Origin of the sequence: Komagataeibacter xylinus (genome assembly GCF_004302915.1) — a bacterium.
Taxonomy (GTDB): Bacteria; Pseudomonadota; Alphaproteobacteria; order Acetobacterales; family Acetobacteraceae; genus Komagataeibacter; species Komagataeibacter xylinus_C.
In genome coordinates this window covers 1-55621 of sequence record NZ_QQBI01000007.1, presented here as the reverse complement: position 1 = coordinate 55621, position 55621 = coordinate 1, and the positions used below count along the sequence as shown (strand labels likewise).

60 protein-coding genes and 1 pseudogene (1 of these 61 cut by a window edge) are annotated in these 55621 nt (G+C 60.1%); 15 read left to right on the top strand and 46 right to left on the bottom strand.

From position 1 onward, the window contains the following. On the top strand, positions 1-2222 hold the 3' portion of the coding sequence (locus DV027_RS06530) for an efflux RND transporter permease subunit (RefSeq protein WP_130731079.1). It extends 844 nt beyond the left edge of the window; the window shows 2222 of its 3066 coding nt (coding positions 845-3066); its start codon lies off the left edge, out of view; the stop codon is at positions 2220-2222. 184 nt (positions 2223-2406) lie between these two features. On the opposite strand, the gene DV027_RS06525 is transcribed toward DV027_RS06530, so the two are convergent. From DV027_RS06525 to DV027_RS06510, 5 genes are all read right to left on the bottom strand, one after another. Then, positions 2407-2877, bottom strand: a complete 471-nt coding sequence (locus DV027_RS06525) for an alcohol dehydrogenase catalytic domain-containing protein (RefSeq protein WP_240471291.1) — start codon at positions 2875-2877, stop codon at positions 2407-2409. A 226-nt stretch (positions 2878-3103) separates the two neighbouring features. Continuing rightward, positions 3104-4030 (bottom strand): multidrug resistance efflux transporter family protein, encoded by a 927-nt coding sequence (locus DV027_RS06520; RefSeq protein WP_130731078.1) that lies wholly within the window; start codon positions 4028-4030, stop codon positions 3104-3106. Positions 4031-4112: 82 nt separating this feature from the next. Beyond that, complete coding sequence (locus DV027_RS06515; RefSeq protein WP_475584073.1) at positions 4113-4532, bottom strand: TIGR00730 family Rossman fold protein; 420 nt, start codon at positions 4530-4532, stop codon at positions 4113-4115. Then, the gene (locus DV027_RS17845; protein WP_475584072.1) at positions 4502-4687 is read right to left on the bottom strand and encodes an SLOG cluster 4 domain-containing protein; all 186 of its coding nucleotides are present in this window, start codon (positions 4685-4687) and stop codon (positions 4502-4504) included. The genes DV027_RS06515 and DV027_RS17845 overlap by 31 nt, the downstream gene beginning before the upstream one ends. Further along, on the bottom strand, positions 4684-5265 hold the full coding sequence (locus DV027_RS06510; RefSeq protein ID WP_130731077.1) for a TetR/AcrR family transcriptional regulator: 582 nt from the start codon (positions 5263-5265) through the stop codon (positions 4684-4686). The genes DV027_RS17845 and DV027_RS06510 overlap by 4 nt, the downstream gene beginning before the upstream one ends. A gap of 110 nt (positions 5266-5375) precedes the next feature. On the opposite strand from DV027_RS06510, the gene DV027_RS06505 reads away from it, so the two are divergent. Further along, the gene (locus DV027_RS06505) at positions 5376-5969 is read left to right on the top strand and encodes a glutathione S-transferase family protein (RefSeq protein WP_130731076.1); all 594 of its coding nucleotides are present in this window, start codon (positions 5376-5378) and stop codon (positions 5967-5969) included. Between the two features lie 72 nt (positions 5970-6041). Beyond that, positions 6042-6956 carry a LysR family transcriptional regulator gene (locus DV027_RS06500; RefSeq protein WP_130731075.1) on the top strand — a complete coding sequence of 305 codons (915 nt, stop codon included), beginning with the start codon at positions 6042-6044 and terminating at the stop codon, positions 6954-6956. 2 nt (positions 6957-6958) lie between these two features. Here DV027_RS06500 and DV027_RS06495 read toward each other — a convergent pair whose 3' ends face one another. The 12 genes from DV027_RS06495 to DV027_RS06440 all read right to left on the bottom strand — a co-directional run bounded on the left by DV027_RS06495 (position 6959) and on the right by DV027_RS06440 (position 18848). Continuing rightward, complete coding sequence (locus tag DV027_RS06495; protein ID WP_034932537.1) at positions 6959-7192, bottom strand: DUF2274 domain-containing protein; 234 nt, start codon at positions 7190-7192, stop codon at positions 6959-6961. After that, a complete protein-coding gene (locus DV027_RS06490; RefSeq protein WP_130731074.1) occupies positions 7189-8364 on the bottom strand; it encodes a TraB/TrbI/VirB10 family type IV secretion system protein in 1176 nt (391 codons plus the stop codon). Before DV027_RS06490 ends, DV027_RS06495 begins: the two co-directional genes overlap by 4 nt. Further along, a complete protein-coding gene (gene trbG, locus DV027_RS06485) occupies positions 8361-9362 on the bottom strand; it encodes a P-type conjugative transfer protein TrbG (RefSeq protein ID WP_130731073.1) in 1002 nt (333 codons plus the stop codon). Before trbG ends, DV027_RS06490 begins: the two co-directional genes overlap by 4 nt. Continuing rightward, on the bottom strand, positions 9359-10042 hold the full coding sequence (trbF, locus tag DV027_RS06480) for a conjugal transfer protein TrbF (protein WP_130731072.1): 684 nt from the start codon (positions 10040-10042) through the stop codon (positions 9359-9361). The genes trbG and trbF overlap by 4 nt, the downstream gene beginning before the upstream one ends. Positions 10043-10047: 5 nt before the next feature. Beyond that, positions 10048-11454, bottom strand: a complete 1407-nt coding sequence (gene trbL / locus DV027_RS06475) for a P-type conjugative transfer protein TrbL (protein ID WP_130731071.1) — start codon at positions 11452-11454, stop codon at positions 10048-10050. 5 nt (positions 11455-11459) lie between these two features. Next, a complete protein-coding gene (trbJ, locus tag DV027_RS06470; protein ID WP_034932529.1) occupies positions 11460-12233 on the bottom strand; it encodes a P-type conjugative transfer protein TrbJ in 774 nt (257 codons plus the stop codon). Further along, complete coding sequence (gene trbE / locus DV027_RS06465) at positions 12230-14662, bottom strand: conjugal transfer protein TrbE (RefSeq protein WP_130731070.1); 2433 nt, start codon at positions 14660-14662, stop codon at positions 12230-12232. The genes trbJ and trbE overlap by 4 nt, the downstream gene beginning before the upstream one ends. Positions 14663-14675: 13 nt before the next feature. Then, a complete protein-coding gene (locus tag DV027_RS06460) occupies positions 14676-14954 on the bottom strand; it encodes a VirB3 family type IV secretion system protein (RefSeq protein WP_130731069.1) in 279 nt (92 codons plus the stop codon). Next, entirely contained in the window at positions 14954-15286 is a 333-nt protein-coding gene (locus DV027_RS06455) for a TrbC/VirB2 family type IV secretion system protein (protein WP_034930495.1), read from the bottom strand. Before DV027_RS06455 ends, DV027_RS06460 begins: the two co-directional genes overlap by 1 nt. After that, positions 15283-16260: a P-type conjugative transfer ATPase TrbB gene (gene trbB / locus DV027_RS06450; protein ID WP_130731068.1), complete on the bottom strand. Its 978-nt coding sequence runs from the start codon at positions 16258-16260 to the stop codon at positions 15283-15285. The genes DV027_RS06455 and trbB overlap by 4 nt, the downstream gene beginning before the upstream one ends. A 148-nt stretch (positions 16261-16408) precedes the next feature. Then, on the bottom strand, positions 16409-16840 hold the full coding sequence (locus tag DV027_RS06445; RefSeq protein ID WP_130731067.1) for a ribbon-helix-helix protein, CopG family: 432 nt from the start codon (positions 16838-16840) through the stop codon (positions 16409-16411). Between the two features lie 7 nt (positions 16841-16847). Beyond that, positions 16848-18848, bottom strand: a complete 2001-nt coding sequence (locus DV027_RS06440) for a conjugal transfer protein TraG (RefSeq protein ID WP_130731066.1) — start codon at positions 18846-18848, stop codon at positions 16848-16850. 173 nt (positions 18849-19021) lie between these two features. Here DV027_RS06440 and DV027_RS06435 point away from each other — a divergent pair, with 173 nt between their 5' ends. Both DV027_RS06435 and DV027_RS06430 read left to right on the top strand, forming a co-directional pair. Continuing rightward, on the top strand, positions 19022-19291 hold the full coding sequence (locus tag DV027_RS06435) for a type II toxin-antitoxin system CcdA family antitoxin (protein WP_130731065.1): 270 nt from the start codon (positions 19022-19024) through the stop codon (positions 19289-19291). A gap of 4 nt (positions 19292-19295) precedes the next feature. After that, a complete protein-coding gene (locus DV027_RS06430) occupies positions 19296-19607 on the top strand; it encodes a CcdB family protein (protein WP_130731064.1) in 312 nt (103 codons plus the stop codon). A gap of 50 nt (positions 19608-19657) precedes the next feature. Here DV027_RS06430 and DV027_RS06425 read toward each other — a convergent pair whose 3' ends face one another. From DV027_RS06425 to DV027_RS06380, 10 genes are all read right to left on the bottom strand, one after another. Then, positions 19658-20737 carry an ArsO family NAD(P)H-dependent flavin-containing monooxygenase gene (locus tag DV027_RS06425; protein WP_130731136.1) on the bottom strand — a complete coding sequence of 360 codons (1080 nt, stop codon included), beginning with the start codon at positions 20735-20737 and terminating at the stop codon, positions 19658-19660. A gap of 8 nt (positions 20738-20745) precedes the next feature. Beyond that, a complete protein-coding gene (gene arsH, locus DV027_RS06420; RefSeq protein ID WP_130731063.1) occupies positions 20746-21444 on the bottom strand; it encodes an arsenical resistance protein ArsH in 699 nt (232 codons plus the stop codon). A gap of 23 nt (positions 21445-21467) precedes the next feature. Continuing rightward, positions 21468-22763 (bottom strand): arsenic transporter, encoded by a 1296-nt coding sequence (locus DV027_RS06415; RefSeq protein WP_010510572.1) that lies wholly within the window; start codon positions 22761-22763, stop codon positions 21468-21470. Next, on the bottom strand, positions 22763-23185 hold the full coding sequence (gene arsC, locus DV027_RS06410) for an arsenate reductase (glutaredoxin) (RefSeq protein ID WP_130731062.1): 423 nt from the start codon (positions 23183-23185) through the stop codon (positions 22763-22765). Before arsC ends, DV027_RS06415 begins: the two co-directional genes overlap by 1 nt. Further along, positions 23182-23535 (bottom strand): ArsR/SmtB family transcription factor, encoded by a 354-nt coding sequence (locus DV027_RS06405; protein WP_130731061.1) that lies wholly within the window; start codon positions 23533-23535, stop codon positions 23182-23184. Before DV027_RS06405 ends, arsC begins: the two co-directional genes overlap by 4 nt. A gap of 266 nt (positions 23536-23801) precedes the next feature. Further along, positions 23802-24131: a hypothetical protein gene (locus tag DV027_RS17715; protein WP_197687404.1), complete on the bottom strand. Its 330-nt coding sequence runs from the start codon at positions 24129-24131 to the stop codon at positions 23802-23804. Continuing rightward, entirely contained in the window at positions 24128-27262 is a 3135-nt protein-coding gene (locus DV027_RS06395) for an efflux RND transporter permease subunit (RefSeq protein ID WP_130731060.1), read from the bottom strand. Before DV027_RS06395 ends, DV027_RS17715 begins: the two co-directional genes overlap by 4 nt. After that, positions 27262-28296 (bottom strand): efflux RND transporter periplasmic adaptor subunit, encoded by a 1035-nt coding sequence (locus tag DV027_RS06390; RefSeq protein ID WP_130731059.1) that lies wholly within the window; start codon positions 28294-28296, stop codon positions 27262-27264. Before DV027_RS06390 ends, DV027_RS06395 begins: the two co-directional genes overlap by 1 nt. Next, complete coding sequence (locus DV027_RS06385; RefSeq protein WP_185327971.1) at positions 28293-29735, bottom strand: TolC family protein; 1443 nt, start codon at positions 29733-29735, stop codon at positions 28293-28295. The genes DV027_RS06390 and DV027_RS06385 overlap by 4 nt, the downstream gene beginning before the upstream one ends. Beyond that, entirely contained in the window at positions 29728-30378 is a 651-nt protein-coding gene (locus DV027_RS06380) for a cation efflux transmembrane domain-containing protein (RefSeq protein WP_007284432.1), read from the bottom strand. Before DV027_RS06380 ends, DV027_RS06385 begins: the two co-directional genes overlap by 8 nt. A 73-nt stretch (positions 30379-30451) precedes the next feature. Here DV027_RS06380 and DV027_RS06375 point away from each other — a divergent pair, with 73 nt between their 5' ends. Continuing rightward, the gene (locus tag DV027_RS06375; protein ID WP_063355018.1) at positions 30452-30850 is read left to right on the top strand and encodes a MerR family transcriptional regulator; all 399 of its coding nucleotides are present in this window, start codon (positions 30452-30454) and stop codon (positions 30848-30850) included. 198 nt (positions 30851-31048) lie between these two features. Here DV027_RS06375 and DV027_RS06370 read toward each other — a convergent pair whose 3' ends face one another. The 9 genes from DV027_RS06370 to DV027_RS06330 all read right to left on the bottom strand — a co-directional run bounded on the left by DV027_RS06370 (position 31049) and on the right by DV027_RS06330 (position 37425). After that, positions 31049-32788, bottom strand: a complete 1740-nt coding sequence (locus DV027_RS06370) for a relaxase/mobilization nuclease domain-containing protein (RefSeq protein WP_130731058.1) — start codon at positions 32786-32788, stop codon at positions 31049-31051. 192 nt (positions 32789-32980) lie between these two features. Next, a complete protein-coding gene (locus tag DV027_RS06365) occupies positions 32981-33664 on the bottom strand; it encodes a lytic transglycosylase domain-containing protein (protein ID WP_130731057.1) in 684 nt (227 codons plus the stop codon). Beyond that, complete coding sequence (locus tag DV027_RS06360; protein WP_034930109.1) at positions 33661-34002, bottom strand: DUF736 domain-containing protein; 342 nt, start codon at positions 34000-34002, stop codon at positions 33661-33663. Before DV027_RS06360 ends, DV027_RS06365 begins: the two co-directional genes overlap by 4 nt. Positions 34003-34060: 58 nt before the next feature. Further along, the gene (locus DV027_RS06355) at positions 34061-34690 is read right to left on the bottom strand and encodes a S26 family signal peptidase (RefSeq protein WP_034930124.1); all 630 of its coding nucleotides are present in this window, start codon (positions 34688-34690) and stop codon (positions 34061-34063) included. After that, complete coding sequence (locus DV027_RS06350; RefSeq protein ID WP_130731056.1) at positions 34687-35175, bottom strand: DUF2840 domain-containing protein; 489 nt, start codon at positions 35173-35175, stop codon at positions 34687-34689. Before DV027_RS06350 ends, DV027_RS06355 begins: the two co-directional genes overlap by 4 nt. Next, positions 35172-36245 (bottom strand): replication initiator protein A, encoded by a 1074-nt coding sequence (locus tag DV027_RS06345; protein ID WP_130731055.1) that lies wholly within the window; start codon positions 36243-36245, stop codon positions 35172-35174. The genes DV027_RS06350 and DV027_RS06345 overlap by 4 nt, the downstream gene beginning before the upstream one ends. After that, positions 36242-36541, bottom strand: coding sequence for a helix-turn-helix transcriptional regulator (locus DV027_RS06340; RefSeq protein ID WP_034930126.1), 300 nt, complete (start codon positions 36539-36541; stop codon positions 36242-36244). The genes DV027_RS06345 and DV027_RS06340 overlap by 4 nt, the downstream gene beginning before the upstream one ends. 97 nt (positions 36542-36638) lie before the next feature. Then, positions 36639-37160, bottom strand: a complete 522-nt coding sequence (locus DV027_RS06335; protein ID WP_242621756.1) for a DNA -binding domain-containing protein — start codon at positions 37158-37160, stop codon at positions 36639-36641. A gap of 58 nt (positions 37161-37218) precedes the next feature. Continuing rightward, positions 37219-37425 (bottom strand): transcriptional regulator domain-containing protein, encoded by a 207-nt coding sequence (locus DV027_RS06330; protein WP_084593697.1) that lies wholly within the window; start codon positions 37423-37425, stop codon positions 37219-37221. Positions 37426-37696: 271 nt separating this feature from the next. Between DV027_RS06330 and DV027_RS06325 the strand changes: the two genes are divergently transcribed. Further along, positions 37697-37930, top strand: a complete 234-nt coding sequence (locus DV027_RS06325) for a helix-turn-helix domain-containing protein (protein WP_015074649.1) — start codon at positions 37697-37699, stop codon at positions 37928-37930. A 26-nt stretch (positions 37931-37956) separates the two neighbouring features. Here DV027_RS06325 and DV027_RS17430 read toward each other — a convergent pair whose 3' ends face one another. The 5 genes from DV027_RS17430 to DV027_RS06300 all read right to left on the bottom strand — a co-directional run bounded on the left by DV027_RS17430 (position 37957) and on the right by DV027_RS06300 (position 41859). Further along, the gene (locus DV027_RS17430; protein ID WP_165399123.1) at positions 37957-38112 is read right to left on the bottom strand and encodes a hypothetical protein; all 156 of its coding nucleotides are present in this window, start codon (positions 38110-38112) and stop codon (positions 37957-37959) included. A 344-nt stretch (positions 38113-38456) separates the two neighbouring features. Continuing rightward, a complete protein-coding gene (locus DV027_RS06315) occupies positions 38457-38780 on the bottom strand; it encodes a DUF736 domain-containing protein (RefSeq protein ID WP_003617653.1) in 324 nt (107 codons plus the stop codon). Positions 38781-38798: 18 nt separating this feature from the next. After that, complete coding sequence (locus DV027_RS06310) at positions 38799-39014, bottom strand: hypothetical protein (protein ID WP_003618604.1); 216 nt, start codon at positions 39012-39014, stop codon at positions 38799-38801. A 508-nt stretch (positions 39015-39522) separates the two neighbouring features. Beyond that, complete coding sequence (locus tag DV027_RS06305) at positions 39523-40458, bottom strand: DUF2493 domain-containing protein (protein WP_130731053.1); 936 nt, start codon at positions 40456-40458, stop codon at positions 39523-39525. 321 nt (positions 40459-40779) lie between these two features. Further along, complete coding sequence (locus tag DV027_RS06300) at positions 40780-41859, bottom strand: DUF7146 domain-containing protein (RefSeq protein WP_130731052.1); 1080 nt, start codon at positions 41857-41859, stop codon at positions 40780-40782. An 89-nt stretch (positions 41860-41948) separates the two neighbouring features. Between DV027_RS06300 and DV027_RS06295 the strand changes: the two genes are divergently transcribed. Further along, positions 41949-42224 (top strand): HU family DNA-binding protein, encoded by a 276-nt coding sequence (locus DV027_RS06295; protein ID WP_007400755.1) that lies wholly within the window; start codon positions 41949-41951, stop codon positions 42222-42224. Between the two features lie 77 nt (positions 42225-42301). On the opposite strand, the gene DV027_RS06290 is transcribed toward DV027_RS06295, so the two are convergent. From DV027_RS06290 to pdxA, 4 genes are all read right to left on the bottom strand, one after another. After that, positions 42302-43504 (bottom strand): DUF932 domain-containing protein, encoded by a 1203-nt coding sequence (locus DV027_RS06290; RefSeq protein WP_130731051.1) that lies wholly within the window; start codon positions 43502-43504, stop codon positions 42302-42304. 136 nt (positions 43505-43640) lie between these two features. Next, the gene (locus DV027_RS06285; protein ID WP_130731050.1) at positions 43641-45722 is read right to left on the bottom strand and encodes a ParB/RepB/Spo0J family partition protein; all 2082 of its coding nucleotides are present in this window, start codon (positions 45720-45722) and stop codon (positions 43641-43643) included. Positions 45723-45932: 210 nt separating this feature from the next. After that, positions 45933-46613, bottom strand: coding sequence for a 4-hydroxythreonine-4-phosphate dehydrogenase (locus tag DV027_RS06280; RefSeq protein ID WP_130731049.1), 681 nt, complete (start codon positions 46611-46613; stop codon positions 45933-45935). Beyond that, the gene (pdxA, locus tag DV027_RS06275) at positions 46610-47707 is read right to left on the bottom strand and encodes a 4-hydroxythreonine-4-phosphate dehydrogenase PdxA (RefSeq protein ID WP_408884452.1); all 1098 of its coding nucleotides are present in this window, start codon (positions 47705-47707) and stop codon (positions 46610-46612) included. The genes DV027_RS06280 and pdxA overlap by 4 nt, the downstream gene beginning before the upstream one ends. Here pdxA and DV027_RS06270 point away from each other — a divergent pair. From DV027_RS06270 to DV027_RS06255, 4 genes are all read left to right on the top strand, one after another. Beyond that, a complete protein-coding gene (locus tag DV027_RS06270; protein ID WP_130731048.1) occupies positions 47691-48554 on the top strand; it encodes a LysR substrate-binding domain-containing protein in 864 nt (287 codons plus the stop codon). The two genes, pdxA and DV027_RS06270, sit on opposite strands and share 17 nt — an antisense overlap. 272 nt (positions 48555-48826) lie before the next feature. Further along, the gene (locus DV027_RS06265; RefSeq protein WP_130731047.1) at positions 48827-49984 is read left to right on the top strand and encodes a dsDNA nuclease domain-containing protein; all 1158 of its coding nucleotides are present in this window, start codon (positions 48827-48829) and stop codon (positions 49982-49984) included. Continuing rightward, positions 49981-50535, top strand: coding sequence for a hypothetical protein (locus DV027_RS06260; protein WP_130731046.1), 555 nt, complete (start codon positions 49981-49983; stop codon positions 50533-50535). Before DV027_RS06265 ends, DV027_RS06260 begins: the two co-directional genes overlap by 4 nt. 1 nt (position 50536) lies before the next feature. After that, a complete protein-coding gene (locus tag DV027_RS06255) occupies positions 50537-52450 on the top strand; it encodes a coiled-coil domain-containing protein (protein WP_130731045.1) in 1914 nt (637 codons plus the stop codon). A 33-nt stretch (positions 52451-52483) separates the two neighbouring features. On the opposite strand, the gene DV027_RS06250 is transcribed toward DV027_RS06255, so the two are convergent. Beyond that, positions 52484-53377 carry an alpha/beta fold hydrolase gene (locus DV027_RS06250; RefSeq protein ID WP_130731044.1) on the bottom strand — a complete coding sequence of 298 codons (894 nt, stop codon included), beginning with the start codon at positions 53375-53377 and terminating at the stop codon, positions 52484-52486. A 93-nt stretch (positions 53378-53470) separates the two neighbouring features. Here DV027_RS06250 and DV027_RS06245 point away from each other — a divergent pair, with 93 nt between their 5' ends. The 3 genes and pseudogenes from DV027_RS06245 to DV027_RS06235 all read left to right on the top strand — a co-directional run. Beyond that, positions 53471-54340 (top strand): LysR substrate-binding domain-containing protein, encoded by an 870-nt coding sequence (locus tag DV027_RS06245; protein WP_165399122.1) that lies wholly within the window; start codon positions 53471-53473, stop codon positions 54338-54340. Positions 54341-54585: 245 nt separating this feature from the next. After that, positions 54586-54774 (top strand): hypothetical protein, encoded by a 189-nt coding sequence (locus DV027_RS06240; RefSeq protein WP_130731042.1) that lies wholly within the window; start codon positions 54586-54588, stop codon positions 54772-54774. A 13-nt stretch (positions 54775-54787) separates the two neighbouring features. Continuing rightward, positions 54788-55543: pseudogene (locus DV027_RS06235) on the top strand (recombinase family protein); the annotation flags it as partial. Between the last annotated feature and the right edge of the window lie 78 nt (positions 55544-55621).

Below are 55621 nucleotides of genomic sequence, written 5' to 3'. Positions count from 1 at the left end.
GCAAGCCGACACCCCGACCTTCGATCTTCGTGGGTCTGGAGCCGTCGCCGACGGGCAACCCGCTGACGATCATCTCGCGTCTCAACGAGATCATGCCGAAACTCAAGGCGACGCTCCCGCCGGGAATTGATGTCCGCGTTCCTTACGAGACCGCGCATTTCATCCAGGCGTCGATCGATGAAGTGACCGAGACCTTCATCGAGGCGCTGCTCATCGTCATTCTTGTGATCTACCTCTCACTCGGCACCGTGCGGGCGGTGATCGTGCCTATCGCCACTATACCCCTCTCGATGCTCGGTGCCGTCGGCCTGATGTACACCTTCGGGTTCAGCCTGAATTTGCTCACCTTGCTGGCGATGGTGCTGTCGATTGGGCTCGTGGTCGATGACGCCATCGTCGTGATCGAGAACGTCCATCGCCATATCGAAGAGGGCAAGTCCCCCTTCGACGCCGCGTTACTTGGGGCGCGTGAGGTGGCAGGCCCTGTTGTCGCGATGACCCTCACACTTACAGCGGTTTACGCCCCCATCGCTTTCATGGGCGGACTGACGGGCACGCTGTTCCGGGAATTCGCGCTCACGCTGGCCGGGTCCGTCATCGTCTCCGGTGTCGTCGCACTCACCCTGTCGCCGCTCATGAGTGCAAAATTGCTCAAAGCGAAAGAAAAGGAAGGATTCATGGAACGAATGGCCGAGCATGCCTTCGGTTTCATGACGGCGCGCTATGAAACCGTGCTCGATTTTTCGCTGCGGCATCGCTGGGTTCCGCTTGGCACGGCCGCAGTAATCTTCCTTCTTATTCCGGTTATGCTACACGTGTCCCAGAGCGAACTGGCGCCCAATGAGGACCAGGATATCGTCTATACGGCGGTCAAAGCCCCGCAATACGCCAACCTTCATTATGTCGAGACTTACGCCCAGACACTTTACGAAAAGATGTCTGAAATCCCGGAAGGCCATAGCCATTGGCAGATGAACGGAATTGACGGGATCGCCAACAGCGTCGGCGGGGTCAATCTCGACGACTGGGGCAAGCGCAGGCGTAACGCCGATCAGATCCAGATGGACCTGCAACAGCGTGTTGCTTCCATCCAGGGGACCAGCGTCTACGTGTTCCAGATGGGGGCACTGCCGGGTTCAACCGGCGGCCTGCCAGTTCAGATGGTCGTCCGCAGTGATGACAGCTATCGCAACGTCTTCGGCGTCATGTCACACCTGCGGGACGAAGCCTCTAAAAGCGGTCTGTTTGCCGTGGTCGATAGCGACCTCGCCTTCGATAATCCGGTTGTCCGGGTCACGGTCGATCGGACCAAAGCCAATGCGCTCGGGATCCGTATGGAGCGGATCGGCAACGCGCTGAATACGCTCATCGGGGAAAACTACGTCAATCGCTTTGGCTATTATGGCCGGTCCTATGACGTGATCCCTCAAGCTGTTCCCCTGTCCCGCCTGACGCCGGACGCGCTGAAGACCTACTATATGCGCGATCAGAACGGCCATCAGGTACCGCTGTCGGCCCTGGCCAACGTGCGCGTCGATGTCGAACCCAATCGTCTACCCCAGTTCGGCCAGCAGAACTCGGCCACGTTTCAGGCCATTCTCGCCAAAGGTGTTACGATGGGTGACGCCGTGAGCTTCCTGAAGGCAAAGGCGGCGGAGTTCCCGCCCGGCTACAGCTATGACTGGCAGTCTGATTCACGTCAGTATGTACAGGAAGGAAACGCACTGATTTTTGCGTTCCTTTTCGCACTGATTGCCATTTATCTCGTCCTGTCGGTTCAGTACAACAGCTTCACCGATCCGGTCATCATCCTTGTCAGTGTGCCGTTATCCGTGTTCGGCGCCCTTATTCCGCTCGCACTCGGTGTGACGACGTTAAATATCTATACTGAAATCGGACTCATTACGCTGATCGGGCTGGTGAGCAAGCATGGCATCCTGATGGTCGAGTTCGCAAACGAGATCCTTCATCGTGACAATGTAGACCGCAGGACAGCAATCGAGACGGCCGCCGCCATCCGTTTCCGACCGATCATCATGACCACAGCAGCAATGGTCGTGGGGCTTGCGCCCCTGGTCATCGCCACGGGTGCGGGCGCGAACAGCCGCTTCGGACTGGGAACGGTGATTGTCGTCGGCATGATCGTCGGCACGAGCATGACGCTGTTCGTGCTGCCCTCGGTCTACACGGTCATCAGGCCGCGTCGTAGCAAAACGGTCTAATGCGCTATAAGCAAACACCTCAACTTATAGCGAGCCACTGCGTCAGCCAGAGAGGCAGGCAAGTGGGGAGAAACAGAACGTCGGGTTCTGAAGCGATAGGAGCAGATTCCAGACATCTAAATCCGGCTAATCCCGTTGTTGGAATCGTCCCGGATATATCGATGCACATACGTGTATCTTGTTTTTATCTTGACCAGGTCATTCGTAATCCGTCGCGAAAATTCATACCAAGAAGCGCGAGATTGATTGACCCTGGACAGGGCACACTGACAGCCTGCTCATCACTCAGTCCATCCGGCACCGGCAGGACGCTTGCCGCCTTCAGCACGGTGCGCTGTGCGAAACTTCCATCCCTTCCCAGCCCCTGATGATAGGCCACACGCAGTCCGACAGGCAGTGTGACGCCAACCCCGACCGCGACAATCCGGCCTACGCCATCAACACCTGGCACATGACCGAACTTCCAGGCAGGGTGCCCATGCCGGATGATTTTCCAGTCGACGGGATTGAAAGCTGCCATGGTGTTAGCAACGATGATGTCACCAGCGGCTACCGGTTCAGCCTGCTTCTCCAAACGCTGCAATCGGTCTGGATCTCCGGGTCCGTTCCAGACCCAGGCATCGTACCGATCAGATCGGCTCTCTGTATCCATCATGATTTCCGTCCTTTCTTGGCCTTTTGGTTAGAAAGATGACGTGCTTTCTCTTAGCTGATAATCCAGATACCACCGATGTCTTACTTCATGTTCCATGATACCAAGCGCTCTGGTTCTCGACATGCTTCATATCTACATCAGTCCCTGCGCAGTCTGCGGTCACAGTATAAATCTTGATCGCATGCACCACGCTTGTGCCGTAACATTCAAATTCTACTTTGCACCGTTATCCTTCGGTTGACTGGAATGTGAAACCAATCAACCCTCCGATAACCGCAACGAGTCCGACCCATCCCAACAAATCAGGGGGAGCAGCCCCAAGCATGAGCATCTCTCCGAACAGGGCAAATGCCACTTCTGCCGCCTGTGTCGCGTCCACCGCTGCGATATGCAGCGGATCACGAGAGAGGTTGCGAGCGTAAAGAAACAATGTGGTAGCGAGGCACCCGGCAACAAGCGCGATCAGGGCTGTTGCCCCTACCTGTGCCACGCCCGGCAGGGGAGGGTTGAAAAGCAGGATCAGAAGTACGAAAACCGGCAAAGCCCCCAACGTAAGTAGCAACACGGCCGCTACCGGGTCAGACAACAGTACAGATGCCTCATCACCCGCGTGCTTGGCACAATTGAGCAACTGGTTACCTACGGGATAAGCAACCGCAGCGACCATCACAGGTACAACACCTGACAGTATCTGCGTTACGCTCGACCCGGTTGAGGCACGCTGAATGTTCAGCGTCAGGACACCAAGAAAGATAAACCCCAAAAAGATAAGGCCACGCATTGGAACGCGGGCACCAAATGCACGCAGTACAAATGGAGTAGCGAGAATCGTTAACTGCCACGTTGCCGCGACAATCCATCCTTGAGCATGATCAGTAGCAAAGCAGCAGCAGGCATAGAATATGCCAAACCCGATTCCGCCTGCCAGAAGCCAGAACCCTAGCCGCGCGCAAAAGAGATGGAGGACCGCTGCCAGATAGCGCGGACCACGCCGCACAAGCAGCCATGCGGTCAGCAAGAATGCCATATCGACATAGCGCAACGAGGCGCTCCATACCCAATGGCCGCCACCAAGGCTCATGGCACGATTCAGTACAAACGTGATGGAAAATAGTGCCGCCGCCAGAAGGCCAATTCCAACTAGACGCGGCATATGGGGACTGGGATCGACGGTCTCAACCAGAGAAAGCCCAGTAGATGGACGGGATGTTATAGGCACATGCGTGTTCCAGGCATCATGCAGGAAGTTTTTCAGACCACTTTCGCGCTGGAGGCCGGTACTCTGAAAAACTTCGAAGCAATGTTTCGATATTGTCAGAAACCACGAGCATCTGACTGTAATCCTGCCTCATAAAGCCCTGCTCCACCATTTTGTTGACCATGGATAAAAGAGGATCGAAATAGCCATTCACATTCAGAAAACCGCATGGCTTCTCATGAATCCCGAGCTGCGCCCAGGTCCATTGTTCGAAGATTTCTTCCAGAGTTCCCGCACCGCCCGGTAATGCTACAAACGCATCTGCCAGTTCCGACATGCGGTCTTTACGGACATGCATGTCTGGAACCACATCCAGACGGGTCAGGCCCTGATGGGCAATTTCCTGATCGACAAGTGCCCGCGGCATCACACCGATGACCTCTCCGCCATATGCCAGGGGGCGTCCGCGACTGCGCCCATCAGGCCGACGTGACCCCCTCCATAAACAAGACCGATTCCCTGGCGAGCAAGCGTCCGACCAAGCTGCTCCGCTGCGTTCTGGTACATAGGATCGTTCCCAGTGGCTGATCCGCAGAATACAGCGACTCTCAACGCTTTTTCTCTATTTCAGTGGACCGGGATAGAGCCGACGACAAAATAGCGATGTCACAAGCCCTTTCGGCAGCCCGGCGAAGCGGCGTCATGTCTCCAGATGTTGCGATCCAGAGGGTTGCTCCTTCGAGTTGAGCAAGGATGTCCTCTGCAACAGCCGCCGGTTCACAGACTTTCCCGGCATCCAGAATCCCGGCCATCGCATCGCGTAATCGCAAGAAAAATGCCCTTACCGCTTCCTGAGCGTCCGGTGTCTGCGCTGTCACGCCATAAGCGAGATGCAGCCCCACGCAGCGCCCCCGCGTCTCGAACGTCTCCGCAATCCGCCTGATCAGCGTCCGCCAGGCAGCACGCCAGTCCGTCTTAGAATCCGGGAGATCGGCCAGCGTGTCGTCGAGCGTCAGGGCCAGCACCTCGCGCACCAGCGATTCCTTCGACGGAAAGCGCGTGTAGAGGCTTTGCGGACGCAGACCCACACGATCGGCCAGATCACGCATGGACGCTCCTTCGTAGCCGTATTCGCGAAACAGTTCGCGGGCTTCGACAACAATCCGGTGGATAGGAACGGGTTCTCGCATTTCGCCTTTGACTCACGAACAGTCGTTCGTACACAATAGACTGCAAGTTTCTGCCGGGCAAGACCCATGTGTTTCCTGTTCTTCTATCTCCAGCCAAAGGACACCCCCTGATGCTTCTCTATGATCTGGATGTCTCCGGAAACTGCTACAAAATCCGACTTTTCGCTGCCTTAACCAACACGAAGCTGGACCTTGTTCCTGTCGATCTTGCGGCAGGTCAGAACCGTGATCCAGATTTTCGGAAACTGAACCCGTTCGGGGAAATCCCGGTTCTGGTGGATGGTGACTTCACACTCCGGGACTCCCAGGCCATCCTGGTCTATCTTGCTGGCAGACTGACGGACCGCAGCTGGTGGCCTGAAGATGCCATGTCGCAGGCCACCATCACACAATGGCTTTCAGTGGCGTCGAACGACGTCCGCAACGGCCCAAACGCTGCCCGTCTGATCCGGAAATTCGGGTATCCCCTAGATATGGGCACTGCCATGCGCTGGACCGACAAACTCCTGCCGGTGCTCAATGCGCATGTCGAGACACAGGACTGGTTTGCGCTCGGTCACCCTACAATCGCCGACTGCGCTCTCTTTCCCTACCTCGCACTGACACCCGAGGGCGGTATCGACCTTACCCCGTACGCGGCTCTTACGCGCTGGCTCGATCGTGTTCGGGATCTACCGGGTTTCATCCCCATGCCGGGTCTCTAAGGAGATTGCTGAGGCATGAAGGCAATCCCTGCCGCCTTGAGGTCACATCACAGCAAGACGGTGTGACAGGCCATGCGGCGGCCACCGTTCGATCTGTGGCAACTGCTATGCGTGCGGGCAATCGCCGAGCACGGCAGTATCCACGGCGCAGCGCGTTTCCTGAACACCCGGCAGTCAGCCGTCAGCCGGTCCCTGCACAACCTGGAGGAGCGGCTTGATGTCAGGCTGTTCACCCGCTCTCCGGTTGGCGCTGTACCGACCGTGTTCGGCCGGGAATTCGTCCTCTGGACCCAGATGATCCTGGATAACGTGGCTGGCATGAACGCCCGCGCTCGGCGGACGGGCAAGGGCGAGAATGGCCAGATCTCCATCGGCATCCAGACCTGCGTCCTGCCTGGACGCCTCTCGGCCTTCACGGCGGAGTTCCGTGCTACGCATCCCGATATCATCTTTCGCTATTCCGAGGGCACAGGCAAGAGACTGGTGCGTCGCCTCCAGCGCGGACAGATCGATTTCGCGGTCGTCACACGTCGCAATCTGACGCCAGTCCTGCGCGTCATGCCCCTTTGGAGCGACCGCATCGTGGCGGCACTCTCCACCGATCACCCTCTGGCGACACGACAGGAAATCTCATGGCAAGATCTGCGTCATGAAACATTCCTGATCGGACGTGATAATGCCGGTCAGGATTTCAAGGAACTTATCCGGCGAAAACTCGGTGAAACCGATATCCATCCCCGAATCCGTCGTCATGATATCGGCAGCAATCGGGTTGTCGCACTCGTCCAGAACAAGGAAGGCATCGCCCTGCTTCCGGCCTCGTGGCTACCGCTAATCCGCGATCAACATGGCCACGACAGCGCGATCATGGAAATCCGTGACGCAGCCGGTTCCTCCCATCTGGAATTCGGCATTGTCTGGAGGCCCGACAATGAAAATCCCTGCGCCCAAACCTTCGCCCGGCATCTCGAATCCCATCGAGCATAAGCCTACTTTTCCGATGATGCAGCTTTTGCCTGCCGTCGCGCCCTGGCGAATCCCTTGTCTGATATCATGAACTGCCGGAGCATGGGGGCGACCAGCCGGGCTGGATCCATTGCCCCAGCGCTACCGGAAAGAAGTGCCGCATAGGCAAGTAGGTCACGATGAATATCGGCGGGTAGCGCCACGGTCATTCTGACCGGTTTCTCATCGGGAAGTTCCCGGATTTTCAGGTTCGTCATCGTATGTGTCCTTGTTCCCGGTAGAGTTTGAGTAGCAGGTCGTGCCCGACCAGAACGGTGAACGGCAGCCCCGGCCGGTCGGTCAGGGTGGGCTGGACGTTCAGACTGCGGTCGATCAGCCGGTTGCCGACCATGGAAAACCCGTTGCTGGCCCCGCTGCGGATGGCCTGCATCAGATTGTTCTCGTTCCATGACGTGCCCGCTTCCGAACCGACGCTGAGCAGAGTCGTCACCAAGGCGGCTTTGAACAATTGCCCCCAGTGGTTGTTCACCTCGTCGGACAGCCCGGACTGGCCGATGGCATCGCCACCGGGGAGCTTCTCCAGCACCAGACTCTCGCCATCGGGGAAGATCAGCCGCGTCCAGATGATCTGGGTACGCTGCTGTCCGAAGGAAATCCCGCTGTTATAGGCCCCGAACAGGGTACTACCCTGCGGGATCAGAAGATAGCGCCCGGTCGGGCTGTCATAGACGTTCTGGGTGACATGGCCCACGATCTGGCCGGGCAGGTCGGAGCTGATTTTCGTATTCAGCGCGCCAGCGATCACCGTGCCCGCCTGGAGGACGTAGGGCGAGGCAGGCGGCGCGATGCGGTCCGGACTGGTCGTCGCGCGATCGGGCTGCCCTTCCAGAAAGGCGAGGTTTCCGGCCTGTGACCCGGCCGTGGCGGACGCCCGCCCCTGAGTGGCAGAAGCGCCCGGCGCGGGCGGGGTCGCCTGTTCGCCGGCGCGGTCACGCTCCCCCGTCTGCACAAACAGCCTGCTGGCGATCGCCGCCTCGACCTCCTGCGCGGCGCGGTGATCTTCGGTGCCGGACGCCACCTTCCCCTGTCCCTGTGCCTTCAGGATGGTGTGCCCCAGACCACCGGGCAGCGCGGGACCGAGTTTCGGCACGGTATTACCGACATAATCGGACGGCAGGCTAGCCAGTCCGTCGGCCGAGGGACGGACATCGGTATCCTGCGTGGCGGGCGTGGATGGCAACCGATGGCTGGCCTGGAGAGCGTAACCCAGCGCGAAGGCCACCGCGACCATGCCCACCCCGCCCAACGACCAGACCACGGTGCGGGACAGACGGACCACGCGCGGCCGATCGGCCCGCAGACGCAGATCGGGCGGCGGCGTTGCAGCACCTGCGGGATTTTCGCCCACTGTGGGCGCCTGCCCGGTCATGTCCGCCGTCCGTCCGTGCGGACAATCCGCACCCGCTGTTCGGAATGTTTGTCACCCAGCCGCAATTCACCGGCGGCGAAGAGCCGATCCACGATCATCCAGTTCTGCCGCACGCGATAATTGACCAGTTCCGGCCCGCCATCGGCCCCCAGCACGAATAGCGGCGGCAGTTCACCCTGTCCGATCCCGGCCGGGAAAGCGATATAGACCTTGTGACCATCGTCAAACGCCCGGCTGGGTAGCCAGGGTGGTCTCCCGCCTTTCACCGGCTGGATGGCATAACGGAAATTCAGGGCGTCCAGATTGAGGCCCGTTTCAATGGGAGCTTCGTCATCGGCCGCACTGTCCTGCCGGTGCAGGACGATCAGGTCATCCTCGGGATAGTCCCAGGATACCGACGCCATGTAGGTAGCCGGCGTAGAACGCAGTTCCGCGAGATAGGTCCGCCGATCCGTATTGACGATCAGATTGGTAGTCAGGTCCGGCCGGGTCGGCTTGACCAGGATATGAATCCGCTTTGTGGCCCCCGCCCCGCTTTCGGTATCACCGATGATCCAGCGCACAGTGTCACCGGCCGCAACAGGCCCAGTGCCCACCAGTTTCTCACCCTGCTGGAGCATGATGTCGGTGATCTCGCCCGGCGAGGCATAGACCTGATAGAGTGCCCCCGCACTGTAGGGATAGACCTGCACCGCATTGATGAACCCTGCGCGCGTAGGCTGGATACGCGCCGCCAGATTGGCCTGGGTCACGCGCACGGTCGGATCAGCGACTTCGGGGGCCGGATGGACCGCGCGTCGTGACGGCAGCGGCTTAAGCTGCCCCGGCAACGGGAGTGGCTGCGGCACCGCGACGACCTGCACCGGCTTCGGCGGATCCGGCAGACGCGTGGCCTGAACAGCGTCATCGTAGCGGATGACCGGCGGATGATACTGCCCTGCGCAGGCAGACAGGGGCAGGACAAGCAGGGGGAGAAAACGAAGAGCACGACGGATCATTGGCCCAGCTCCTTCGACCAGTTGATAGCGGAGACGTAGATGCCCAGAGGGTTTTTCCTGAGATGGTCGGCATCACGTGGCGTGCGCAGAACGACCGAGACGATGGCGGTCCAGCGTTCGATGCCGGTAAACGCCCCGTCGCGGTAATGACGCTCCGTCCAGGCCACACGGAAACTGCCGGGCGAGGCCCGGATCACCGAGGCGATGTCCACCTCAACCTGCTCGTGCCCGATGCGCGAGAACGGATCGTTGAGGCGGGCATAGTCATTGAGCGCCTGCGCGCCGGACGTGGTGGTGAAATCATAGGCGCGTAGCCAGTTCTGCCGCACCACCACAGGGTCCGACGACAGGGCGCGTACGTCGTGGACGAACTGCGCCAGATACCAGGCGATCTGCGGATCGGCGGGCGTATAACTTCCTGTTGCTGGGGCCACGACCTGCGCCTGCCCCAGCCGGTCCACCTGCACCACCCACGGGGTGATGGTGCCACGCGCGGATTGCCAGACCAGCCCTACGCCAAGGCCTGCGGACAGAAACAGGGAGCCGAACGCCATCAGTCGCCAATTGCGGGCCTGGATGCGGGCAGAACCAATCCGTTCGTCCCATGCCTGCGCGGCTTTCTGATAGGGCGTGACAGGCTCGGGTGTGGTCCCGTAGCGTGTGGTCGAGCGACGGAACATCGTCCTCATTCCTTTTCCGACAGATCGATTGAGGAAGATCCGCCTCCGCCATCGGCGGAGCGAATAATATGGGCGGCCTCGGCAGCATGGGTGGCGGCATTGCGGCGCTTCATCTTCTGAGCCCAGCGGGGTGACTGACCGTCGGGACCGCCACCTTCACCACCACCCGTTGGCCCGCCGCCGTTACCTGACGGATCACCGGACTGCCCGCCGTTCGCATCAGACGATGACCCACCCGTGAAACGTCCGCCCGTCGCGGTGAAAGCGCCTCGCGCGCCTTCGCCGTAGCTCTTCTTCATGGCGGCCGCTGCGGAAGACATTTTACTCTTCACGGCATTTGCGGCAGCACTGCCCGGCGCCCGGGCGACACCGCCCAGACCAGCCGCCATATGGGCACCGGCACTGCCACCGGCAGCGTTCATGGCTCCCATGGAATAAGCCGTGTTGGCCGCACCCGCGATCGCGGCCCCACCGCGCGCGGCAGCAGCAGTCGCGCCAAGGGCTGCGGCACCACCGGAGGCAACAGCCCCGACACCGGCCGCAGCGGCAGCGCCCATGGCACCGACGGCCATGCCGGTCCCGACAGCAGCACCAGCCCCAAGCTGGGGCGCGCCGGAAATCAGCCCGTTGGCGATGCTGCCGCCGTAGATGGACAGACCAACAATCGACACCGATGCCAGCACGACCGAGACCGCCTGGCCGATGGTCGGCACGGCATCGCCGTAGGAGGTGTTGAACTGCCTGAACAGGACGGACGCGATGGCGGAAATCACCGCCAGCACCATCACCTTCACGCCCGAGGACACGACATTGCCCAGCACCTTCTCGGCCAGGAACGCCGTCCGGTTGAACAGGGCGAAGGGGATCAGCACGAAACCGGCGAGGCTGGTCAGCTTGAACTCGATCAGGGCCACAAAAAGCTGCACGGCCAGTATAAAGAACGCCGCCAGCACGATCAGCCAGGACAAGCACAGCACAAAGATCTGGATGAAATTTTTGAAGAAGGCGACCGGACCGAGAAGATTGTGAACCGAGTCCAGAAGCGGCTGGGCCGCCTCGAAACCGGTCGCGGCCAGCCGGCCGGGATGGAGGAAATCCGAAAGCAGCAGATTGCCCCCTCCCGCCCTGAGACCCAAGGCGGCGAAGCTGTCGAACACCACCTTCGCAAGATGGTCGAAATTGTTGATCAGGAAAGCGAAGAACCCGATATAGAGCGTCTTCTTCACCAGCCGCTGGATGATGTCCTCATCCGCAGCCCAGGCCCAGAACAGCCCAGCGAGAGCCACATCCAGCACGGACAACGACCCAGCCAGCGAGATGACGTTTCCATTCAGAAGGCCGAAGCCACTGTCGATCGTGGTCGTGAAGGTATTCAGAAAATTGTCGATAACACCGATATCGTTCGTGGCCATGACCGTCAGTTCCCACTTCCGCCGAACATGGACACGGTGCCCGGCACATAGGCGTCATGCTGCGAGAAATGCTGATACTGCGCGTCACTTTCTGCTTCTGTCGCGGCATCGCGCGACTGTTGCAGGGCCATGGCACGCCCGTTCGCGGCCAGTTCCGCCTGGATGTCGGACAGTTGCCGGGATTGCAGGGCCAGAAGCTGATTGCCCGCCTGCGCGGCCTGTAACGCCCCGGTGGAAGTCTGACTGGCGGAAACCAGTTGCGTCATGGCCGAACTATCGCTCGGGATGTTTCCTACCACCCGCGCCTGCAATTTCAGGGCGTCCTCAAACCCGCCGACGGAATTTTGCCACCGTGTCTGTGCCTGGCTGAACAGGGCGCCGTCAGACATGCCGGACGAGACGGACGTGTACGCCTGCTGGTATTGCTGCTCGACGGACTGGACGCTGTAGGCGATGTTCTGCGCCCGAGCGAGCAGTGCCGTGGTCTGGGAAATCGTCGATTGCAACGTCGACAATGTCGAGAGCGGCAAGCTTGCCAGATTACGACCCTGATTGACCAGCATCTGCGCCTGGTTGGCCAGCGAGGTAATCTGGTTGTCGATCTGCTGGAGCGTCCGGGCCGCGATCAGTACGTTCTCGACATGGTTCGCGCCGTCATAGACCGCCCATTGGGCATGGGCTGATACGATTGGCGCGATAAATCCCAGGGCGGTTCCAAGGGCCGCAACACATCCGGGACGGAAATGTTTTGCCCGGATAGGGAAAAGTTTTTCCATCACGGCACGCCCCCTTCCCGCAGAAGGTCTGCCGCCCACATGACGCCGCGTGCCTCAAACCACGCAGGCAGAAAACCATCCCGTCCGTGCTCGGCCAGTACGCCATCGATCAGCCTGTGGTCGTCCTTCCCGGATGCCGCGCACAGGGCGAGCGCCACTGGTCCCAGCCCCAGTTCGAACAGACGGTTGCCGCGCTGCGTCTGGCAGTAATACTCCCGCTTCGAGGCCGCGCGGGCGATGATGGCGATTTGCCGGTCATTCAGCCCGAAATCCCGATAAATCGCGGCTATCTGAGGTTCGATCGCCCGCTCGTTCGGCAAGAAGATCCGCGTCGGGCAACTTTCTACCACCGCTGACGCGATACGGGAGTTCGCGATGTCGGACAGGGACTGGGTGGCGAAAATCACCGACGCATTCTTCTTACGCAGGGTTTTCAGCCATTCCCGAAGCTGGCCGGCGAAATCGCCGTCATCGAGCACCAGCCAGCCCTCGTCGATGACCAGCAGTGTCGGGCGGCCGTCCAGACGGCCCTCAATGCGGTGGAACAGGTAGGACAGCACGGATGATGCCGCGCCGGAACCGATCAGCCCCTCAGTCTCGAACACGACGACGTCCGCATCGCCAAGACGTTCGGCGTCCGCATCGAGCAGGCGGCCATAGGGACCGCCCAGACAATAGGTCACCAGCGCCTGCTTCAGGGCATTGGACTGGAGGAGTGCTACCAGTCCGGACAGGGTCCGCTCATGAACGGGCGACGACGCCAGGGAATTTAGTGCCGACCAGAGGTGAGACTTCACCTCGGGAGTCAGGGTCACCCCCTCGCCGGCAAGGATCTGCCCCAGCCATTCCGTGGCCCATTTGCGCTCGTCGGCATCGTCGATCCTTGCCAGCGGCTGGAGTGATACGGCGGGATGCCCATCATCCTCGTCGGTCAGTCCACCCCCGAGCTCGTGCCAGTCTCCGCCCATGCCGAGCGTCGCCGCACGCATGGAGCCGCCGAAATCGAAGACGAAGACCTGCGAGCCGGCATAGCGGCGGAACTGGAGCGCCATCAGCGCCAGCAGGACGGATTTGCCCGCTCCTGTCGGCCCGGCGATCAACGTGTGGCCGACATCGCCGACATGCAGGGAAAAGCGAAATGGGGTCGCTCCGGCCGTCCTGCCGTAGAAAAGCGGTGCAGCCTTGAAATGCCCGTCCTGCTCCGGCCCTGCCCACACGGCAGAGAGCGGGATCATGTGCGCCAGATTCAGCGTCGAGACCGGAGGCTGACGCACATTGGCGTACACATGCCCCGGCAGAGATCCCAGCCAGGCTTCCACCGCATTCAGGCTTTCCATCATGCAGATGAAGTCGCGCCCCTGAATGATCTTTTCGACAAGACGAAGCTTTTCGGCCGCGATGCTGGCGCTGCCATCCCACACCGTGACCGTCGCGGTGATATACGCCTGCCCGACATCATCGGCACCGAGGGACTGCAAGGCCAGATCGGCGTCGGCCGCCTTGTTGGCAGCGTCGTTGTCCACCAGAACCGACGCCTCGTTTGTCATTACTTCCCGGACAATGGCTGCAATACTCTTGCGCTTTGCAAACCACTGGCGACGGATTTTCGTCAGCACCTTCGTCGCGTCAGTCTTGTCCAGAAGGATGGCGCGGGTTGACCAGCGATACGGCATCGCCAGCCGGTTCAGGTCATCCAGGATTCCGGGGAAGGTCCGCGACGGGAAACCGGTGATCGTCAGGGTTTTCAGATATGCATCGCCGAGTTTCGGCTCCAGCCCACCCGAAAGCGGCTGGTCCACCAGCAGGGCATCCAGATGCATCGGGATCTCGGGCACCCTGACGCGCTGGTTCCGGGTGGAAATGGTGGAATGCAGATAGGTCAGTGTCTCGCCGTCATCCAGCCAGGCGGTCTCGGGCATGAAACCATCCAGCAGGGCCAGCATCCGATCCGTGCGGTCCACGAACGCATGGAGCATGCCATGCGGGTCTGGTCCCTCGCCCTCCCGTCCCTCATAGAGAAAACGCTCGACACGGCCTGATGATTCCGCCGGTGGCAGCCAGACCAGGGTCAGGAAATATCGGCTCTCGAAATGCGCGCCCTCATCCTCAAACTGCTCCCGGCGTTCCAGATCGACCATCTGACTGGCGGCATCCGGGAAATCGCTTTCGGGATACACTGTTGCCGGGACGCGCTGCGCCTCGACGAACACAGCCCAGCCTGAGCCCAGACGACGGAGCGCATTGTTCAGCCGCCCCGTCACACCCACCAGTTCGGCAGGGGTGGCGCTGTCCAGATCGGGTCCGCGTATTTTTGCCGTGCGCTGGAAACTGCCGTCCTTGTTCAGCACGACACCTTTCTCAATGAGCGCTGCCCAGGGCAGAAAATCGGACAGGAGGGCAGCATGGTTGCGATATTCGCCAAGGGACATCATCGCCCTGCCCTCCCTATGCGCGTAGCCAGGCGGGGTAGCGGAGATGCCGCCGGCCCACCTCCACGAACAGCGGGTCACGCTTCGCTCCCCAGACCGCGAGCCCATGACCGACGATCCAGAAGACGGCGCCGATCAGCCACAGCCGCAGGCCGAGTGCTATGGCCGCCGCCAGCGTGCCGTTGGCGATGGCTACAGCGCGCGGCGCACGCCCCAGCAGGATCGGGTCGGTCAGCGAGCGATGCACCGGGACATGAAAGCCCGGCACCGCGTCATCTTCATACCCGAGCGCCATCAAATCAGCGCTCCGCCGGAGAAGGAGAAGAACGACAGGAAGAAGCTGGACGCCGCAAAAGCGATGGACAGGCCGAAGACAATCTGGATCAGGCGGCGGAACCCGCCCGATGTTTCCCCGAAGGCCAGGGTCAGACCGGTCACAGTGATGATGATGACCGAGATGATCTTGGCCACCGGCCCTTGCACGGATTCAAGGATCTGGTTGAGCGGTTCCTCCCACGGCATGTCGGAGCCCGAAGCCAGGGCTGAGGAGCACCATGCGACCGAAAGCAGCAGCATAGCGGAAATGGCAGGCGCGTGTCGACGCGCGCGTAACAGCGTGAGGTTCATTGGGAATCTCCATCGGTATCGATTGAATGAATGCGATAGGCACCTGTGACGGGGTCGAGCCCGTCCACGGTGGCGAGTTCGGACAGCCGGCGGGCGTTGCCCCGTCCGGATAGAACCGCGATCACGTCGATGGTCTCGGCAATCAGGCCACGCGGCACCGTGACCACAATTTCCTGAATGAGCTGCTCCATACGGTGCAGCGCGCCGATGGCGGTGCCGGCATGCAGCGTGCCGATCCCGCCGGGATGGCCGGTGCCCCAGGCTTTGAGCAGGTCCAGAGCCTCGGGGCCGCGCACCTCGCCGATCGGGATACGATCAGGCCGCAGGCGTAGAGCCGAACGGACCAGTTCGGACAGCGTGACGATGCCGTCCTTTGTGCGCAGAGACACGAGGTTCGGTGCCGCACATTGCAGTTCACGCGTGTCCTCGATCAGCACGATCCGGTCGGAAGTTTTCGCAACCTCGGCCAGCAGGGCGTTGACCAGCGTGGTCTTGCCCGTCGAGGTTCCGCCCGCGACCAGGATATTCTTCCGTTCCGAGACCGCATGACGCAGGAAATGTGCCTGCGCATCGGTCATGATCCCGGCTGCGACATAATCGTCGAGGGTGAACACGGCGACGGCCGGTTTGCGGATGGCGAAGCTCGGAGCCGTCACCACAGGCGGCAGCAATCCTTCGAACCGTTCGCCTGTTGGCAGTTCGGCCGATACGCGTGGTGCCGCTTCATGCACCTCCGTCCCGACATGGTGTGCGACCAGACGCACGATGCGCTCGGCATCGGCTGGCGTAATCCTGTCGCCCGTATCGCCCAGCCCCTCTGACAGCCGATCGATCCACAGCCGCCCATCGGGATTGAGCATGACCTCGACCACAGCGGGATCAGCGAGATGCCGGGCAATCGCCGGCCCCATCGCCGTACGCAGCATGGAAATCCCACGCTGTCGGGCGCTGCTCTCAATCGGTGTAACCGCCATGAGAATCCCCGTCCGTTTGGGTCATCCGGCCTTTCCGGACGACGACGGGGATTATTAGAGAGTGCTGCTTTCTCCCGATTTCAACAGCCTTTTCCTGCGATCGTACAGGATCGTAACGGATGCGGTTTTTACTTGCTGGCTGCGGACATCATGATTCCGATGTGGGAGGCATATCCTCCGGGATCTCATGCCGGAAAAATGGCCCCCGACTGAGTCGTCGGCCAAGGGCGGCCACGAACGCCTCATACCGTTCCGCCCCCTGCGCCCGCGCTGCGGCTGCGGCCGGTTCCGGCAAGGGCGGGCTGATCGTCATCCAGTAGCGGATAAACAGGGCCAGTGTCTCAAGGTTGATCCCGAGATCCCGCTCCATGCGGGCGACCTGCCGGTCGAGACGGTCCAGCCTGCGGCTCATCGCCGCTTCCCGCCGCTCGTCAGCATCTGGCGACAGGAAGGATGCGATGGCCGCTTCCGCCACGAGAGACAGGGAAAGATCGCGCCGTGCCGCATGGACGGTCAGGGCGTCCAGCAGTTTCGGTTCCAGATAGACCGACAGCCGCGCCTTCTTTGGGGATGTCCTCATTGCGCCCTCACAGCCCGAGATCGTTGCCACGGTCGAGGCCAGCCTGCCGGGCAATCCGCGTCAGGTCGGCGCGATCCCGTGCTTCCATGTCAGGTGGCAGTTCCTCGCCAAACAGGTCGGGGCCTGTGCGCTTCCTGTGTTTGCCGACATCCGCCGGATCATGCTCGCGCGACCATTTCCGTCCCGTGCCGAGGGATTCATCACTATCCGCGTCGTCGGGTTTATCCGGTGCTGCCGGCGACCCCGTCTGCTCCGGTGGCGGGGTGACAGGAGACGGACGACCACTCCAGTCATCGGGCCGGACAGGCCGGAGCAACTGCCTGGGATCGGGCGGCGGCAGGACGCGCTCGACGAAGCGGCGATCCCGGAAATACCGCGCCTTCCGCGCACGGATCGGCGGACAGCCCGCCACCATGACCACTTCCTCCCGTGCCGGGATCTGCATGACTTCGCCCACCGTCATCAGGGGCCGCGCGCTCTCCTGGCGCGACACCATGAGGTGTCCAAGCCAGGGCGACAGACGGTGCCCGGCATAGTTCTTCTGCGACCGGATCTCGGTGGCCACACCCAAACCATCGGATACGCGTTTCGCCGTACGTTCATCGTTCGTGGCGAAACTGACCCGCACATGGCAATTATCGAGAATACTGTTGTTCTGCCCGTACGCCTTATCGATCTGGTTGAGGGATTGCGCGATCAGGAACGCCTTGATCCCGTAGCCCGCCATGAAGGCGAGCGCGCTCTCGAAGAAGTCCAGGCGGCCAAGAGCAGGAAACTCGTCGAGCATCAGCAGCAGACGGCGTCGCCCCTCCCGGCCGGACAGATCCTCCGTCAGCCGCCGCCCGATCTGGTTGAGGATCAGGCGGATCAGTGGCTTGGTGCGGCTGATATCCGAGGGCGGGATGACGAAATACAGGGAGACGGGCTGGTCGCCCTCCAGCAGATCGCCGATCCGCCATTCGCAGCGACTGGTCACGGTGGCCACCACCGGATCACGGTAGAGGCCAAGAAACGACATGGCGGTGGAGAGCACCCCGGAGCGCTCGTTGTCCGATTTGTTGAGCAATTCCCGCGCCGCCGACGCCACGACGGGATGCGGCCCTGCCTTCCCGAGATGCTGTGTACGCATCATGGCCGACAGGGTCGCCTCGATCGACCGCTTCGGGTCGGAGAGGAATTTCGCCACGCCGGCGAGCGTCTTGTCGTCCTCGGCATAGAGCACATGCAGGATCGCGCCGACCAGCAAGGCGTGGGAGGTCTTCTCCCAATGGTTGCGCCGCTCCAGCGATCCCTCGGGATCGACCAGGATGTCGGCGATGTTCTGCACATCGCGAACCTCCGACGCCCCGCGCCGGACCTCCAGCAGCGGATTGTAGGCCGAAGACGCCGGATTGGTGGGGTCGAACAGCAGTACCCGCCCAAAGCGATTCCGAAAACCGGCGGTGATCTGCCAGTTCTCGCCCTTGATGTCATGGATGATGGCTGAACCCGGCCAGGTCAGGAGCGTAGGGATCACCATGCCTACACCCTTGCCAGTGCGGGTCGGCGCGAAGGTCAGGACGTGCTCGGGGCCATCGTGCCGGAGGTAGGCCCGGCGGTATTTCCCCAGCACCACGCCATCCTCGCCCAGCAGCCCGGCGGCACTGATTTCCGCGTCCTCGGCCCAGCGGGCGGAGCCATAGGTCGCGGCCCGCTTCGCCTCACGGGCGCGGTGGACGGACAGCGCCACGGCGGCTGCGAAGGCCAGCACCCCACCGGAACCCGCGATCCAGGCGCCGCGCGCGAAGACCGCAGGTGCGTAGGCATCGAACTCATACCACCACCAGAAAAACAGCGGCGGAGCGTAGACCGGCCAGCGGTGCAGGACCATAAACCACGGTCGGCCGAGTTCCGGCTGAAACGCCAGTTCCCAGGCCGTCCATTGTGTCGCCGTCCACCACGACAGCACGATCATGGACAGGACCACGAGCGCCTGCCCCCACTGGATACGTGTTCCCGGCTGGTCCATCGATCCCTCCCCTTGTCATGGGAGACAGCGAAGAACCGGGGTTTTCCAACGTGCAAGCATGATCCGGCACCCATCGTACCAGAGCGGACAGGAGCGAAAAAATACTTGCGCGTTGCGGTCTGGCGTCGGCATCCTCATCTCATGCGCACGATATGCGCATAAGGAGTCGGATCATGCCCAGCCGCACCAGCCTCGGCGTTTCCTATGATCGGAGCGCGCCCCGCCGCCCGGTCAATCTGTCGCTCAACACCGATCTGCTGGCGCAGGTCCGGGAAGTGACGCCCAATCTCTCGGCGACGGTCGAGACCCTGCTGGGCGACTACCTGCAATCCGCGCGGCAACAGTGCGAGAACGAACAACGCAAGCTCGATGGCGTGATCGACGCCGTGAACGATCTGCACGCGCGGCACGGCTTCCTGAGCGACGAATTCTCGACGCTCTGATCCGATGCCGCAATTCGCGATTTACCGGAACCCCGGTCGGAACCGGGACATCCCGTTCCTCGTCCAGATCCAGAGCAATCGCCTGGACCGCAGCGTGGGCCGTGTCGTCATGCCGCTCGTCAGATGCTCCGGCAGTGCCCCGCCGGACCATCCGCTGACGCCGCATCTGCTTGTCGACGGGGAGGACGTCTTCGCAAACCCGTTCGATCTGGCGACCGTCCCCGCCGCGCGGCTTGGAGCCGCCGTCGGCGTCCTGACCGAATCCGATCAGGAGGCGATCATCAGGGCGCTGGACGAATTGGTCAGCAGGGCATGAGGGACGCGGAACTTCCGCTGTCGCCTCATGTCGGTCGTAAAGAGAGTCGCTCAAGGTTTTGGTAAGCGGACACCCTGTGCCGGTGACGCAAGCCAGGCCGCCAGTTGCCGGACCATGGATCGCGCGACACGGCCCGCCCCCAGCAGGGTGGCGCATGCGGGGCCGCACCAGGAGCCATAACCCAGCAGCCAGAGACGTGGCTCCCTGACGGCCTGCTGCCCGTTAACGCGGATCAACCCGTCCGGCTCGATCACATCGAGTGGTGCAAATGCAGAGAGTGCAGGACGGAAGCCGGTACACCAGATGATCGCGTCGATGGCTTCTTCCCGCCCATCGGGCCAGACGACGCCCCTTGCCGTCATACGTACGAACGGACGCAGCGCGTGAAGCACGCCTCGCTCCCTGGCGGCGCGCACAGGCGGTACCATAACGATATCGCCAAAGCCGCCGGTGGGCATGGCCGACGGGCCGCCGAGAACCCGAGCGGTCGCCCGCTCGAACAGGACCCGTCCGTCCACGTCATCGGGCAGGAAGACGGGGTCATGCAGCGTGACCCATGTTGCCTGGGCGACAAGGGACAGCTCCGCCATAATCTGCGCACCGGAGTTGCCCCCACCCACCACGAGCACACGCTGGCCGGTAAAAGGTGCCGCTTTACAATAATGGGAGGAATGGATTTGCGCCCCAGAAAATAACCTTTGGCCCGGATAATCGGGAACAAAGGGTGCAGACCATGTGCCGGTCGCCCCGATGACAGCGCGGCTGAGGAAATCACCCGCGTTCGTTCGGACATTCAGGAATTTCTGGTCAGCGCGTTCCACACGTCCGACCGTCACAGGACGGCGGATCGGCGGCGCATAGCGCGCCTCGTAGCGGTGCAGATAGTCAAGTACCTCGTCGCGGGTGGGGTAGCTGCCATCGGGCGTGTCGGGCATCGGCCAGCCGGGGAGCGAACTGTAGGACGCGGGCGAGAACAGATGCAGGGAGTCCCAGCCATGCACCCACGCACCACCCGCCTGCGTCCCGTTATCGAGAATGACGTAACGCAGCCCGGTCCGTCGTAGAAAATACGATGCGGCGAGTGCCGCCTGACCACCGCCCACGATCACAACATCGAACTGTTCCGCCATTGCCCGGCTCACAGGCTTTCCGGGAGACGGAATTCCGTCTTCCGTTCGCTATAGCGGTCCACGAGGTAGTCGGCCCGGTCGCGTAAAAGCCATGTGAACTTCATCAGTTCCTCCATGACATCTACCATCCGGTCATAGAGGGGGGACGGCTTCATGCGGTCATCGTCACCGAACTGCGTATAGGCCACTGGCACGCTGGACTGGTTGGGGATGGTGAACATCCGCATCCACCGGCCCAGAACCCGCAGCGCATTGACGGAATTGAAGCTCTGCGATCCGCCTGAAACCTGCATGACCGCCAGCGTGCGGCCCTGCGTCGGGCGGATCGAGCCTTCGGTCAGGGGCAACCAGTCGATCTGGTTCTTGAACACGGCAGTGATGTTGCCGTGCCGTTCGGGGCTGCACCAGACCTGGCCTTCAGACCAGATCGAGAGTTCCCGCAGTTCCTGCACTTTCGGGTGGGTTGCGGGCACGGAATCCGCTACCAGCAGGCCGGTCGGGTCGAACACCCGTGTCTCGGCCCCCAGCACCTTCAGGATGCGTTCCGCCTCAAGCACCAGCAACCGGCTGAAAGATCGGGGGCGTAAAGAGCCGTAGAGCAGAAGGATACGCGGCGGATGATCCACACGCGGTTGCGGTTCCAGCCGCGCGAGATCGACCTGTTCAAGATATTCGGGGTGAAGGGCCGGCAAGTCAGGTTCGGTCATTGTGATATCGGTCCATTCATGCATTACGGCTGGCTGATTAGAGGCAGCCACAGGGCCAGCGCCAGGAGTGTGACCAGCAGGACGGGAGGTGTGATCACCAGACCCACCTTCATATATTGCCCCCACGTGACCCGATGGTTCCTGGACGCCAGCACATGCAGCCAGAGCAGTGTCGCGAGACTGCCGATCGGCGTGAATTTCGGCCCGAGGTCGCAGCCGATGATGTTGGCATAGACCATCAGGTCGCGTGTCAGCGGCGTGATGTCGTGCGCCTGCTGGATCGCCAGTGCCCCGACCAGCACACTCGGCATATTGTTCATGATGGACGACAGAACAGCCGCCAGAAAGCCGGCACCGATGGTGGCGATGAACGGCCCCTGATGGCCAAGCCAGACCAGTGCGGCCGCAAGGTAGTCGGTCAGCCCGGCATTGCGCAGGCCATACACCACCAGATACATGCCCAGCGAGAAGATCACGATCTGCCATGGTGCGCCCATCAGCACCTTGCGAACAGGGATCACCCGGCCATATCCGGCGACGAGCAACAGGGTTCCGGCGGCCAGACAGGCTACAACACAGACCGGGATATGAAACGGCGCTGTCAGGAAATAGGCCGCCAGAACGAGGACCAGCAGCGGAAATGCCGCCCGAAATACATGGTGGTCACGAATTGCCGCAGCGGGTGCTGGCAGTTCGGCGACGGGATAGGTCGCAGGCACCTGCCGCCAGTACCACAGCCAAAGCACAGCCAGCGTCGCGCCCAGCGCCACCAGATCGACAGGGACCATGATCGCGGCATAGCGATCAAACGCAATGCCAAAGAAATTGGCGCTGACGATGTTCACCAGGTTGGAAATGACAAGCGGCAGGCTGGTGGTATCCGCGACGAACCCAGTGGCGATAATAAAGGCCAGCGCCGCGCCATGGCTCAGGCGCAGTTGCGTCAGGATAGCGATGACAATGGGCGTCAGCAGCAGCGCCGCGCCGTCATTGGCGAAAACCGCTGCAATGGCCGCTCCCAGCACCACGATCAGCGGGAATAGCGTCCGGCCTCGCCCTTTGCCCCAGCGTACGACGTGCAGGGCGGCCCACTGGAAGAACCCTGCCTCATCCAGCAACAGCGAGATGACGATCAGCGCGATAAAGGTGAAGGTCGCGTCCCAGACGATGTGCCAGACGACAGGAATGTCATGCCAGTGGATCACGCCAGCCGCCAAGGCCACGGCGGCACCTGCCATTGCGCTCCAGCCGATGCCCAGCCCCCGAGGCTGCCAGATGACAAAAACCAGCGTGACAACGAAAAGCAGAAGAGCCAGCATCAGGAGATCCGCTTTCCGGATTCATCGACGATCTTCTCGCCGTCCTCTTTGACGAAAGCGCCCCGCTGCGGGTTGGGCAGGATTTCCAGAGCCGCCTCGGACGGACGGCAGAGCGCAACACCGAGGGGGGTGACGACGATCGGCCGGTTCATCAGGATCGGGTGTGCGATCATGGCGTCGATCAGCGTATCGTCCGTCAGGGTCGGATTGTCGAGGCCGAGTTCGTGAAAGGGCGTGCCCTTTTCCCGCAGGACCGAGCGCACCGGAACGCCCATACGGGCAATCAGACTGACCAGTTCCTCACGACTGGGATGCGTTTTCAGATACTCAATAATGCGAGGTTCCTCGCCGCTGTTGCGGATCAGTGCCAGCACGTTGCGCGACGTGCCGCAGGCTGGGTTGTGATAGATCGTGATGGTCATGAGCAGGATTCCGGGGATGGACAGCAGGAGGACAGGGTCGCGATCAGGGGCGCGCAGAGTTCGGGGCTGCCAGCACAGCAGTCCCTGACGAGGAAAAGCATCAGGTCCCGCAGGCTCGGAAGACAGGCGCGATAGACGATCAGCCGGCTATGGCGTTGCGAGGTCAGCAGCCCGGCGCGGGTCAGGGTGGCGAGATGGGCCGAGATCGTGTTTTGCGGGACATCGAGATGCCGCGCGACGTCTCCGGCGGGTAGTCCATCCGGTTCGTGGCGCACCAGCAGGCGGAAGATCTCCAGTCGCGTGGACTGCGACAGGGCGCTCAGGGCAGCGAGGGCGGATTCTGTATCCATATATCCTTGTTTGTGGATATATTGTCGTAAGTCAAGCTATCCTATGTGAGGAAACGGAGATCACGACTGTCGGCTTCCTCAATTTTTCCGCTCAGACCAGACATTCCGCTTACTCCCTAAACTGTCTGTCGGCTCAGCAGAAACAGAGCAGACAGGCGGTAGTCGCCTACATGTCGGACATAAAAGTGGGTTGGCTCGCCTTTCGCATAGCGGACATAGTCCGCGCAGTCCCCCGCTATCACTTGGAGCCGAGAGTGGGGTGATCGTTATGGGAAATAACCAGCAAGAATACAGGCGCTTAGGTTGGCCGTAGCAAGACCGCCCAAAGCCACTGGGCAGGGAGCATAAATCATTTGGATCGGGCAACGATACTTTCGGTTTTCGGCCTTGACACGATGATGTTCGGTGCGGGCGGCAATCCAGATTTTCTGGACAGCGTCAAGATTCATGAAGGCAATTCCGAACCCAACCAGAAGGTCGAGCCAGACCGAATGGTGGCCGAGCGTGATACGGAAGCAGTTTTCATTCTGGGTTCTATTGGCATATCGGACATAATCTTCAGGTAGTTCGGTGCAGCAGTGGCCCATACCTGTCACTTGAACAAGGTTTCCGGAACTCCCGTTTCGTTTTCAGAAAAATTACCAAATTTGACAGCAAGAATAGGCAAAACAAACAGGTTAAGTATCATTGATGTCATGAGCCCTCCAAGAATGACAGCAGCCATAGGTCCTTCGATTTCCCGCCCAGGCGCATTCATATCAACAGCCAGAGGCGCCAGTCCAAGCGCCGTAACGAGCGATGTCATGAGTACGGGGACGACGCGGTCTCTGGCCCCCCGGAGCGCTGTTGTTACTCCCCATGTGAGATCTTCCTGCTCGACCAAAGCCTCAAAATGCGAAATCATCATCACCGAATTCCGAAGCGTAATCCCGAATAGTGTAACGAAGCCGACTGTTGCCCCAAGAGTTAGCGTTGTGCCGGAAACAATGATTGTCAGAATGCCGCCCACAAATGCGAAGGGAAGATTGACGAGTATCAGAGCGAGATTGCGCCATCCTTGTGTGATTATTGAGAGCAGAATCATGACCGCTATGGCAGCGAGCCCGGAATTTATAAACAGTTCCCTGCGTGATTGTGATTCAGCTTCCGCTGCGGATGTAAACTGAACGTAGGTTCCAAGAGGCAGTTTGATATTTTTTGCTATAGCCGTGCGTGCGTCCTGAACGAAAGATTGAGCTGATCGTCCTGTAACATTTGCGGTGACAGTCTGTGTTCTCTGTGCTCCCAGATGTGACACCTGATAGCGACCGTTCGTCTCATATATGTCTGCAACAACGCGGAGTGGTACGTAGTTTCCGTGAACAGTATGCAGTGGCAGGGAACCGACAGACGCAACATCATTACGACTTGCGTCATCAAGACGAACCATAACATTAAAAGCCGCAGAACGCTCGTATATCTGCCCCACGGTTTCACCCTGCCAGGCTGTATGGATGGATCGGAGTACATCCGCCGACCGAAGCCCCCAGCGCTCCAGATCAGCAGGGCGTAGCCGAATAGCAAGTTCCGGAACACCAGGAGGTGCTTCTATCCGGACATCTGTTGCGCCATGTATCTGATGCAACATGCGGACAATATTATTTGCCTGGATATCCAATACATCCAGATCATCGCCAATAATATTGATTGCCACAGCCGAAGACGAACCAGAAAGGGTTTCGTTTACGCGCATCGTCAAAAAACTACTGACAGAAAAACTGGCCCCAACGAACCCGTCAAGCGCTTTGCGAACGCGGGCATCAATCTGTCGGGAAGCCTTCCCATCCACCTGATTCAAATCAACCTCAAACTCGCTGGTATGTGGTCCATACGTGTCCTCATCCAGCGAGGCGCGTCCGACTCTCTGAGCAACCGAACGGATTTCGGGAAGCTGACGAAGTTTTTCTGTAACCTGTCTGCCTAATTTCAGAGACTGTTCCAGGGAAGTCCCCGGAACTGCCGTCATATGAATGATAAGGTGGCCTTCCTTGAAATCGGGAATGAAATCGCTTTCAAGGAATGGAAGGGCCGCAAACCCTATCAAGGTGGTCAGGATCATCCCGCCTATAACAAATCGGGGATGGCGCATTAATCTGGCCAGAAGACGTTCATAAGCTCTGGCGGTCCATCCTGCCAGGGGGGGCTCTCTCCGGATTTCTCCAGGCGTCGCCAAGAGCCATGCGCAGAGTGCAGGTACAACGGTTACAGCAGCGGCAAGAGAAGCCATGACCGCAAGAACATAAGCTGTTGCCAGTGGAGCAAACAGTCGTCCCGAAAGTCCGGGAAGGGCGATGACAGGCAAGAAAACGATAATGACAGCAAAGGTCGCGTAAACCACTGCACTGCGGACTTCAACGCACGCATCGAGTACGACGCGCGCTGTAGATGCGGGCTGGACCAGAAGCCGGTTTTCACGCAATCGGCGTGTAACATTTTCGACCCCGATCACGGCGTCATCCACAACCTCGCCGATGGCAATAGCAAGGCCCCCCAAGGTCATGGCATTCAAAGTAACCCCGAGTGTCTCCAGCAACGACAGGGCTATCAGAATAGCCAAAGGTATGGTGGCGCAACAGATTGCAGCGGTTCGCAGGTCAAAAAGGAAAAGAAAGATTACGACAACCACCAGAAAACCGCCCAGAAGCAATGCTCGTGTGGCATTCCCCAATGCGGTCGTAATGAAATTGGCGGGTCGGAACAGGTCAGCATGCAATGTAATCCCCTGTCCCTGCAATTGCGGGCGGAAATCGGTAAGTGCCGCCTCGATTTCCCGGGTCACGGCCATTGTATTGGCACCGTACTGTTCCCATATATTAACTACAATGCCTGTCTTTCCCTCGATACTGGCCGCGCCGAAGGCAGGAATAGGGGCTTCAGTTACAGTGGCAATACTGCCCAGTGTGACAGCACCATTCTCAGAGCGGACAATCACAGTGCGGGCCAGACTTTCTGGCGTCAGGGCCTGACCGTCAGACTGAAGAACGACTCTTTGGTTCGGGGTATCAATAAAGCCGGCCCCCTGTATGCCAGTCGCTTCCTGGGCAGCCGCAAGGACGTCATCGAGTCCGATATGATGCAAGATGAGTTGGTCTGGATGTACCTGTATCTGGAGTGACCGACGCTCCCCGCCAAACACGCTGACTCCAGCCACACCAGGCAACGCCAGCAGACGCGGCCTTAATGACCAGTCAGCAAGCGTGCGCAACTGCATAAGGGACTGTTGTTCCGACGTCAGACCGATCACCAGTACCAGACCGGCGGATGAGGTCAGTGGCGTCATAGTCGGAGCATGAACACCGGCTGGCAATTGCTGTGCAACAACATTCATTTGTTCCCCGACCAGTTGCCGGGCTCGATAAATATCGGTCGATGTCGCAAACAGGACGTTGACGACTGACAGTCCCTGAATCGAAGTCGATTGCACGCGCTGAATACCCGGGAGGCCGGTCAGGGCAATTTCCATTGGGCGACTAACCAATGTTTCGACCTGTTCCGGCGTAAAACCAGCGGCTTCGGTCTGGATCGTGACCCGTGGCGGAATGAATTCCGGAAACACATCATAGCTGGCATGTCTCAAGCCATACAGGCCATAGAAGAACAACAGACATGCGGTTGCGATAACCACGCCCCGGAAGCGGATCGAAAACCCGATAATAGCTGCCTGAAGGCTGAAAGAACGTCCCGTCATCAGTCGTCATCGTCTCCTGATTCAAGCTGAGCTCGGAATTCTTCAGACAGAAGTAATTGCGTACCCTCTATGACGATTTGCGTTTCGTGTGTGATTTGTCCTGGAGTATCTTGGATCAAGTAGCCACCTTCTCGGTCCGGCACGTCGGTCGTAAGGGGTAAGCGTGTAAATTTTCCGTGTCCGTTATCACGGTATATCCACGACTTACCTTGCAGCCAGATAATAGCTGATGCAGGTATCCGGATACCGCGACGTTCCTCTTCGGTAGGCAGGAGAACGGAAACATTCATGCCCGCGACAAGCTGACTTTCAGCCGACGCAAAATAGAAAAAGCTACGCCCCTGAATAGCAGGATCGGTCATGGTTACAGGAGACAAATAGTGGAGCATTGTCCCGTGTCCACCCGTGTTTCCATAATCGGTCACATCCGCCTGACTTGGTGGGGTTGGTAGATCCGTATCTGGTGGAAGGGTCACCTTGACCAAGACCACTTGTTGTTGAAGTAACTGTGTAATGAAAATTGTATTTTTTTCGGTAGCGTCAGATATGACCGAACCAAATTGCTGTCTGATAATATTAAGTGCGTTATTCACCCGGACCTGTTCTGCTTTTACCATAGCTGAATTGGACTGAAATCTAGCTGTTGTCTCCTGGAATTGTTCCTGAGAGATATTCTGCCGATCGCGATACAGTCCTTTGTCACGATCGAGTTTCGCACGGGCAAGCGTCTGCTGTGCCTGCATGCTCTCCAGCCGCGCTTTCATGTCAGCATAATTACTAACAAGAGTGATAAGTTGTGTTGCGTTCAGAACGTAACCATAGGCGGGAACCAGCTTTCTCCAAGGCACGATGCTGGGTCGTGCAGAAGCAATGCCGCTCTTCGTAACTGCTTCCGGGGAGACCGTCACGGTCGCCTCTGCACCAAGAACCGAAACTGGTTGATCATCATCATCTGCAATGGCAATGTCTGTCCCGTTTAGAACTAGGAAGACCGAAAGACCTGCAAGAGGCAGCCAGAAGGCCCTCGCTTTCATGGTGAGTTCCTTTGGTTATTTTCAAGTAGGCCGGAAGCCTGCGCGGCATTGGTGTGATCAAAAATGGGCTGCTGCATGCCATCTTCGATCTGACCTATGGCTTGCCGTTGCTGAATTTCTGCTTCAAGAAGAGCGGTCTCCGCTTGAAGCTGCTCTATATGAGTCATAACCATCGTTGGTCGGTCGATTGCACCTGACTGAAGGCGGTGCTGCATCTGGTTCAGCCTTACCCGTACGGTTTTGGCAAGTTCTTCCGCCTGTAGCAGAATTGATGTCGTGCCGCGGTAATTGGCCGTAGCCTGCGAGATGGACTTAAACACCGTGTTCTCTGCACGCCGGAGACGAGCCGCCGCCTCATGCTCCTGCCCAACAGCTTCAGCTATGGGGCCTTCGTTCTGATTGAAAATCGGAATTTGCAGAGAGGGATTTACCTCAAAGCGATTTGAAATATCCCAGTTATAGGCGGGACTGATGGTGACGTCGGGATAGCGTCGAGAAACTTCGACCCGTAGAGCCTGTCGGGCGGCGTCATAAGACGCAAGAAGTTCCCGCAGATCCGCGCGTTGCATTACGGCTTGGTATCTCATGTCCTGTGAATCGCGGTATTCTATGAGGTCGGGACAGACATCAAATGCTTTTGTATCAAGAGCAATGGAATCAAGTGCTTCGGCAGGAACCCCGATTGCTCCAGCCAGAGCTGCCTTACGGACGGCATACTCGCGCCGCAGATCACTGACAGACAACTCGGCATGGATCATTTCCGTCCGTACCTGCGATATTTCGAAAGCGGATGCTCGCCCCTGATCAAAACGTGCCTGTTCCAGGGTAAAGAGTTCGCGTTTAGCTGCCGCAGTCTCTTCCACAAGCTTGAGGCGCCCGGATACAGCCCAGACGCCGAGAAGAGCAGACCGCGTGTCGCTGCGTAGTTTCCATGCAGTATTGATGACTTCCCATTGCGCGACGGCAGCCCGATATCTGGCTTCTTTGATACGGTGATAACGCCTGCCGAAAAATTCGATCAGTATTGACGCGCCGTAGCCGACGTAATGAGCCGATGGGCCACCCAGCACCGTGAAACTGGGATTGGGCAGTTGACCGGCTGTCTTGATTCCAGCGCGAGCCGTTTCCAGTTCAGCTTTAGCTACAAGGATATCGGGATGAAAATACAAGGTAGCAAGCGTCAGGCGAGTGATGCCCCATGCGTTTTCCTGACTCGATACGTTTGGTCCGAGAACTTTTGTAATGAATTCTTGCAATCCGGCATCCGTAAATTGACGGCTGGAAAATTTCTGGACATCTGATTCCGGCGAAATATTTGAGTGACCACTATTTGTGCAGCCACAGAGCAGGGGAAAAATCAGGAGAATGAATGCCGCATTATAGCGTGTGCGTCTCCTTACCTGCTTAATATATTCTAGAGTATTATATGATTTATACATTAATATGTCGTGATATATCTGATTTGTTATCTGTTAGTTCTACTCTCGATTGTCGCATAATCTGCACACCTCCACTAATACCAAGCATCGCAAGGATGGCAGCTACCGCAATATCCGGCCACGCAGAACGAGTGCCAAACACGCCCAGAGCTGCCAGCACAACGGCAACATTTCCGATCGCATCATTACGAGAGCAGATCCATACGGAACGGCGGTTGGCATCACCTTTCCGGTGTGTCCATAATATGAGGGCACAGGCCAGATTGACCGCGAGGGCAAGCAGACCAATGCCGCCCATTGCGTCTGGGTGAGGCGGATGGTTGCTGTTCATTACCATCCACCCAGCATTGGCCATTACCCATATCCCAGCCACGAACAGGGTCAGGCCTTTCAGAAAGGCCGCGCCAGCTCGCCATCGCAATGCCATTCCGGCAACACTGAGGCTTATTGCGTAGTTGGCGCTGTCGCCAAGGAAATCAATCGCGTCCGCCTGTAAGGATGCAGATCCAACCGACACGCCAGCCCCAGCTTCAACGGCAAACATGCTGGCATTGAGAAAAAGCGCGATCAGGAGCGCTCTCCGCCATGATTTATTGATTGGTAGCGGCGTATCTGTGCATCCACCACAGCATCCTCCTGCCATCCAGCGCCTCCCTGACGAATCATCTGTTTTAATGTATGCTCCCTGTAGCAACTACAGGGTCAAGAGGCAGGGAATGCGATCGATTGGCGCCTTGGGAAAGGCAACGAATACCAAAGTCGAGACGATCCGCTATTATGAACGGATCGGACTGCTGGCTCCGCCACAGCGGACCGATGGCAATTATCGCGTTTATGATGATGCGGCGCTCGCGAGACTGTCTTTTATTCGTCGATCCCGTGATCTGGGTTTTTCATTAGATCAGGTAAGAGTTCTATTATCCCTAGCGGATCAGGGAACCCAGGATTGTAAGACAGTTGATAGAATTGCTCGTGACCATATGGCAGAGATTGAGCACAAAATTGCGGATCTCAAGGCATTGCGTCATGAACTTTCTACGATAATAAAATCATGCCGGGGAGGTAATATTTCAGAATGCCGAATTATTGAAGCACTTTCTCCGTTTGATAATTAGTTCTCGTGACTTTTTTCGCAGCTAGTCGATTCTGCATTTGATGGGAAGATTACCCGAAATAATTATACGGCCTCATCCTCACGTGTCAGAATCTGAAAAATCCTCATCGAAAATTCAAGGACTATACGTGCTCCCATGGTGGCAGTTTATGATCAGGCCAGTTCTGAAGCAGACATTCTGCTGCCCCCCCCTTCCCGGTCATAGACCCAGCCCCCGTTTTCGGGCGAACGACCAGTCAATTCCCCCATCGCCGCGCATGATACCCGATACCCCCTGCCCGCGCTGTTTTTCCAGCGACGACGACCACGGCACCAGCTCGAAGCCCAGTCCGTCGTCGATCATCACGAACCGGCCCGACGCCAGGTTGAAACGCTGACGGTAGGTGCCGGTAACGGGATCACCCTCGCCGCTCCGCCGGAACGGCATCCCTGACTTCCCGGCAAGGCTCCGGCCCAGCGCGTCCAACTCCCGCTCGCGCAGCGTAGCGATCATGTTCCTGGCATAACGGATGCTCTCGCCGTCGCGGTTGGCCAGCCCCTGCTCCACCAGATGATCTGTCCGCTTTTTCATCGCTTCTTTCACTTCCGCGCCGAACCCGGTGGACGCCAGCGCAAGAGGCTCCCGCGTGATGGCCTGCCGGTCGAGCCAGGTCGCGCCCTCCGCCGTCACCTGCCTCTCCAGCGTGACGTCCGAGCGCACGGCCAGCTCGACACGGTCACGTCCCTGTTTGTCGGCAAAATGTCGCAGTTCCACGATGGAACCGACTGACCCGTCACCAGCGGCTTCGAGGTTTGGCAGGCGGACATGGTGGGTGCGTCCGTCAATCCCGTCGATCACCACATAGGCCGTGCCGCGCAGCTCATCGTCGAGGCCGCGATCAACCAGCCGACCGATGACGGGATCGGTGGTGTCCCCCCCCGCCAGCACCCAGGATGATGCGGCGCGGTCGATCTTCTGCTCCGTCAACCCCCGGTGGATGCGCTTGATGATGTCGTTGCGCTCGCTGATCTCCCGCAGCGTCGCCTCCGCGCTCTCGTCCATCCGCCAGCGATCCGGTCCGACCTGGTGCGCCAGCCTCATCGTCTCCAGACGGCGCAGACGACCCAGCTTCACGGTGGCGAAGGCATCCGGCGTTGCGCCCGGCGCGCGCCCGAGATCGATGACGCCATCCTCTCCCGCGTCCTTCTGAAGCTGACGGTCGAGCTGGGTCCAGCGGTCGGCGTTCACCTGCCGCTCGACCGCCTGGTGGATGTCGTGATCGGTGCGCGGCCCGAGTTCCAACGTCACCAGATCCTGGGCACGGGCACGCATGCCTTCGCGGATATAATCGCGCGCGATCACGAGGTCGGAACCGTCCTCCGCGACGCCCCGGACGATGACGTGTAGATGGGGATGCGCGGTGTTCCAGTGATCGACGGCGACCCAGTCGAGTTTCGTGCCGACGTCGGCCTCCATCTGCCCCATCAGATCCCGCGCGAAGGCGCGCAGGTCCGACATCTCCGGCGCATCCTCGGGGGAGACGATGAAGCGGAAATGGTGGCGGTCCCCATCACATCGTTCCGCGAAATCCGAGGCGCGGATGTTATCGCTGTCCTTGCCGAACAGGCGTGCGTCCTCTCCGTCCCGCGTCACGCCCTCTCGACGCAGGTAACGGAGGTGTGCCGCCAGTGGCGTGGCACGCGGCGCGTGTCGCACGACGCGAGCCTTGATCACGACACCCCGCGAACGGCTGGTCAGCAGGCGATTGGCAGCATGGGCAGCGGCCCGCCCGCGCCCGAAGGTGGAGCGACGCCCGGCACTGATTTTTCCCGCGCGGGAGACCCTGCCACCGGCCCGCTGCACGGACGCCAGCACCTGCGTCACGAAAGGCCGCGCCTGCCGGGCGCGGGTGGAGCGGATGCGCCCCGGTCGAACCCGGAATTCTTCATCTCTGTTCATGAAAAATGCCCTGCACCGCGCGGAATATCGCGCCGGATCAAAGAGATGACACCTTGACGCGAGGTGCGGGAAATCCACGCACCTCGCGGCAAGACCTCAAAAACCCCGGAAAACCGCCCCCCGACCGAGCCGCGATGTGCGGCCTTTTATCCAGCCCTCCCTTTTTCCGTCCTTTTCCGGGGTTTTCGTGATTCACTTCCCTTGCTCCGCCCCATGCGTCGAGCCCACTCCCGGCGCGTTACGGACATGACCAGCGAAGAGCGTGGGCGAAGTAAAAATCGCCGACCCGGATCGGCTTAAAAAAATGCCTTGAGATGACGATGGAAACGCGCTTTCGCTGCCGGAAATGAAGAGCGAAGCGGAGGTCCAGTTATGCGTCGGAGCGATGGAAAAATTCACGCTGGACGATGGGTCATCGATCAGCCGAGCGACAGACGCGACATAGGACACCGTTTCGCCAGGCAAAGGCCGGCCGGTCGCCAGATGCTCGTCGTAACGGGCCGGACCGGCATTGTAGGCGGCGAGGAAACCCGCATCGCCATAGCGGTCGTGCAGCCATCGCAGATAGGCTGCCCCGGCCGCGATGTTGTCATGCGGATCGAAAGGATCGGCGCCGAGATTGAGGGCGCGGCGGACGTCCCGCCAGGTGCCCGGCATGAGCTGCATCAGACCCATCGCACCGGCGCCGGAAACTGCGTGCGGGTCGCCGGCACTTTCGGCATGGAGGACGGCCCGCACCCACGTCGCCGGGATCGCGTTTTGCTCTGCCGCCTTTCGCACGAGATCGTCCCAATCCTGCGCGTGGACAGTAACGGGCAAGAGCGGCAGCGCGAGCACGGCGAGCACGCCAGCGGACATGAAAAACCGGCGTCTCATTCCCTGCCTCCTGGGCGTTTCACAGGCCGGTTCCAGACCAGTTGCCACTCGCGCCCGCCCCGCCCGGCCTGGAACAGCGTGGCGCGGATTGGCTGCATGAAAGTGGGATCGTCCAGGAGCACGGAAACATACTCGCCGGCACGTTCCCCGGTGCGTTTCCATCCCGCGCCCAACTCGGGGCCAGTATCCCCGTCGCCCAGATGGATGCGATAATCCGGCGCATGTTCCGCGCCATTGTTTTCCGCTGGCACGAAGGTCAGTTCGGCATCCAGCGACAGGGTGCGCACCCGTCCGGCGAAACCATCGGCGGTTCGGGTAAAAAATCCGATCTGGCTCATGAGAAAAATCCTTTCCGACAGAGTGGGAACGACAGAGAATTCAGGGGATGGATGACCATCATTGAATGGGCGGTTCGCTCTCTTTCGCGGGCATCATCGGCCGTCCCAGGAGCGGCCCCTTCCGCACGGGATCATCCAGTTCTGGGAAGGGATCGAAATGCGGCGGCGCTGGCTCCGCCTCGCCCATGCGAACATGCACCGGCACGGCGCGTCCGATGACGGTGTCCATCGGCAGGACATCGAAATACCGCCCGTCCAGACTGGTCGGCACGGCGACGTTCATGACGAAGACCTGTCCTGGCCCGAGATGCTGACACCCCTGCCAGACGGGCAGCTTGCGGCCTCGATGGTCGACGGATTTCGCCTCGCCGGCGGCTTTCCCGTCGATGGTGATGTGCGGGCCATTCCGGCAGACACTCTGCCCCGCGAGAGCCGCCACAGGCTTGAGCAGCGGCACACCGAACGGCAGGTAGCCGCGCGTCGCCAGCAGCGTCGCCTCGTGCTCCGGCAGGCGGATTGCGACAATGTCGCCGACATGGACCGGGGTGGTGGGCTGGATGCGATACAGCCCGACCGGAACGCTGGCTGTCTCGTTCCAGACCCAGCGCGGCGCGGGATGAAACGCCAGCGAAGCGCCCACCCCGAGCACGGCGAAATACGTGGCGAAGAACCAGCCGCGCCGGGTCATGACATGGCCCTCCTGCGCAGCCATGCCTCATGGCGCTCTGACGTGTAGGGACGCGGCTCCTGCGCCGCCGTGAGCCGATGATGCAGATGGCGCCAGTGATCGGGACAGGCGGCGGCAGGATCAATCCCCAGCGCCTCCACGCCATCGATCGCTTCCAGCACCCGGCGCACCTTGGGCCAGCCGCTCTGGCGCAGCAGGCTCTCGCCGCCGGGACGAACAAAGGGCACGGTCTGGCACGCTTCCTGCGCCCCGACGGCGCGCACGATGTCGATGCAGGACACCACAGTGCCGAAATCGTTCGCGGCCCAGCGGATGAAAGCGAACACGCTGTCCGGCGTGAAGCTCATCAGCCTGCGCCGACGGTCGAGAATGCGATCCTCTATGGGATGACCGAACCGGACCCAGTGCTCGATGCGCTTCTCGATCCAGGTCAGTTCGACCGTGGTGAGCACATCGCTCCGTGGCCGGAAAGAACAGTCGGTCATGGGACACCGACCATGCGATCCGCGACCGCTTCCCGAGCCTTTTTTCCATGCTCCGACCGGGCTGCCGGAAGGGGAGCGAAAAGATCGGAATCCCCTACATAATAAGTTATTATATAAGTTATATAAGTTAAGAGGCCGATTCCGCCTTCAAAACCAATGGGTTGCGCCGTTTTTCGCCAATGGTCCGACGATGAATCCGCCAACGGTCCCACGATATGATGCGCCGCCGGTCCGACGACAGGTTTCACATCGTTATCCACAATCCCGGTGGATTGACTCGTTGGAGCGGCGCATAAAACTCCCAGTTTTCCGCCAGAAATGACGCGAAACGTGTAACCTGGAACCGTCTGACGGATGACGATGGCACGGATTTTCGCGGTGAAGTCACGACGCCGGGTCAGGCTGCCCGAGCGCGCATGCAGGTCCGCCAGATCGAAGCACCATCCCTCCTTCTGTCGCCCGGCATGGCGTCGGGCCAGACGGTAAAGCCACCGCTCCAATCCCCCGCCAAGACGGAAATAGGCAGGGTCGACGCTCAGGACGCGGGAACGGTCACAGGCGGCCTCCATCAGCCAGTCCGCCAGCGTCAGGGCCACCCCATCCTCACGGGAAATCCGGACGTCACTGATCCAGGTAAACGGCTTCTCCCGCCAGTCCGCGCCATTACGGATGTTGGTAGCGACGGTCGTGGCCGCCAGACGCCCGAGCGCGCCGTGCAGGCGCCGATACTCGTTCGCCCCCGTCGCCCAGCCCAGATCCTGGAACAGACGCCAAGGCGTGAAGCGCACATGGCGCGATACCCACAGGTCGTGGTTCAGGGCATCGACGATCTGTCCGGTCAGCCACAGCAGCACGTCCGCATCCCAGATCGTGGCCATGCCCGATCCGTCCGGTGCCGATACCGTCACACTGGCATGCCGCGCCTCGTAATCGACGGGGATGACACGCGGCGTTTTCCCCAACGGGAAGAACGGGCGGCCCATTAGATCGCGGACGTCGCGGGGCCTTGCCGCCCCCGTGACCACGAAGCGGCGGTCGGGCTGACGCCAGCTATCGGCGGCCGGCATCATTGTCCGGCACTCCGCTGCTGGGCTTTGCGAGCCCTGGCCTGCAAGCGGATGATGTAAGCTCGGGGATCGGACGGCATCGGGATACCGCCACCGTCTCCGGTGGAGAGCCTGACGTTCAGGTCGGCCCAGGCGCAGAGGTCTTCCACGGCATAGACAATCCGGCCACCAAGCTGGCGGTAGAGCGGACCGGTGCCGCAACTCCGGTGTTTTTCGAGGGTGCGGATGGACAGGCCAACGAAATTGGCCGCGTCCGGGGTGCGCAGATAGCGCGGTGGCAGTGTCGGCTGGACACGCATGGGGTCTTTCCTCCCGATGGATCGGGCCGCGTGCGGAATGTCGCGGCTCATGGGAGGACGCTGCCGGAGAATGAGACTTGGGGAGGGATGACAAAGTTCAGGCTGCCAAAATGTCACCCCCCTGCTTCAGCCCCTGAAGGAGGGCGATGTGGCCGCCGTTCAGATAGAATTCGGCACCGCCAAGATCGCGGTAAAAGGCGCGGTGCCAAGAACTGGCACGCCATTCATTGCGGGACAGTTGCAGGATACGCTCGCCGTATATGCCGGCTGCGATCCGGCGCGCTGTCACCCCCGTGCGCCGGCCTTCGGCGATGCAGAGCATGCGGATCTGGCGCAGTTTCTGCTGGGGACTCAGGCGCAAGCTGGAGGGCAGAAGACCGGGCGCCTGTCCGGCAAGCAGGCGGCCGAAGCGTGCCACGCAGGCCAGACGGGTCGGGAGGTGCCCGTCATCGATGACGAACCAGGTTCCTGACGCATCGGGCTGCCGATCGACGACTATGACGATGCGCAGCGGACCCGCCGCACTGTCCAGCACGAGATGGATGCCATCGGGACCATCATGTCGTGCCCGCGCGTATGGCGTGAGACGGGACAGGATGTCACCCCCATCGCCACGCATGGCAACCTCCGGCGCGCTGTCCGGATCCCAGAAGGCGGGGGCAAGCCAGGCGGGGAGATCAGGATCGACAGGGAAAACGTAACCCCCAGCGACGGGCGAAGGCACGCCATGCCTCGGCGTCAACCTTGCCCGTCGTCATGGTTGCTGCATGATCGCGCCGGTAGGCCGGATTGTGTCGCAGCCATTCCTGGGCGAGACCGGCAGGGTCGAGCCCGGCGTAGGCGCGACGAAGGGGTGCGGCATCCCACGGCCGGATTGTCGGCACGTCCCCCTCCCCCGATATGTCATGGATTCGACCCAGTATCCGGTGCGGAACCGAAACGGGTAGTCCCGAAGACTCAGGGAGGTGATCCCAAATATATCCGGCAAGGTTCGGGTAGTTTCGATATTGAGGGGCAATTCACGCCAGACGAGCCGGAAACTTCGGTTTCCGCGACATCACGTGATGCCCATAGCGCATCACGTGAGAAGGCATTTGACGCTCCGTGTATTATAATACGTAGCGCGATAATACACAAATCGTTCCTATCCTGCGGATGGATATCCGAGGACTTTTCGGCGCGAACGTGAGGCGCCTGCGACGCGCCGCCGGTCTCAGCCAGGAGGCCCTGGCGGAACGGATGGGCGTGGACCGCGCCTATATCAGCTGGATCGAGACCGGGCGCCAGAACGCGACGCTGCTCTCGCTGTGGCATGCGTCGCAGGCACTGGACGTGCGGCCGGCCGCGCTGCTGGACGAAAGTCACTTCCCGACGGACGATCAGAAATAGGCTTCCTCACCCTGCCGTATCCGCCCTCAATGGGGCGGTGGCGGCCTGTGTGATTCGATACGGGTCTGTTGTACAAGCGCCTCTTTGAGTTCGCGCTCGATCTGTCGGCGCTCGCGTTTGCTGAGATGAAAGCTGGTCAGTTCGGCGCGCAGCATCTGGATATGGTCGTGTAGCGTGGTCATCGTCCTGTTCCTTTCGTTTCTCGAAGACAGGACGGACGGCTCATGCCGGGGCGGACCGGGTCAGGGATCGCCGCAGGCGACCGGCTCGCCGGCGCGTGGGGGAGCCGATTTTGTTCGGCGTGCCCGGCACGGGTGCGCCGGGCAAAATTGGGGGGACCACGCGTCCTTGACGCGGTTCGCCCTCGCGCATGGTACAAGGGGAAGGCTGAGGGAAAGCCTCGTATTCCGCCGGCGTCTCACGTCGGGCGACCAGCACGATCGCCCGCGCCCTGGAAGAGCACGTAGAAAAAGAAACCCCGGAAGGCCCCGCCCGGAGAGACCGGGCGGGGTTGGTGGTGGGGAGCTCACTCCCCGTTCCGGCTGCGGGGCCGGGTCCAGATCAGGGAGTAGCCCTCGCCGTCCTCGTCGGTGAACAGGTTGGCGAAGATCGGGGCGGCGAAGGAAGGATCATCCAGCTTCAGGCTCAGATAGGTGCGGCCTTCGCTGGAGCGGCGGGTCCAGGCCGCACCGAGTTCAATCCTGCCCAGATAGACGCGGTAGTTGGGGGCGTTGTCGTTGGGACGGTTGGTTTCGGCCACCAGGCGGACGTTGCGGGCCTGCAGGGCCAGGGTGACGATTTCGCCTTCGAAGCCTTCGCCCACCTTCTTGAAGGAACCGATGTTAGCCATTGTCGTATCTCCATGCTGTTATCGGGCCGCGACCACCGTGGCCTCGATGGCGATCGACCAGCCGGAGGCGAGCGGCAGAGCACCCTTCAGGGCCGCAGCGCAGCGGAGGACGGCAGGGCCGGAACTTTCTTGTCTCGCGAGGAATGACGGCGCAGCCGTCAGGGGAAGAAAGTTCTGGAACGCCGTTGCGGCCAGCCGATCGAGGCGCAGCCGGTCTTCGGCTAGATCAGCCATCCGACAGAGGCCATGGTGTGCGGACCCGACAGCCCCCCCGGAGATACGATGCCGGCATGACCGGTCCGTCAGGTGGGGGACGATGCGATCTGGCGCGAGACTGTCACGCTGCCACTGTTGTAAACTGGCCCCGTCCGGTGGTCGTTTTTGCCGTCCCCGATGTTACGCCGCCTTTTCACCCGCTCATGGGCAGGGTCGCCCGTGCAGTGCGACAGGCCCCCGCTCCCGGCACAGGCGCATCCTTTCAAAGCGGGCCGGATGATCCCTCGTTCGCTGCCTGCCGTCCCGGCCCTTTCACCGATGGGGTTGGCGCGGGCTTTTCATCCCCATGGACCGTCCCCGCAGACGCACGGGGCTGCCATCGAACTCCGTCCCGCCGGTTCTCCAGGCGGGGCCTTCCGGGTGACGGGCGAACGTGCTTCCCGCCATCATGTGCGCAGGAACTGGGGAACCCGACGTCATTGCGGCTCAGGCGTCCGGCAGCAATTGTCAGGCATGGGAATGGCGCTCACGCGCCACCCTCCCTGTGGAACCTCCAGACCGGGATACCCATCTGTTTGGCCTTGTCGGCCAGGTTGTCCTGAATGCCCGATCCCGGAAACACCATGACACCGACGGGCAGAACTTTCAGCAGGGCGTCGTTGCGCCGGAACGGGGCGGCCTTGCCGTGCCGGTTCCAGTCGGGCTTGAAGGCGATCTGCGGAATTTCGCGTTGATCGGCCCAGCGGGAAGCGATGAATTCCGCCCCCTTGGGTGAGCCTCCATGCAGCAGCACCATGTCGGGATGCTTCTCCCGCACCTTGTCCAGACGCTTCCAGATCAGGCGATGGTCCTCGTAATCGAGCCCACCGGTGACCGCGACCTTTGGCCCGGGGGGCACGAGCAGTTCGGTTTCGGCCTTGCGGCGGGCGTTGAGAAAATCGCGGCTGTCGATCATGGACGCCGTCAGCGTGCTGCGGCTGACCAGCGAGCCGGAGCGTGGCCGCCAGGGCGACATTGTCAGGCGTTCGAACTGGTCGCAGGCCAGGTCGCGGAATATCTCGTAAGCGTTGCGTCGCTCCAGCAGTGTCAGCCCCTCGGCGATGAGGCGCTCCAGTTCCACCGAGCGGATCTCACTGCCATCCTGTTCCTGCTGGCTGCGTTTCTGCGCCACCTCGTTGCGGTCAAGATCACGCTCCACCTGCCCGACCATGCGGTGAAAGACATTGACGGTGGACCAGAGCAACGGTTCGAGATCGGGTTCAAGTCGCGTGTCGGTCAGCGTGGCGGACAGCGCGTCGAAGATGTCAGCGACCGCTCCCTCAATCTGGCTGGCGTCGGGCAAGGGCCTCGGGTCCGGCTCGTCCTCGAAGGGACGGTGGCCGTAAAGCTGGAGTTCGGCCAGCACATGGGCGGTGGAAGAAGTGGCGTGTACGGGTTCGAAATCATCCTGTGTGCGGGTCATGGGTCTGTCCTCCGGTTCTGGCCGCGCCCCTCGCGGCCTTTCCGGGGGCGGATAGCGGCAGACGAAGGCCAGGCCGGAACCGCGCAACGCGCGGCCGGAACGCAGTGGAGGATGGCAGGGAGACGGCTATTTTGCTTCGCGATGCAAAGCGCGGACGCAGTCCCGCGCGGCGGAAAATAGCCGTCTCCGCCATTGCAGGCCCGGCCTGGCTGACGCCCGCTCCCCTTCCTGAAAGGCCGCGGGCGCGCCTTATCCGGAAACGGGACAGCCCCGCGCTACACGGGAAAGAAGACGGATCTCACACCCCCTTCCCGGCCCGCCTCAGTGCGTGACCGGATGCAGAAACCGCACCACGTCCTGCGGGGCGAGCTGGGGATGCAGGATCGCCCGCATCGCGCCACGCCCGAGATAGCGGAGATCATCGTTGAAGTCCGCCAGACGCGGTGACAGCACGAGGCACTCGATCCCGGCCTCCTGCGTCCGGGCCTGCAGGGTCGTCACCGCATGGTCTCCGGCCGGGTCGTCATCACGCAGCACATAGAGGCGGCGCAGCGTGGGGGGAAAGGCCATGGCGGCGAGATGCGCCGAGGACAGGCACGCAGCCAGCGGCAGATCGGGCATGACCTCATGGAGCGACAGCACCGTCTCGATCCCCTCGCCTGCCGCCAGAACGTCGCACACTGTGCCAAAGCGCACGGCGTGACCGAGCAGGTCGCCCATCGCCCGACGCGGCATTTCGATTGGCGCCTTGCCGCGTCCGTCGCGCGCCAGCCAGGTGCGGTGGACGCCGGTAACGCGGTCCTCAAGGTCGGTCACGGCGGCGATCAGCGCGGGCCAGGTCTCGGTCGGGCTGTCGGCATCGGCCCGGTAGTAGCAGTCAGGATGGAAACGCAGGGACGACAGGTCTGACAGGCGCGTCAGGTCACGATGGCGCAGCCAGGCTTCCGCCTGTGTGCCCGCAATCGGGCGGGACATGGCCCAGAGCCGACGTGCGGCGTCTGCGGTGCCAGATGCCTGCCCGGAAGTATCGTGGCTGAACGCATGAGAACGGCCGCAATCAGGGGCCGATCGTGGCTCGGACTGCGGCAGGCAGAGAAAGCGCCGGGCCTCATCGGCGACAGCGCGAAAATCCAGCAGCCCGAGGCTTTCGCGGATGATGTCGAGCAGATCGCCATGCTGCCCTGTCGCGCCATCCGTCCATTTGCCCGCGCGGCCACGTCCGTCCGGCCCACCATGCAGGCGGACATAGAGCGACCGTCCCGGCGTGTTGTGGACGTCGCCGACCAGCCAGTAATTACCGTGCCGTCGCCCGGCGGAGAGGTAATGCCGGCATACCGCCTCGGCGTTTTCGGCCAGCCTGCGGGCCAGATCGCCAGCATCCCATGACTGCGTATTGGTCATCTCCCCCTCCCTGCAGGCTTGATGCCGCCATGATTCCCCCGTAACGGCAGAGGCAACGGGCACAGGCCCGAATGCAAAAGGATAGTTTCATGAAGATTGCCGATCTGGTCGATCATATCGCCACCACCACCGACACGAGCAAAACCGATACCCGCAAGGTGCTGGACGCCCTGATCGAAGCGATGACCGCCGCCGCCAAGGCCGGTGATGAAATCACCCTGCCGAACTTCGGCAAGTTCAAGGTCAGGGAAGTCGCCGCCCGCGAAGGCCGCAACCCGGCCACAGGTGCGACCATCCAGATCGCGGCCTCGCGCAAGCTGGCCTTCACGCCTGCCAAGGCGCTCAAGGACAGCCTGAACGACTGACCTGCCGACAGGCAAAAGGCGGCGGACCCTGTCCGCCGCCCCTTCCCCATCATGCCGGTTTCTGATGACGGGCGCGTTCATCCGACCTTCTCCATCAGCTTGCGTGCCCTACCCTCCATATCCAGCCGCGTATCCTGATTGGCCTTCGTCCGCGCCAGTGCCGTGATCCCCTGCACGAAATCGAACACGCTCTCGGGCTTACGTCCCTCCTCGTTCAGCACTGTTTCGATGATTTTGGTGGTTTCCGGTTTCGAGAACCCACGCCGACGCAGGAAACTTTCCCGATCCTCGTCTGTTCTCGCGACCAGTGCCTGCCGGGATGCCTGGATACCGGAGACAAACGACGCCGGGCTGGCCGTGGCGAAATTCCGTAGCGCCGGGGTCGCCTGATGCACGAAGCGAGACGCTGCAAACTTGCTATGCCGGATCGTGATCTGTTCGAAATTTTCCACACCCCAGAGCATCCTGTTTTGACACACTCCGCGCAGATAGAATGACGCTATGCCGAGGCTCTTGCTGCCGACTTCCGAGTTCCAGGCATAGAAGCCCCGGAAATAGAGATCGGGGTCGCCGTTGGGCAGCCGCCCGGCTTCAATCGGGTGCGTATCGTCTACGAGGAATAAAAAAACGTCTCTGTCTGACGCATACAGGGTGGTCGTCTCCTTGATGATATCGACATAGGGGTTATGGGTCATGGTGGCCCAGTCGATCACACCGGGAACCTTCCAGTTGGTATCACCTGTGCCGTCACCGGCGATCTTCCGCACTGCACTGACCAGTTCATGGTCCCAGATGCGGCCGTAATCGGGGCCGGTCACGGCGCGCAATTCCACCCGACCGTCTTCGGTCTCCAGCGTCTTGACCAGTTCGGCCCGATGCGACAGCAGCCCGTGCTGCAGATTGATCGCTGCCAGTGGGGCCGGCAGGTTACGCAGGTACGACGATGGCGCACCAACCAGACTGCACATCTGGCCAAACGACCAGTGCGTCGGTGCAATCGGCTCATTCTGTCCCGGCACGGTCAGGGTCAGGCGCTCGGCATTGTCGCGCGAGGCCTCCACGCGAATGGCGCGGCTCTCGACAGTACGCGCCGTGGCCCGATCCGCGCGCGCCAGGGTCGCGGCGTGCAGATCTGACAGCGAGAGATACCGCTCGTCGTCGGGGCGCGAGAACCATTCGGACGAGACGCGGGCGCTACGCTCCCCACGCGAAGGATCGATCTTAAAGCCGCCGGATGCAGCGCCACGGGATGCAGGGGGCAGGATGGTGGTCGTGGTCATGGAAAACTCTCCTCTATGCCGGTTATTCGGCACAGAAGGCGAAGCCGACCTCTCCCTCTTTCCGGGGCGCCGGACATGAAAAAGCGGCTTCCGGGCACCGGAAGCCGCTATCTCAAAGTTCCGGACCTCATAAGGGTTACTCGGCGGCAATGGCCTCCACGCCTTCGCCCGCTTCCCGCATTTCGGCAGGGGTGTCATCTGGCCGCCCTATCGTGCGCAGCACCTCGGGCAACCAGCCCGAACCTTCCAGCAACCGCTCGGCCTCGCGCGCCATGTCGGGCTTCTTCAGGTGGGCAATGCGGCCAGCCGCCTCATCGCCGCGTGCTTCCCGCACCGCCTGCAGAATGCGCGCCTTGGTCACCCGGCCGAGATAGTTCTCGACCGTCGGCTGCCAGCCCGCCTCGACCAGATCGAGGCTGAGGGCTGACGCCAGTCGATCGGCCCGCTTGAGGCGCTCGGTGACGCTGCGCTGGGATACCGCGCCATAGGCGGGCATGCGCTCGTAGAGCGCATTGACCCCGAAGGACAGGCAATGGGCCAGCAGCGCCATGCGACTGGCGTCATCCAGCCCGTCGATCCAGCGCCACAGCGCATCCTCGTCATCGGACAGGTCGTGCTTCCAGCCCTCGTTGCGCTGGCGCAGCGCATGGGCTGGAAGGCTGCCCGGCATATCCGGCGAATGGACCGGCAGCGGGATTTCCCGGACATAGGCTTCAAGGCAATCCGCACCCGGTGTCTGCCAGTAAACATCACGCACCAGCGTATGCAGCAGTTCGGTCAGCGCGATGTGCGGGTTGCTGGCAAAGGCATCTCTCAACGCGAGCGTGCGCCAGGCCGTCAGTTCGGTGAAAAGCCGGTCAGGCAGCGGTTTGATCCCGTCTTCTTCTTCGGGTTCAACGTCGGGAGCGATGCTATCGCCCACTCCGCCTTCGTCGCCGCCATAACCCGCAAGACGTTCATCCTGCCCATCATATGCAGGGCGATCGTATTCATCGGCGCTGCCGGCATCATCGGTCTCTTCCGGCTCACTCGGCACGTCCTCGGGTAGCACGAAACCGCGCTCCACCTGCAATGTGCCATCACTGTCGAGGCTGACGAAGGCCCCTGCCCGCGCCATGTCAGCGGGATCGAACGCCAGAGGTCGTTCCTCCAGGACAAGAATGGCCTGTTCGATCTCGCCCAGCCTTGCATCCACCTCATCAGGGTATTCGTCGGCCTGGGCGTATTCAGCCTCGATGGTTTCCTGCTCGGCACGCAGGGCTTCGAGACGGGCCGTTTCTTCATCGGTCAGCGGCACTTCCGTGCCATCGATCTCCGCGAACTGCCGTGTGTGGCCCCATGGGAACGACAGAGCCGTCTCGACCCACTTCCAGCCCTCGGCGCGGATATTCTCTGCGGCTGCATGCAATTTCTCCATGACCAGCCGATCCAGAATGGCCGGATCCTGCAGCCAGCCTCCGTCATCCGCCTCGAACAGGTCGCGCATGATAGGACCACCGGCCGCGAGATAGGTGTCCAGTCCGACGAAGCGCACGCGACGATCCGAGGCCCGCACGGTCTTTTCCGTCAGCATGCGGCGGATGACATAGGGTTCACGGTTATGGCTCTGGGATACGATGTCCCAGACCTGTTCCTGGCGGGCATGATCATCGCTGATGGAAAAGGCCATCAGCTGTTCCAGCTTCATGCCATCCTGCTCATAGATATCCAGTAGCTTGTCGGATACCGTCATCAGCCGCAGGCGCTGTTTGACCACGGCGGGTGCGACAAAGAACGCGGCAGCGATTTCCTCTTCGGACATGCCCTTCTCCAGCATATCACGAAAGGCACGGAACTGGTCCAGCGGGTGCAGGGCCACACGCTGGACGTTCTCGGCCAGGGAGTCATCCTCGGCGAGAATGGTCGATCCGGCCTCGCGCACGACGCACGGCACGGCCGCCGTCTTCGCCAGTTTCTTCTGCTTCACCAGCAGTTCGAGCGCGCGAAAGCGCCGACCGCCAGCGGGGACTTCGTAAGTTCCGCTCTCAACCCCAGTATCGTCGAGAACGGGACGGACGTTCAGGCTCTGCAGCAGCCCTCGGCGCTCGATGTCGCGGGCCAGTTCCTCGATCGACAGGCCGGATTTCACACGCCGCACGTTGGACTGGGATAGCACCAGCCTGTTGAACGGAATGTCACGGGAGGAACTCAGGGTAATTTTGGGAATGGCGGTCGCCATGGCGAAACACTCCATGACGGGCGGACAGGAGACACTCTCCCACCCTCTCAACCCGTCACGAAAATCCGCGCAGCCCTCTGACTCTGACGGCTACACCCGAGCCAGCACGCTCTCCCCTTTTTCGGCAGAAAATAACAGTAATGACAGGAAGACTGGACGCATTAGTCTTTTTCTCTTTTAAATCTATCAATCTTCTCCATCGACTCTGCGTCAGAGGCGAGACAGCAACATCCGGACGTAATCGATCTGCCCCGTCAGATCACGGGATGTCGGGAACGCACCGTCGAGTGCCGCCGTACCGACCGTAAAACCGTCGGCGCCCGCCGACACCACAGCCCGGATCCGTTCCTCCCGATCGATTGAACCCGCGACGATGACCCGCTTGCCCGTCACTGCGGCGCGGACCTTCCGCATCAGGCTGGGTACATCTCCCGCGAACCGATAGGCCAGCAAATCCAGTCCATGCACGCCGGGCCGGGAGGCAAGATCGACCGCACTACGCACGATTTCGCCCTCGGTCCCTTCGAGATGGCTGGGATGCCCGCTGATCCGGCCTGGAAAGGGGTAATAACGGATATCCGTGCCTTTCAGCAGTCGCAGCGCATCATCGACATGAGTCCCGCCGAGCAGATAATCGACACCCAGAGCGATACCGGACCGCACCGAGCGAAGCTCGCTTTCGCAATCGAGGGAGACGACTTCCAGATAGGTCGATGCCCCCGACTGCCTGATCTTGTGAGCCAGGGTCTGAAGAGATTCGAACGGCAGGCCGATATCCTTGAACCCGATATGACGGACACCAGCAGCACGGATAATTTCTATCAGATTGACCGCGTTCTCCACCGTCCGGTCGTGGCGGGTCAACATGAAGATAAAATCGGGGCGGGTCATACTGTGGCTCCGGTAAGGCGAAGGGCATAATCAAAGGCGGTCTCCAGACTGGAGGGATCGGCGATACCGCGCCCCGCGATGTCAAAAGCAGTGCCGTGGTCGGGGCTTGTGCGCACAAACGGCAGGCCGAGCGTGATGTTCACCCCTTGTGCCAGACCCATATATTTCACCGGGATCAGCCCCTGATCATGATATTGCGCGACCACGACATCGAAGCGCCTTTCGCGCGCCTGCATGAACACGGTGTCGCCCGGCCACGGACCGGACGCATCGATGCCTTCACTCTGCGCCAGCGCAATGGCGGGCGCGATGATGCGGGCTTCCTCATGACCGAACAGGCCACCTTCTCCGGCATGGGGATTGAGACCGGCCACTGCGACACGCGGCCGTTCTATGCCCAGAGCCCGCGCACCAGCGTGGGCCAGGCGGATCGCCGCCATCTGCGCAGGGAAATCGGCACGCCGGATTGCGTCTTGCAGCGAACAATGGATGGTCACCAGCACGACGCGGATATCCTCGTTCGCCAGCATCATGGCGACAGTCGCACCGTCGGCCTGTTCGGCGAGAATTTCCGTATGGCCGGGGTAGTGCAGCCCAGCGGCAGCGAGCGCTTCCTTGTGGATCGGTGCGGTGACGATGCCGCCTACTGTCCCCCTCTTCGCCAATTGGACCGCCAAAAGGATCGCCGCATAGGCGGCGCGGCCACTTTCGACGGTGATCTGACCCACGGGCGGCAGGGACGCACACGCCGACGACGCCAGGACGTGCAGCACGTCGTCGTCGAAGCGGGCTTCGGCCAATGTTGTGATCCGGCGCACGTGCGCCGCTGGATCGAGCCCGGCCAACGCATCACGCATCACCAGAGGATCGCCGACGACGATCCAGCGCCGTTGCGCCGGTCGCCGTAGAAACATCCGGGCCACGATTTCCGGTCCGATCCCGGCGGGATCGCCCATCGTGACCGCCAACGGCTGGTGATTGAAGGAAGGTGTTTCACTCATGATGATGACAATATACGGAACAAGATCCACAGAAAATCGATATGAACTGACCTGTTCTGGTGATAAAAACTGACCAATGAAGCGATCCGACATCCCGTCTCTGGACGATCTGCGTGCGTTCGAAGCGGTAACGCGCCTCGGTTCCGTGCGAGCAGCTGCCGTGGAGCTGGCTCTCACGCATGGAGCGATCAGCCGCCGGGTGTCCAAACTGGCTGCCGATTTGAAATTGCAATTGCTGGAACCTGAGGGCCGTGGCGTGCGACCGACCCGGGATGGTGAACGCCTGGCGCTGGCCACGAGCGATGCACTGAAGGGAATATCGACAGCGCTCGCCGAGATCAGGTCGCCTCTCGCCGCCCGACCGATCGTACTTTCCTGCGAACGTTCGCTGGCGATGTGCTGGCTGATTCCACGCCTCTCGGATTTTCAGGATCGTCACCCCGGCATCGACGTGCATCTCTCGACCGGTGGTGGCCCACTGGATTTCGAGCGGGAACGCATCACCTTAGCAATCCGACGGCTTGACTTTCCGATGGATCCGGACTGGACCGTAACGAAGCTTACGGCAGAGGCAGTCGGCCCAGTCATGCGGCCTGATATGGTGGAACGTTTCAAGGCTGGAGATTATCTGGCGCTCGGCTCGCGGACCCGCCCCGAGGCATGGCAGAAATGGCTGGCCACCCGGCCCGACACCCCAGCGCCACACGACATCCGTCTCTACGACCATCATTTCCTGATGTTAGAGGCTGCCGCCAGCGGCCTAGGTGTCGCACTGTCACCCCAGATCATCGCGACAGGCGATGTTACGAATGGACGGCTGCTGGCGCCTGCTGGATTCGGCGTTGACGGGACATCCTATGGGCTGATCCAGCCCATAGGGACGGAAGTGACGATGCACATCGAGATTCTAAAAAGCTGGATCATACAACAGGCTCAATAGTACCTGACAGACATAGCCTTATTACATTTGAGCATCCATTCAGGAGGAAAGCAGCGAGGGCAATTTTCGAGCAGCACATATAAGAGATTAGCCATTCATATAATCGACATTCATGCCTGCCATTCGCACACGTAAGCCGCTCAGAGACTCAAATCATCTTCCCAAAAGCAGGCATTCCAGCCATGCTACGGTTTTAAAGGATTGAGGGGAGCCAGCAATTATTTTTTGGGATTTGACACTGGACGTCCCCGTTAGTCTGAGAACGGCTTTCGATGGATAGTGACAAAGAAGCGACGCCCCTCAGCTGGCCTTCGGTCGGTGATGTCGCTCCGATCGAAGAAGGTGGACCAGAGGCGCGTAAAGGCTTCAACTACCAAGATGAAATTGCAGCCGGATTTCTCATCACAATGCTTGAGAATGCCAGCCTGCTTCGGGTCCATTGCGAAACACACGATGACCTTGTCCTCCTTTGGTCCAAGCAAGACGAAGAGGAGGCGGAATACGTACAAGTCAAAGGCAGCGAGCAGGATCAACTTTGGTCTTTATCAAAGCTATGCCAAAAGAAAACAAAGAATAGTGATTCAATATTTGAAGCATCTCTCGGTCGAGATCGCCACAAAGAATCTAGCAATTTTAGAATTATTACCATTAGACAGGTAAATAACGATCTCGTACCTTTAACCTACACCTGTAGTTCAGAGGGACGCACCCTCGCTTCTGAAAAAATTAAGGTAGTCTACACGTATCTCGAAACCAAGTTTCCGAAACTAACGTCGCCGAAAGGCAACGACTGCCGCTTTTGGGTTGATCACTGCTACTGGGACGTTCGTAACGATCTAGTAACAGCACACAACGACAATCTGCGCCGGCTTTTTGCCCTCTGTAATGCGGCCGGTATACCATTGCTACTCGAACAACTTGAAGGACTGCTGGACGAATTGCGCGCTTGGGTCAAGGCCGCTGGCGATGCCAAATGGATTCCTGATAGAGCGAAGAAAATTATTTCGCGCGCCGACGTTTGCGATTGGTGGGCGCGACGCCTAGGTGAGTTACAAGCGACTCACGTCGTCAGTGCAGGGGGACAACTTGCAGCCAAGATGCGCGCGGTTAATCTGCCAGAGGACATGGTTTCGCTCGCCCTCGAACTACGGCGAGACTATGCAACTGAGGTTCGATCGCCCCGCTATATGGAGCCGGATCGCATGTACCAACTGCAGCGTCAGGTAAAATCCGAGGTCATATCTCTGCGCGCAGAGTTTATGGCAGGGGAGTTGCAACTGAGCGGGCAGGCATTTCATGCTGCTTGTCTCAAGCGCATGACGGAAATCGCACCGTCTTCTGACGGTAACGATATCGCAGTTTTTCTAAAAGGCTGCCTGTACGACATCACAGATCGCTGTTTGCTTCGCTTCGAACGGCCTGCACCATGAAGTCTATACATAGTCTCGGCTCTCAGCCTGCAAGCCTGCCGCTCTCCGCTGACGATATTCTCGAGTTCCACGCCGCCCGGCTCATGCTGCTCATGGAAGTCTGCGGAACAGCTGGACGTATCGAAGGTCTTACCAAGATGGCCAAGCTCGATTTCTTCACGCGTTATCCGGATTTCTTTGAGGTCGCGCGCGCTGCCGAAGAGGGGAGTGTCGCACCGCAATCCTCTAAAGAAGACGCTGTAGAAGCCTCAATGGTGCGTCATCATTATGGTCCATGGGACAAACGTTACTACCATGTATTGGCTAATCTTGAAGCAAGAGGATTAATCACGGTCATCAAAAAGGGAAGATCCTATAATATTTCACTGACTAATGTTGGTCGTGAACGTGCTAAATTACTAACCAAAAAATCTTCCTTCGCGCCGATAGTCGCTCGGATGAAGCAGATTAAGTCAGTTTTCGGCCGTAAGAACGGAACGTATCTCAAAGATCTCATTTATCGCCTATTTGATGCAGAAGTGGGACGTAAGGAAATGGGTAAGGTAATCTGACATGACCAAACCGCTTCTCTCCATCTCCAAGCTTGAACGACGTCTAGCCTTGGGCAGCGTCGAAACACTCCATTTTGAGCCTGGTGTCTGCTTGCTTGTAGGGAGGCCCAATACAGGCAAAACCAAATGGCTTCAGACGCTCGATTTCTTGCTCGGCGATACCGGGAATAATCCCTATGAAGGTGCCGAGGAAACCGGTCTTGCCGACAAATATGACAGTGCAGCAGCTGACTTGCTCATTGGAGACGATACGTTTCACATTGAACGACGTTGGCGCGAAGCTGGCGGAAAGGGAAAGGTCTACGTCGAAGGCCAGGCAATGCTAGCAAAGAGTTTCCAACATTGGTTACTTAATCAGCTCGAAATTCCTTTATTGCATTTCCCCAAAGGTAATCCAATGTCCGGTCAAACTTGGCCAGAGTTGAGTTTCCGTATGTTGCTGCGGCATATCTACCGCCAGCAGCGTTTTTGGAGTTCGCTAGTAGACCAACAACCAGATGCGGAATTCCATGCTTGCCTGCTCGAATTTTTGGGCCTTGGAGAACATATCTTCACACCTGACTACGGAGAACTTGTAAAACTCAAGTTAGATGTTGAAAGATTAAGAGCCCGTCGCGCTCAATATAAGCAGACACTTAATGAGCTTGCCCGGGATCTACTCTCCGACAAAGACGCCACGGTCGATGTTACCGCAGTAACTGTTCAGGCAGCCCAGACGCACCTCTTAGCAGAAATATCGAATCTACGTGCGCAGCGAGTAAAAATTCTTGAAAGCGGTGCGAAACAGGCTCTCACACCAGAAGAAGAAATCCGTGTCGCAAAATTAAGTAAAGACCGCGCATCTACTGCGATTCAATTGGAATTACAGACCAGACAGCGTGATGCCCTCAATGAACGTGCACGAGATATCGCGCGCTATCGCGCTGACCTCATTGAAGAACTCGCACGCATGGAAAGGGCGGAAGACGCTGGCTCGATCTTGGCGGATCTCAAAGTTACTCATTGTCCAGCCTGCGACCAGGCGCTTGCTCCCGTAAGTGTCCCGACCGGGGAGTGTTTCCTCTGTCACCAGCACCTACCGCCAGTTCCTGTGATCGAAGGAATGGGCAGTGTTCGGCTGCAATTTGAACGAAATCGTCTGTCCAGTGAACTCGAAGAAGCTAACAAACTGGTTGACGTAATCAACCGAGATACTGCTCGCCATAACCTGGAACTCACCCGCAATGAAGAAGCGCTACGAACAATCGAGAATGAACTTCTTCCGGCACGTGAAACAGTAGCGGCTCTAGTTCAAGCGCAAGTCAGCGAGATTGATGTAGCCTTGGGGCAGTCTAGCGAGCGCCAGCGTCAACTGGACCGTATCGCGGCGGCGCTAGGTCTGGAAACCGACCTGAACGCTCGCATTGATGCGCTGGAAAAGCGCATTGCCCCTGTCAAGGATAGGGTAGAAGCGGCTTTGGAAAAAATCGATTTCAACGCCGCCTCTGCCATACTTGAAAATGGAATGAATGCCTATATCGATGCGCTCAACAAGCTTCGCCCAGGCACATGGCGCCACAGTGCCATTCGTGTCGACCTCTCTCGCCGGGATGTGGCCTTCAGGGTGGGTAACCGCCGCTGGGTGATGGCTCTTGGTGGAACAGACTCGCTCTTCTTCATGATGGCTTACCATTATGCCCTACTTTCATTGTCGCCTAGAGCAGGTTGTCATTATCCTGGCTTGTCAATCATTGACCTGCCTGGCGAATTCCTCGGCGAAGCCATAGAGGATAAAGAGAATTTTATTGTCCAACCCTTTATTGAGTTACTGGCGGCTCCGGAATACGCAGGCGCTCAGCTTATCATGACGGGAGCGTCTTTCACTGGACTAGCGGGTGCCCACTGCCAGACCCTCCGCCATATCCACGTTTCCTGATCCGGCTCAGCATGTTGCAATTCAGATTGGCCCTCAGCCTCTGTTTCGAAAAAGAAAAGGAATTATCAGCTCCGTTAACGAGGATACGCTCTGACGCTGTGGGAAATGGCCAATTCCAGTCAGAACATGCCTCTCATAACGGCCTGTGAACAGATGGTCCTTACCGGCTGATGTTTCCGGGTCATTACATGGATCCTCACCTCCATGGATTACGAGTGTGGGCACATGAATGATCGGGTCGGTAACAACGCGTTTTTCAAGGTCTTCGAACGCCTGGAAACGCTCTGCCAGCCCCCAGCGCACGCGATAGGAATGCAGTGTGATTTCTGCCCAGTCGGGATTTTCAAATGCCTGAGCCGTCGCTGCGAATTCGTCTTCGGGGATTTTCCATGCCGGGTTCCAGATCGACCAGATGTAGCGCATGAAGCGCTGGCGATCGTTTCGGATGAGCCCGGCGCCGCGATCAAGTCCCATAAGCCAGTGATACCAGTAATTCTGCATCTGGCGATAAGACATTGCCTGACCCGCATCATTCGTTCCCCACCCCACGGACAGGGCCACGCACCCTGCTATCCGGTCAGGAGCCAGAACAGCAGCAATGTAAGCAGTTCGTGCGCCCCAGTCATGTCCAATGACGCTGAAACGGGAAAGCCCCACGACCTCTGCCATTTCGAGCATATCCTGGGCGAGAGCCACAAGCTGCCCATTTCGGGGGATATCTGCTTCCCGGAAGCGCGTCGGGCCGCAGCCGCGCAACCAGGGCACATAGGTCCGGAAACCGGCGGCATGCAAATCCGGCAGAAGCCGGTTCCATGTCAGCGCGTCGTCCGGCCAGCCATGAAGCAGGATCACGGGAAACCCGTCTTCCGGTCCTGATATTCGACACGCAATGTCGAGCTGGGATGTTGTGATCGTTATGTCCTGCATGAGCGTACCTCCGCTCCTGCTATGCGCGCTTTCATCTTAATTCAGAAACAGATATATAATCACATCATATTGTATTTTAAGATAAGAGAAGTCATGTTCTCGCCGATCTGCCTTCGCAGCTTTCTGACCGTTATCGACACCGGTGGTTTCACGGAAGCCGCACGGCATCTCAATGCCACCCAGTCGACAATCAGCGGTCATATCAAGCGTCTGGAAGAACAGGCTGGCCACCGGCTTATGGAACGCGATCGCGGTGGATCTGTCGCTCTAACGCTTCAGGGACGCGAACTCATCGGTTATGCGCGTGAGATCCTGCGGCTGGACCAGGAGGCCCGGTTACGTCTGGCCGGGACATCCCTTACAGGAGCCGTGCGGATCGGACTGCCTGACGATTTCGCCAGCGGCCGTGGCTTCACACATCTGCTCGCAGACTTCGCTCGAGATCATCCCGACGCGCGCCTTGAGGTCGAGGTCGGTAACCGCGACCATCTCCTGTCGGCTCTGGATGTCCAGCGTCTTGACCATGTGCTGACCAAGCAGGAGCGGCCCGCTGGAGGTGAAATTCTTGCCAGACGGGTCGTAGTCTGGGCGGGACGGGCATCCGCAACCGGGACAGTGCCCCTGGTCGTATTTCCGGAGCCCTGCATCTATCGTGAGCGCGCCATCAGGGCGCTTGAAAAAGCAGGGATTCCCTGGACAATCGCCTACGTGAGTCCCTCACTCGCGGGCGTTCTGGCTGCGATTAATGCCGGACTGGGAGTATCACCCCTCGCTGAGGATCTGACAGAAGGTCTTGTTCCGGGTATCGTGAACCAGACATTGCCGTCTCCCGGTTCAGTCGATCTGGTGCTCCACTCGCGGGCGGGACCGCTCAGTCGCGCGGCTACCGGACTGGGCGATCTGATCCGGCAACACTACGGCGTAACGGACATACAGAACGCCAGAAAAAACAATCTCGCCTGACGCTTGTCGAGAGCTGGCCACGAAAGAGGGCGACCGTCTGCCTGTCGTGATCAGCCTTCTTTTGCCCCGTCATACGCCAGTATTTGTACGACGCGCATCTATCCGGGACTACCCATAACTACGATTCCTTACGCTGGAACACGCACAAGCGCGACTTTCCATATTACGGATTTCCATTGAAATAACAGTCATCTGTCCGGATCGTGTGTCTGTTTTCCTTGCCTTGCGGTCGGAAGAGAGCGACGATGACGGACAGATCCAGCCAGTCCATTGCCCCGGTATATCGGCCGCCCGAGCCGGAGTTGCGGCTTGTCCTGCACCCCAGTGCCCCCGACCCGCGTCTTGTGGCGCTGGTCCGCCTGATAGCACGCCGCGCGGCACGGGACTGGTTCCGGTCGCAGCAACAGGAGCAGCGCCGCCGCTCCAGACCGTAAGGGAAAGCTCGTCATGAAGGTCGCGCTCTACGCCCGCTATTCGTCCGACAACCAGCGCGACGCCTCGATCGCCGACCAGCTTCGCGTCTGCCGCACCCACGCGGAGAAACAGGGCTGGACCATCGTCGAGGAATACACCGACCACGCCATCTCGGGCGCCTCCCTGATGCGGCCCGGCATCCAGGCGCTGATCGCCGACGCACAGCGCGGACGGTTCCAGATTGTGCTGGCCGAGGCGATGGATCGCCTGTCCCGAGACCAGGAGGACATCGCCGGCGTGTTCAAGCGCATGAACTATGCCGGCGTGCGGATCGTCACCCTTTCCGAGGGCGAAGTCTCCCACCTCCATGTCGGCCTCAAGGGCACAATGAACGCCCTCTTCCTGAAAGACCTGGCCGAGAAGACCCATCGCGGCCTGCGCGGCCGGGTCGAGCAGGGCAAGTCCGGCGGCGGCAACGCCTACGGCTATGATGTCGTGCGCAGGCTCGACGCCAATGGGGAGCCGATCCGGGGCGACCGGACCATCAATCCGCATGAGGCGGACGTTGTCCGTCGCATCTTCCGCGACTTCGCGGCCGGACTGGGACCGCGCGCGATCGCCTTCCGTCTCAACGACGAAGGCATCTCCGCACCGGGCAGTGGAGCGTGGGGCTTCTCGACCATCAATGGCAACCGGCTACGCGGCACCGGTATTCTCAACAACGAGATGTACGTGGGCAGGCTGGTGTGGAACCGCCAGCGCTTCATCAAGGATCCCGACACCGGCAAGCTGTAAATGCTGTTTCAAAATTCCCCACATGTGCTGTCGGAAAATTCCCCAGCACGGATATGGTGATCAGCCATTGAG

Excerpts from the sequence above, each read along its gene's own strand:
- DV027_RS06290 (WP_130731051.1), bottom strand. The coding sequence starts at position 43,504 with ATGACCACGACCACCATCCTGCCCCCTGCATCCCGTGGCGCTGCATCC.
- DV027_RS06525 (WP_240471291.1), bottom strand. The coding sequence starts at position 2,877 with ATGATGGATACAGAGAGCCGATCTGATCGGTACGATGCCTGGGTCTGG.
- trbL (WP_130731071.1), bottom strand. The coding sequence starts at position 11,454 with ATGGCCACGAACGATATCGGTGTTATCGACAATTTTCTGAATACCTTC.
- DV027_RS06510 (WP_130731077.1), bottom strand. The coding sequence starts at position 5,265 with ATGCGAGAACCCGTTCCTATCCACCGGATTGTTGTCGAAGCCCGCGAA.
- DV027_RS06360 (WP_034930109.1), bottom strand. The coding sequence starts at position 34,002 with ATGAGCCAGATCGGATTTTTTACCCGAACCGCCGATGGTTTCGCCGGA.
- DV027_RS06250 (WP_130731044.1), bottom strand. The coding sequence starts at position 53,377 with ATGCAGGACATAACGATCACAACATCCCAGCTCGACATTGCGTGTCGA.
- DV027_RS06495 (WP_034932537.1), bottom strand. The coding sequence starts at position 7,192 with ATGACGAACCTGAAAATCCGGGAACTTCCCGATGAGAAACCGGTCAGA.
- DV027_RS06435 (WP_130731065.1), top strand. The coding sequence starts at position 19,022 with ATGCCCAGCCGCACCAGCCTCGGCGTTTCCTATGATCGGAGCGCGCCC.
- DV027_RS06285 (WP_130731050.1), bottom strand. The coding sequence starts at position 45,722 with ATGGCGACCGCCATTCCCAAAATTACCCTGAGTTCCTCCCGTGACATT.
- DV027_RS06500 (WP_130731075.1), top strand. The coding sequence starts at position 6,042 with ATGCGGCGGCCACCGTTCGATCTGTGGCAACTGCTATGCGTGCGGGCA.
- arsC (WP_130731062.1), bottom strand. The coding sequence starts at position 23,185 with ATGACCATCACGATCTATCACAACCCAGCCTGCGGCACGTCGCGCAAC.
- DV027_RS06255 (WP_130731045.1), top strand. The coding sequence starts at position 50,537 with ATGACCAAACCGCTTCTCTCCATCTCCAAGCTTGAACGACGTCTAGCC.
- arsH (WP_130731063.1), bottom strand. The coding sequence starts at position 21,444 with ATGACCGAACCTGACTTGCCGGCCCTTCACCCCGAATATCTTGAACAG.
- DV027_RS06440 (WP_130731066.1), bottom strand. The coding sequence starts at position 18,848 with ATGGACCAGCCGGGAACACGTATCCAGTGGGGGCAGGCGCTCGTGGTC.
- DV027_RS06520 (WP_130731078.1), bottom strand. The coding sequence starts at position 4,030 with ATGCCGCGTCTAGTTGGAATTGGCCTTCTGGCGGCGGCACTATTTTCC.
- DV027_RS06385 (WP_185327971.1), bottom strand. The coding sequence starts at position 29,735 with ATGTATAAATCATATAATACTCTAGAATATATTAAGCAGGTAAGGAGA.
- DV027_RS06335 (WP_242621756.1), bottom strand. The coding sequence starts at position 37,160 with ATGCGTGGCGATGGGGGTGACATCCTGTCCCGTCTCACGCCATACGCG.
- DV027_RS06415 (WP_010510572.1), bottom strand. The coding sequence starts at position 22,763 with ATGCTGGCTCTTCTGCTTTTCGTTGTCACGCTGGTTTTTGTCATCTGG.
- DV027_RS06315 (WP_003617653.1), bottom strand. The coding sequence starts at position 38,780 with ATGGCTAACATCGGTTCCTTCAAGAAGGTGGGCGAAGGCTTCGAAGGC.
- trbB (WP_130731068.1), bottom strand. The coding sequence starts at position 16,260 with ATGGCGGTTACACCGATTGAGAGCAGCGCCCGACAGCGTGGGATTTCC.
- trbE (WP_130731070.1), bottom strand. The coding sequence starts at position 14,662 with ATGATGTCCCTTGGCGAATATCGCAACCATGCTGCCCTCCTGTCCGAT.
- trbF (WP_130731072.1), bottom strand. The coding sequence starts at position 10,042 with ATGTTCCGTCGCTCGACCACACGCTACGGGACCACACCCGAGCCTGTC.
- DV027_RS06425 (WP_130731136.1), bottom strand. The coding sequence starts at position 20,737 with ATGGCGGAACAGTTCGATGTTGTGATCGTGGGCGGTGGTCAGGCGGCA.
- DV027_RS06365 (WP_130731057.1), bottom strand. The coding sequence starts at position 33,664 with ATGAGACGCCGGTTTTTCATGTCCGCTGGCGTGCTCGCCGTGCTCGCG.
- DV027_RS06430 (WP_130731064.1), top strand. The coding sequence starts at position 19,296 with ATGCCGCAATTCGCGATTTACCGGAACCCCGGTCGGAACCGGGACATC.
- DV027_RS06325 (WP_015074649.1), top strand. The coding sequence starts at position 37,697 with ATGGATATCCGAGGACTTTTCGGCGCGAACGTGAGGCGCCTGCGACGC.
- DV027_RS06340 (WP_034930126.1), bottom strand. The coding sequence starts at position 36,541 with ATGCGTGTCCAGCCGACACTGCCACCGCGCTATCTGCGCACCCCGGAC.
- DV027_RS06405 (WP_130731061.1), bottom strand. The coding sequence starts at position 23,535 with ATGGATACAGAATCCGCCCTCGCTGCCCTGAGCGCCCTGTCGCAGTCC.
- DV027_RS06265 (WP_130731047.1), top strand. The coding sequence starts at position 48,827 with ATGGATAGTGACAAAGAAGCGACGCCCCTCAGCTGGCCTTCGGTCGGT.
- DV027_RS06280 (WP_130731049.1), bottom strand. The coding sequence starts at position 46,613 with ATGACCCGCCCCGATTTTATCTTCATGTTGACCCGCCACGACCGGACG.
- pdxA (WP_408884452.1), bottom strand. The coding sequence starts at position 47,707 with ATGTCGGATCGCTTCATTGGTCAGTTTTTATCACCAGAACAGGTCAGT.
- trbG (WP_130731073.1), bottom strand. The coding sequence starts at position 9,362 with ATGATCCGTCGTGCTCTTCGTTTTCTCCCCCTGCTTGTCCTGCCCCTG.
- DV027_RS06390 (WP_130731059.1), bottom strand. The coding sequence starts at position 28,296 with ATGAAAGCGAGGGCCTTCTGGCTGCCTCTTGCAGGTCTTTCGGTCTTC.
- DV027_RS06240 (WP_130731042.1), top strand. The coding sequence starts at position 54,586 with ATGACGGACAGATCCAGCCAGTCCATTGCCCCGGTATATCGGCCGCCC.
- DV027_RS06375 (WP_063355018.1), top strand. The coding sequence starts at position 30,452 with ATGCGATCGATTGGCGCCTTGGGAAAGGCAACGAATACCAAAGTCGAG.
- DV027_RS06445 (WP_130731067.1), bottom strand. The coding sequence starts at position 16,840 with ATGAGGACATCCCCAAAGAAGGCGCGGCTGTCGGTCTATCTGGAACCG.
- DV027_RS06490 (WP_130731074.1), bottom strand. The coding sequence starts at position 8,364 with ATGACCGGGCAGGCGCCCACAGTGGGCGAAAATCCCGCAGGTGCTGCA.
- DV027_RS06350 (WP_130731056.1), bottom strand. The coding sequence starts at position 35,175 with ATGACCGACTGTTCTTTCCGGCCACGGAGCGATGTGCTCACCACGGTC.
- DV027_RS06300 (WP_130731052.1), bottom strand. The coding sequence starts at position 41,859 with ATGACCAATACGCAGTCATGGGATGCTGGCGATCTGGCCCGCAGGCTG.
- DV027_RS06305 (WP_130731053.1), bottom strand. The coding sequence starts at position 40,458 with ATGACCCGCACACAGGATGATTTCGAACCCGTACACGCCACTTCTTCC.
- DV027_RS06460 (WP_130731069.1), bottom strand. The coding sequence starts at position 14,954 with ATGGCGCTCGGGTATGAAGATGACGCGGTGCCGGGCTTTCATGTCCCG.
- DV027_RS06310 (WP_003618604.1), bottom strand. The coding sequence starts at position 39,014 with ATGGCTGATCTAGCCGAAGACCGGCTGCGCCTCGATCGGCTGGCCGCA.
- DV027_RS06245 (WP_165399122.1), top strand. The coding sequence starts at position 53,471 with ATGTTCTCGCCGATCTGCCTTCGCAGCTTTCTGACCGTTATCGACACC.
- DV027_RS06455 (WP_034930495.1), bottom strand. The coding sequence starts at position 15,286 with ATGAACCTCACGCTGTTACGCGCGCGTCGACACGCGCCTGCCATTTCC.
- DV027_RS06395 (WP_130731060.1), bottom strand. The coding sequence starts at position 27,262 with ATGACGGGACGTTCTTTCAGCCTTCAGGCAGCTATTATCGGGTTTTCG.
- DV027_RS06370 (WP_130731058.1), bottom strand. The coding sequence starts at position 32,788 with ATGAACAGAGATGAAGAATTCCGGGTTCGACCGGGGCGCATCCGCTCC.
- DV027_RS17430 (WP_165399123.1), bottom strand. The coding sequence starts at position 38,112 with ATGACCACGCTACACGACCATATCCAGATGCTGCGCGCCGAACTGACC.
- DV027_RS06295 (WP_007400755.1), top strand. The coding sequence starts at position 41,949 with ATGAAGATTGCCGATCTGGTCGATCATATCGCCACCACCACCGACACG.
- DV027_RS06345 (WP_130731055.1), bottom strand. The coding sequence starts at position 36,245 with ATGATGCCGGCCGCCGATAGCTGGCGTCAGCCCGACCGCCGCTTCGTG.
- DV027_RS06505 (WP_130731076.1), top strand. The coding sequence starts at position 5,376 with ATGCTTCTCTATGATCTGGATGTCTCCGGAAACTGCTACAAAATCCGA.
- DV027_RS06380 (WP_007284432.1), bottom strand. The coding sequence starts at position 30,378 with ATGGCAGGAGGATGCTGTGGTGGATGCACAGATACGCCGCTACCAATC.
- DV027_RS06270 (WP_130731048.1), top strand. The coding sequence starts at position 47,691 with ATGAAGCGATCCGACATCCCGTCTCTGGACGATCTGCGTGCGTTCGAA.
- DV027_RS06260 (WP_130731046.1), top strand. The coding sequence starts at position 49,981 with ATGAAGTCTATACATAGTCTCGGCTCTCAGCCTGCAAGCCTGCCGCTC.
- DV027_RS06355 (WP_034930124.1), bottom strand. The coding sequence starts at position 34,690 with ATGACCCGGCGCGGCTGGTTCTTCGCCACGTATTTCGCCGTGCTCGGG.